The sequence below is a fragment of the Microvirga calopogonii genome, assembly GCF_003347665.1.
GTDB lineage: Bacteria > Pseudomonadota > Alphaproteobacteria > Rhizobiales > Beijerinckiaceae > Microvirga > Microvirga calopogonii.
In genome coordinates this window covers 226,193-282,374 of record NZ_QDGA01000002.1, presented here as the reverse complement: position 1 = coordinate 282,374, position 56,182 = coordinate 226,193, and the positions used below count along the sequence as shown (strand labels likewise).

The window sequence follows — 56,182 nt, the reverse complement described above, 5'->3', positions numbered from 1 at the left end:
TAGGCGGCGGCGGTCCAGGAGAAGGTGTCGCCGCCCAGGCCCTCGCCCGTGGTCGGGTCGAAGTACTCGCAGAAGCCGGCGCCCTCGATGGCCTGGACGGTCGTCCGCTCGATCCGGCGGGCGAGATCCTCGGATCCGTTCAGGCGCAGGCCGTCGCAGATGAGCCAGTTGACGACGGCCCAGACCGGCCCGCGCCAATAGCGCTTCGGCTCGAAGGCGGGCGAGAAGGACGGTGCCGAGGGAACGCCGACGACCATGCCGGAGAGCCAGCGCTCGACCTCCGCCACGACGGCTGTCCGCTGCCGGTCGTCGAGCGTCAACGCAACGAGTGGAATGAAACCCGCCTGCGTCGGCGTTTCGATGTCCTTTCCAGAGACGAGGTCGAGATTGACGAAGCGCGAGAGTTCGGGCCGCCAGCGGCGGGCGAGACCGGCGAGCAGCCTCTCGTGCATGCGCGAGAGCTCGGCCTTCTCCTCGTCCGTTCCCACGGTCTCGGCCAGGTGCATGAGGTCGGCCGTCGCGCGCGCCAGAATGGCCGTCATCTGCACGTCGGCCACCTTGAAGGGGGCTGCCGCCCATTGCCGCCTGGGGTCCCAGCCGCACTCCCGGTAGGTGTCGACCAGATGGATGAAGCGCTGGTAATCCTCGTCGCGCGGACGCATGGAAGCGTCTACGTGGCCCGTGTCCTTGCGGCGGATCGCGGTCGTCGTGGTGGTCGGTACGCGGGCCAGTGCCTCGTCCCACGCCGGCGAGTTGTCGCTTCCGCTCTCCCAGGGGTGAAGGATCGACACGAGGCCGAGCCCTTCCGGATCGCGCGCGGTCAGCCACCAGCGATGCGAGCGCAAGGCGGCCTGGTACAGCGGCTTCGTCCGCTCCGTTGCACCGGTCGTGCCGCTTGCGAGAGCCGCCTCATGGACATGGCGCAGGGCCATGCCGAAGACTGCCGGCTGCGTGATGCCCGAAGTCGGAACCCGATGGCGCGTGCCCCACACGTCCGGGCCGGGAAAATAGGTATCGCTCGGCGCATGGAACACGATGTGCGGGATCATGCCGTCATCCCATTGGCCTTCGATCAGCCGCTCCAGTTCCCGATAGGCGCGGTCCACGTCGAAGATCGCAAAGCCCATGGCCACGAAGGCGGAATCCCAGTTCCACTGGAACGGATAGAGCCGGTCGGTGGGCACCGTGTAACCGCCGCGATCGTTGCGCGCGAGAATGGCGCGCGCGGCCTCTTCCTTCGGAAGCATGGTCATCTCAAATGTCCTTCGATTCGAAAATTCAGGCCCGGGCGAGGGCACGTCCGGTGGTGCTGTCGATCCATGTCACGCGCGCGGGATCGACGGTCAGTCCCACGCGCTCGCCGGCATTCACCTTCGCCGTCGGTGGCGCCACGATGCGGGCGAGCTGGCCGTCGATGGCGCCGGTGAGGAGCAGGTGCGAGCCCATCGGCTCGACGACGCGCACGTCGAAGGGGATGCCCGAGCCGTTTGCACTGAGGCTCGCATCCTCGCCGCGCAGACCGAGCTCCAGGCTCTCGGCCGTCGCAGGGCAGGGCAGGGCCGCGTCGCCGATCCGCGCGGTGCCGTGGCTCGACTGGACCTTGATGAAATTCATGGGTGGCGAGCCGATGAAGCCACCGACGAAGCGGGTGGCGGGCGTCGCGTAGATGTCGAGCGGCGAGCCGATCTGCTCGATCTTGCCGCCATACATCACGGCGATGCGGTCGGCGAGGCCCATGGCCTCCGTCTGGTCGTGCGTCACGTAGATCGTCGTCGTCCCGGCTTCGCGCAGAACCGCCTTCAGCTCCGTGCGCATCTCGAGGCGCAGGAGCGCATCGAGATTGGAGAGCGGCTCGTCCATGAGGAGCACGGCCGGCTCGACGGCGAGCGCGCGGGCCACCGCCACGCGCTGGCGCTGCCCCCCTGAGAGTTTCGCCGGATAGCGGTCGAGATAACTCTCGATGTGAAGCAGCGCCGCCGCGCGCTCGACCTTGCGCTTGACCTCCGCCTGCGCGGCCTTCTGCATCCGCAGCCCGAAGGCGACATTCTCGAACACGGTCATGTGCGGGAAGACGGCGTAGTTCTGGAACACCATCGCCAGCCCGCGCTTGCGGGGGCTGAGGTCGCTCACATCCTGACCGCCGATGACGACCCGGCCGGAGCTTTGCGTCTCGAGGCCGGCGATGATGCGCAGCAACGTGGTCTTGCCGCAGCCCGAAGGGCCGAGCAGGGCCACGAACTCGCCGTCCTTCACGGTGAGCGAGACTTCCTGCAGGGCGCGGAAGGAGCCGAACTCCTTGACGACGCGATCGATGACGATGTCAGCCATGAGGTGATCCGTTACTTGCTGGCGATGCCCCACACCGCGAAGAGATATCGTCTCACGGCGAAGATGAAGAGCACGGAGGGGATGATGAGGATGAAGCCGCCGGCGAAGCGGTAATGCAGCGGGCTCTCGGCCAGAATCCGGAGCAGATAGGCGGTGAGCGTCCGCTCGCGCACGGTGAGGATCGAGGCGGCGAATACCTCGTTCCAGGAAATCACGAAGGCGAAGATCGCGGTGGCAGCCAGGCCCGGCAGGGCGAGCGGCAGGACGACCTTCATGAAAGCCTGGAAGCGCGTGCAGCCGAAGACCCAGGCAGCCTCCTCGTATTCGCGCGGAATACCCATGAACAGGCTCTGCGTGACGAGCGCCGCGAAGGGCAATGCCAGCACCGTGTGGATGAGCGAAACGCCGAAGGGCGTGTCATAGAGGCCGAGGCGGATGAACGACACGGTGAGCGGCAGCGCCAGGATGGCGAGCGGGAAGGCGCGGGTGAGGAGAACGAGGAGCCGATAGGCGTTCTGCCCGCGGAAGGTGTAGCGCGCCAGGGCATAGCCTGCCGGAGCACCGAGGGCGATGGAGAAGACAACCGTCAGTCCGGCGGCGATCAGCGAATTGACGAGGGCATTGAACACGCCCTCGATGGCAAGGAACTGGCTCATGGCCGCAAAGGACAGGTCCGTCGGCCAGATCGATTTCGGCCAGCGGAACACGCCGAGCCTGCCGCCGAAGGCGCCGAGCGCGACGAGATAGATCGGCACCAGCACCCAGGTGATCAGCACCGCAAGGCCTGTCCAGAGAAGCAGGCGCCGTGCCGAGGGAAGGGCCATGCCGCGGTTCGTCGAAGAGGTTTTCAATTCGGCAGCGCTGGTCGTCATGGGAGCTGCTCCGGGCGCGTTCTCAGCACGCGCAGGTAAAGGGCCGTCGCGGCGAGCGAGATCGCCATGATGAGCACCGCGTAAGCGGCCGCGACGCCGTAATTCTGGTTGTCGTTCTGCCAGACATAGGCCTCGCCGGCGAGAACGGGGAAGTTGCGTCCGCCGAGCGCATAGACGACGGCGAAGACCTCGAAGGCGAGAACCGTGCGCAGGATCAGGGCCGATTGCAGGCTGGGCTTCAGAAGCGGCAGGGTGATCCGGGTGAAGCGCGTCCACGGCTTGGCGCCGAAGATTTCGGCCGCTTCCGCGAACTCCTTGGGGATCAGCTGCAGGCCCGCGATCAGGATCACCAGCACGATGGCGGTGGCGCGCCAGAGTTCCGCGAGAACGATGGCGAAGAACAGGGCGACGGGCGTTTCCTGCGAGAGCCATCCCGTCGGGCCCTGGATGAGGCCGAGGGCATAGAGCGCTGAGTTCAGGTAGCCGGTGTTCTGCAGCAGCGCGAGCCAGGCGAGACCGGCCGCGAGATCCGAGATGCCGAGGGGAATGGTGAGCACCCACAGGACCAGGTCGCGGCCCTTGTCGAGCTTCGTCACCATGGTGGCCATGCCGAGCGCCAGCACGACCTGGAGCGGCACCACCACGAGGGTGAGCAGGAACGTGTTTTTGACGGCGAGCGCGAAGTTCAGGTCGCCGGCCATGCGCTGGTAGTTCTCCAGCGACAAGCCTTCGCCTCCGGCAAACGACAGCCAGATCGTCTGCACGAGCGGCACGAGAAAGAGCGCGCCTAAGAAAACGACCGATGGCGCGATCAGCGCATAGGGAATCCAGGATGTGCGCGCAGGCATCAGGCCGCTCCACTCGCGAGGAAAGGACCCGGCGGATAAGGAATCCGCCGGGCTTCACATGTCAGGTTACTGAACCGGGCAGGCGCCCTGGCTCGGCTTGTCGGGAGCCCAGCAGGGGGCGCCGGTTTCCTTCATGAGCGTGTCGAGAACCTTCGCCTGGGCTTCGAGCACGTCCTTGACGGGTTCGTTGCGCAGCACGATGCGCTGGAACGAGTCCATGTAGACCTTGTTGAACTCGCCGCCCTTGGCGCCGAGGCCCACGGGCAGGAGCGACACGAGCGCGTCCTTGGCGTTCTGCGTTGCCGCCACTGCGCCCGCGAGAGCCTTGATGCCGGGTGCGAGATCCGCCGGCAGCTCCGCCTTCACGACCGGGAAGAAACCGACTTCGGCGGCCGTCGCCAGCTGCGTTTCAGGCTTCGTCAGGTGCTCGATCACTGCCACGGCCCCGGCGCGGTTCGGCGCATCCTTCGGGATGGCGAGGCCGGCGATCACCGGCATGTAGCCGCGTCCCTTCGGGCCGGCCGGAGCCGGGAAGGCGACGAACTGATCGGGCTGCAGGGTGAGCGCTTCCTTCACGCGGGCGATGTGATCCCACGCGATCCACACCTCGCCCGATAGCAGCGGCTCCTGCATGAAGTTGTAGTTGGTGGAATTGGGGTTCGACACCGCCCACAGATCCTTCAGCGCATTCCATCCGGCTTCCGCATCGGGCGACTTGAAGGTCGTGACCACGCCGCCGGTGAAGGACGGGTAGAAGTAACCCTGGAAGAATCGCGGCAGGAGGCCCGTCGGACCGGCCGGGAAGCCGAGGCGGCGCTGGCCGGTCTTGTCGACGATGTTCTTGCCCCATTGCTGAAGCTGCGCATAGGTGAGGCTGTTCACGTCCGCGCCGGCCGGCAGGTATTGCAGGGCCTGCTTGTTGGCGACCATCACGTAGGTGGCCTGCATCCACGGGATGTATTGCTGCTGGCCCGTGCCGAGCTTGCCGAGATCCATCAGGCTCGCCGGAATGCCGCGATCGGTCAGTTTCGCCGCGACATCGTCGACGGGCTGGAGATCGGCCGGAACGTGCGGCTGCAATTCGCCGTGCAGCGCGCCGACCACGCTCGCCGTGCGCTTGCCCGCCTGCGTCTCCGCCTTCATGCGGACAGCGAACGCGGGCGGTTCGTCGACCACATACGTGACCTTGCCCGGGATGCCCTTCAGCAGGACTTCACGGACTTTCGTCGCTTCCTCGATGGGACGAAGCTGCGTCGAGTAGAAGATCGTTTCCTGCGCCTGAGCAACCGTCAGTCCTCCGAAAAGAGCTGCCGCGGCGGCAATGGCGCGAAGCGATACGGGATGCGTCATTTCCTTCCTCCATCGGTCCCATCTCGGTGCCGCTCGATCCGGGGCCGAAAGATCGAGGGCATCAAACTCAGTTCGCCGGTCCGTGGGTCATCCTCGGAACCTGCCGAACCGGCAGAATGGTTTGCAGCTCGGAAGGCCCGCGCCCCCCGAGTCGGGCGATCAGCATCTCGGCCAGTTGCCGGCCCACATCAGGAGCCGCGATCTCCATGCTCGACAGAGGCGGATCCGTGAAAGCCGAGGAGGGCAGATTGTCGTGGCCGATCACCGCGACGTCGCGCCCGGCGGTGAGGCCCTGCTCCTTGAGAGCGCTAAGCGCGCCGATCGCCATGCTGTCGGTCGCGCACAGCAAGGCCGTGGGAGGTGCGCTCTGCTGGAGCAGCCATTGCGCGGCCTCATAGCCGCCCGCTTCCGTCGGCTGTGCCGTATATTCGAGCGGCTCCGGGGAGCCGATGTCTTCGAGCGCCGCGAGCCAGCCCATGCGGCGAAAGTGAGCGAAGGTGAGATCCTGAGGGGCGGCGATATGGGCGATGCGCCGGTGGCCCAGGGACGCGAGCATTCGCGCGGCCTCCCTGAAGCCGGCCTCACCGTCGCCGTCGATGAAGGCGTGCTCGTCCGACCGGGCGGTGCGGCCATGGGTGACGAAGGGAATGCCACGTTCCTTCAGGAAGGCGACGCGCTCATCATCCAGCCTCGTGCGCACCACGATCACCGCATCGGCCCGGCGGCCGTCCAGGAGCCGCCGGTAGGTGTCCATCTCGCCGGCGCGCCCGGCGATGGGCAGCAGCATCAGGTCGAGGCCTTCCTCGGCCAATCGCTGCCCGCAGGCCGCCAGCATGTTCAGGAAGATGGGAGGGCCGAACCGGCCCGGCTCCGTCGGCAGGGTCACGGCCACCGCTTCGGCCTTGCGACGCCGCAGGCTGCGGGCCGCCGGGTTGGGGCGATAATTCATCGCCTGCGCCGCCGCTTGAACGCGCTCGCGCGTGGCAGGGGCCACGTCGGAATAGCCGTCGAGGGCCCGCGACACCGTAGTGATCGACAGGCCGAGCGATTGCGCGAGAAGCCTCAGGTTCGACACAGGGTTTCTGCTCTCCTTGTGGTCCCAAATAGATTTCCAAAACGTTTTGGGAAGTCAATCTTCACAATCTTAACCCTTGGTCTAAGGCCGGGTAAGAGACTTGCCGACCGGCGCTTGATCCACTGCCGCTGGGGAGGGCCCGGCTGCAGCGTCCGGTGCTTGACGGAACGGACGGATCAAGGCTCATGCGTCGGTCGAGATGACCCCTGCTATAGGGTCCGCTGTTCGGGTGTATAATCCCCGCACCGGGATCCGGAGGACGCGAGATGGCGAAAGACCCGACCCTGCCTGTTGACGATGACGCTCGCGCTTTGGCCAAGAGGCTGATGCGCACGGCCCGCTCCGGTGCGCTCGCCACCAACGACCAAGAGAGCGGGATGCCGTTCGCGAGCCTCGTTCAGGTCGGAACGGATATCGACGGATCCCCCGTCATCCTCACCTCGCAGCTTTCGGTGCATACGAGACTGATGGAAGCCGATCCGCGCTGCTCCCTGCTCCTGTCCTCCATCGGCAAAGGCGATCCGCTGGCCCATCCGCGCCTGACCCTGCAGGCGACGGCGGAGCGCCTCGACCGCGAGACGGACGAAGCGAGGAATATCCGCCGTCGTTACCTGCTGCAGCATCCCAAGGCCGAACTCTATGTCGACTTCCCGGATTTCAGCTTCTGGCGCCTCAAGGTGTCGTCCGGCAGCCTCAATGGCGGTTTCGGCCGGGCCTATCGCATGGCGGCCGGGGACCTGCTCGCCGACATGTCCGAGTTCTTCGATTTCTACGAGTTCGAAGCCGGTGCCATCGAGCACATGAATACCGAGCATAGCGACGCGGTCGCACTCTACGCCACCCAGCTCTGCGGGGCCCGCGAAGGCGCCTGGCGTCTCATCGGCATCGATCCCGAAGGCATTCAGATGGCCCTGGGCGACGACATCCTGCGCCTGTCCTTCCCGAAGGCTCTGTCGGGACCGCACGAGGTGCGCCCCATGCTCATCCGCCTGGCGAACGAAGCCCGGAGCAGGATCGCCTGACCCTTGGGTTCACTCGGGGATGCCCGCGATCTGGAGTGCATCGAGATAGCGCTGGGCGAAGGTCTGGTCGCGCCAGGGATTGATCTGCCGCTGCAGGGTCAGCGTGTAGGTCGGGAAGGCTTCCATCAGGCGTTCCGCCGCAATCTTGGCCTCATCCAGTCGCCCGAGCCCGACGAGGGCCCCGATGACGACCCTGTAGGACGAGCCGTAGCCCGGCATCTCACGAAGGGCCGTTTCTCCCCATTTCAAGGCTTCCTCGAACTGCTCGAGCATGAGGTAGCACATCCCGATTCCTGAAAGGGCGATGCCTTTCTCCGGGTCCAGCGGGCTCAGGCGCATCGCCTTGTGAAAATGGTCGATCGCCACGAGAGGCCGGCTGGCATGGGTGTTGACCCACCCGCTGCTCGTATAGCTCTGAGCCGAGTTCGGATTGAGCGACAGGGAGCGTTCGATGGCGTTGAGGGCCGCCTCGTAATCCTTCGCGCTGTAGGCGAGGACCTGGGCCGCGAAGCGCAGGCTCGTCGGGTCGTCGCGTGCTTCCGACATCACCTCGCGCGCCATGCGGATTGCGACGCGGATATCGTCCGGTTCGTGCCAGCACTGGCTCACCGAGATGCTGCGGATGTAGGCGCCGAGCGCTTTTGCCAGCGTAAAGCCGGGGTCGATGCTCAGGGCCTCGTTCGTGAGCCTGCGGACATCGGCAAAGCCCTCCCGGGTCATCTTGTAGAAGCAGGGCAGGGCGCGCAGATACAGGTCATAGGCCGTAACGGAGGTGGTCGGCTTGTTGTGGGCCTGCCGGATCTCCTCGAGCCGTATGCTCGGCTCGACCGCCCCGACGACGCTCTCCGTGACCCGATCCTGCAATTCGAAGATGTCGCTCATGTCTCCGTCGAAGCGATCGGCCCAGACATGGTGCCCGGTCATGCCGTCGATCAACTGGCCGGCGATGCGGACCCGCGTTCCCGCCTTCCGGATGCTGCCCTCCAGAACGTATTGCACGCCGAGTTCGCGGGAGACCTGCCTGACATCGACGGCCCGGCCCTTGTAGGTGAAGGAGGAGTTCCGGGCGATCACGAAAAAGGACCTCACCCGACTCAGTCCCGTGATGATGTCCTCCACCAAGCCATCGGCGAAGTATTCCTGCTGCGGGTCTTCGCTCAGGTTGGTGAAGGGGAGCACGGCGATCGATGGCTTGTCGGGAAGAGGCAGGGGCTTGGCATGGTCCGAATCCGTCGAAGCGATCGGGCTTGTCTTCAGGGAATAGGCCCTGACCGGCTCGTCCATGTTCTTCACCCGTTGGGGACCGAGATCGCTGAAAGCCAGCGGCAGGAGCTTGCGCACGTAATGATAGGCCGTTTCCGACGCGCAGATCGATCCCGGATGCGCCAGTTCCTGCAGCCGCGCCGCCACATTGACCCCCTCTCCGAGGAGATCGCCGTCCCGTACCATGACATCGCCCACATGCACGCCGATGCGGAACCGCAGGGTTTGACTCCCGGGCTCCAGGCCGAGCCGTTCCTGGATTTCGACAGCGCACTGGACGGCATCGACCGCGCTCGGAAACTCGGCCAGGATGCTGTCGCCGGCCGTATTGGCGATACGCCCGCCATTGTCTGCGATAAGCCCGTCCATGATCGCTCGATGAGCCGTCAGGATTCGAAGGGTTCCGACCTCGTCGGCCTCCATGAGACGCGAATAGCCCGCGACATCGGCCGCCAGGATGGCCGCCAAACGCCGCTCGACCCTTTGCTTCTGCGGATTCATTCCATCCTCAGGGCATCGTCTCGGCCTCATTCTGCTGCCGTTTGGGAAAGGCGTCCAGTCGGCTATGGCGCCGGACGCGGCTCCCCGTCAGGCGAATGGAGAGCCAGGATCCGTGTCCCAGATTCAGGAGCTCACGCCTTCATCGCGTTTTCTCTCGCAATCCCGCTTCGGGGTCTGCTGCGGCGGCTGTTGCTGCTGGGCGACGATCGTCTTGTCTGGAGAGGCATCCGTCGCGTGGGACGGAACGGCGAAGGCTGTCAGGACGGCAAGGGAGAGGATGCGAAGCATGATCTGTCTTTCCTTGGTCGAAGCGGTCCCATGCTAATGAGCGTTCGATGCGATGGCCAGCCTGTTCGAAATGAATGTCGTCCGGGTTCCTGGCACCTCTTGAAATTCTGAAAACCGCTCCCCAACATCAATATTGCCGAGGCCTTTCAGAGGCTTGGCAATCGCGGGCGCCGGCGGGTGTCCGGCGCTCTCACGTCCATGTTGCTCAATGGAGGATATGGTGATGAGATCAGCTTTCGACTTTTCCCCTCTGTACCGCTCGACGGTCGGTTTCGACCGGCTGTTCGACATGCTCGACCAGTCCGCTCAGATCGAGCCCATGACCAACTGGCCGCCCTACAACATCGAGAAGGTGGGCGAAGACCAGTATGTCATCACGATGGCCATCGCGGGCTTCTCTCCTGATGAGATCGAACTCACGCAGAAGGAGAGCCAGCTTCTCGTGTCAGGCCAGAAGAAGGGCTCCGAGGAGGGCAGGCAATACCTGCACCGCGGCATCGCCACCCGCGCCTTCAAACAGACGTTCAACCTCGCCGATCACGTGAAGGTCACCGGCGCGAGCCTGGAGAACGGCCTCCTGACGGTCGATCTCAAGCGCGAAGTGCCCGAAGCGCTCAAGCCGCGCCGGATCGAGATCGCGACCGGCACCGGAACGACGCAGCCGGGGCGGCATCCGCAGCAGATCGAGCACGGCAAGGCCGCATAGGCCCTGTCGAGACGACGAAGGGCGCCGACACGGGCCGGCGCCGTACCCATTGGCGATGAGTGAAGGAGGAAGATACCATGAACATGCGTGATCTGATTCCCTGGGCTCGCAGCCAGCAGATGGCCCCGAGCCGCTACCGCGAGGAGAGCGATCCTTTCATGACCCTCCATCGCGAGATGAACCGGCTTTTCGACGACGTGCTGCGTGGCTTCGACATGGCGCCGCTCGGCGGCGTCGGCAGGCCTGCCGGCTGGCCGCAGGTGGAGGTCGTCGAGAACGACAAGGAGGTGCGCGTCTCGGCGGAGCTGCCCGGGCTCGAGGACAAGGACGTCGAGGTCCTGATGCAGGACGGCGTTCTGACCATCCGCGGCGAGCGCAAGTCCGAGATCGAGGACAAGGAGCGTGCCTTCAGCGAGCGTTATTACGGCCGCTTCGAGCGCCGGATCCCGATGGCCTGGGATGTCGACGAGGATAAGATCGAGGCGAGCTTCACAAACGGCGTTCTCACCGTCACCCTGCCGAAATCGGCCGAGAGCCGTCCGCAGGTGAAGCGCATCGCGATCAACCGCGCCGGCGAAGAGACCAAGCACTGATTCCGATCGGGAGGCGCCCGGCCCGTCCGGGCGCCTTCATGTCATCGATGTCGACCCTGCGCCGTTCAAGGCGAGGCGTGCATGAAAAGGGCGGCTTTGACCAGATTGTCCGGGCCGAGATCGCCGTCCGCATCGAGTTTCAGGATTTCCGTCAGGCGATTGCGGGCACGGTTGATCCGGCTTTTGATGGTTCCGATATTGGTGCCGCAGATCCGCGCCGCATCCTCGTAGGACAAGCCTTCCGCACCGACGAGCAGCAGGGCCTCGCGCTGATCGACTGGGAGCTTGCTCAGGGCCTTGAGCATATCGGTGAAATCGAGCCGTGCGCCCTGGTCGGGCATCACCGCCACTTTCTCGGCCCAGGAGCCTTCCGGATCCTCGACCTCGCGTTTTCTCCGCCGGGTCTGGGTGAGAAAATCGTTGCGCAGGATGGTGAAGAGCCATGCCTGCATGCTGGTGCCGGGCTGGAACTTGTCGAGATTGCTCAGGCCCTTGAGCAGCGCGCTCTGAACCAGGTCATCCGCCTTGTCGACACTCCCGGCAAGAGAAATAGCGAAAGCCCGCAGATGAGGGACGGCATTGAGCATCTGCTGTTTCAGGGAGTTTTCGACTGACAATCTGCACAACTCCTCTGGATCGAGCGATCCACCAGACCCCAACGGGCAATCCGTTGCATTAACCTATGCGAAGCCTAGCCCGATCTTTCATGGGGGCGGCAGGAGCGTCGATGAACAAATCGTGAGAAACCAGCGCATGGTGCCGATTTGAAGTGTCGCGTTGGCGAAAAGTCGGGCACGTCCTGATCGGATGCGCGAAGGCAGAAGTGTCCGCATATGGAGGATTGCCGTCATTCGAAGCGATCCGGAACCAAGACGGATCGATGATCGGAAGCCTTGCTTCGTAGCGGTAAATTCACATGGATCAATGAATTCGCCCGCGAAACGGGCTAATTTCCCCTGTAGAGTGGGCGCATTCTCGAATGGCAGTCTTTCCGTTCCCACTCCGATTTCAGCAAACCCAGGTCACATACGGATATGATGACTCAAACTCGCTGCATGATCGTGGAAGACCAAGCATTGATCGGAATGTCCCTGGAGGCGTTCCTCGAGGATGCCGGCTTCGCGGTGGCCGGCGTCTTCATGAGCAATGTCCAGGCTCTGCAATGGCTGGAGAGCAACGCGCCGGACGTGGCCATTCTTGATCTCATGATCAAGGACGGCACCTCCCTGGAGATCGCCCGTGCCCTGAGGAACCGGGGTATTCCCTTCACGGTCTATTCCGGTCTCCCGCCGAAGGCCGACGGCCCGCCGGAGCTGCGGAACGTTCCCTGGCTCGAAAAACCCGTCAGCCGGGAAACCCTTCTGAGCGTCCTCGACAGCTTGAGGGATGCCGGTCGCGACGGTGGCGAAACGCCTCCGGCTCCGATCCAGTTCGCGAATAAGTGAATCCCGGCTTCGGGCAGCCCACCGAAGACAAAAGCGGAACACCCAGGCTTCGCCCTCCGTTGACCCGAAAGTTCCAGTGTCTGGAGGGTGTCATGAGCGTTTCGTTCAAAACCTTGGCAGCTGCGAGCCTCGTCCTTGTCGACGTCGCGTCGTGCGCCCGGTCCGGACTTGCTATCGATATTTCCCTCTAGGGCACTTTCGGTGAAGTGGATCCGTTTCACCGCCAAAAATGCGGCCAAGCAAAGAAGAGGGCTTACTCCACGCAAGTGGAAGCAGCTCTGGCGGTCCCTCGAAAGCCCCGCTCGCCGCGGGGCTTTTCTCTGACGTTGGAGCCAGCGCCTAGAAGGGCAAGCGCATCGGGTGGATCCCAAAAGTGCATTCCCCTTTTGGGTCCGATGCTTTAGAGCCAGTTTCCGACTTTTTGGATGTGCCATGACAGTACGCTTACATCGCGGCGACCTGCCCGCCGATTACAAGCCCGGCCCGGCGATCGCCATCGACACCGAGACGCTCGGTCTCAATCCCCATCGGGACCGCCTGTGCGTGGTGCAGATCTCGACCGGGGACGGCACGGCGGATGTGGTGCAGATCCTCAAGGACGGGCCGCCGCCGGAGAACCTGATCCGCGTGCTCTCCGACGAGAGCGTCCTCAAGATCTTCCACTATGCCCGCTTCGATCTCGCGGTCATCTTCCATACCTTCGGCATCATGCCGCGTCCGGTCTACTGCACCAAGGTCGCCTCGCGGCTCGTGCGCACCTATACCGACCGCCACGGGCTCAAGGAGCTGGTGCGCGAGCAGCTCGGGGTGGAGCTGTCGAAGCAGCAGCAATCCTCCGATTGGGGCGCCGATACCCTGACCACGGCCCAGCTCGATTACGCCGCTTCCGACGTGCTGCACCTCCATGCCCTGAAGGACAAGCTCGACCGCCTGCTGGAGCGGGAGAACAGGCTGGGCATTGCCCATCAATGCTTCAGCTTCCTGCCGACCCGCGCCCAACTCGACCTCTTGGGTTGGCCGGAGACGGATATTTTCGCCCATTCTTGACGCAGGCTTAAACTTTCCCGCATAAAACCCATATCCGTCATAACATCGCCATGTCCTCACGGCATGGCGCCATGCCGAAAGAGTGGCGGAAGGGGTTGACGAACGTGACGGGAATTCAGGGCACCACGATGCGTGATGGCCCGGCCTTGAGGTCGGCTGTACGGTCGCGCGCCTTCAACAAGGCCCGTCGCCATTCCCGGTGGGTCAGCTTCGCCAAGGTGGCCATTCCCCTCGGCTCCCTGATCGGTATGGCCGGCGTCGGCCTCGTGGCCTATTACAATCCCTTCAAGCAGATCGAGAACCTGAGCTTCGGCTCCATCGGGGTGAGCGGCACCAACGTCACCATGGAGAGCCCGAAGCTGACCGGCTTCAAGAACGACAACCGTCCCTACGAGGTGACGGCCAGCGCCGCCACGCAGGATGTGCGCAAGCCCGATCTCGTGCAGCTCAAGGATCTCAGGGCACGGATCGTCACCGACGAGCGTGGCGGTGTCGCGAGGCTCCAGGCCGATTCCGGGGTCCTCGACACCAAGCGAGAGCAGATGAGGCTGCGCCAGAACATCGTGGTCACCACGGATTCCGGCTACGAGGTCAAGCTCCGCACGGCCTTCGTGAAGTTCAAGGCCGGTTCCGTGGTGTCCACCGACCCCGTCAGCGTGTCCTTTGGCAGCGGCACCATCGACGCGGAGGGGCTGGACGTGGCGGATAACGGCAAGGTCATGAGCTTCACCGGCCGCGTCCGCACCGTCATCCAGCCCTCGGGCTCCACCCCATCCACCCCCGAAGCTGCCGGCACGGGCTCCACGGCGCCTGCACCCCAACCAACAAGTATCCGTCCATGATGAGTTTCACCCGCGCCGCCCTGGCCCTCGCGCTTCTCTCACCGGCTCCCATCGACGTGGCCTTCGCCCAGGCCAGCAAGGAGCGGGCCGTCGGCTTCGGCAATTTCGGTTCCAGCAAGGAGCCGATCAAGATCGACGCCAACAAGCTCGACGTCTTCGACAAGGAGGGCCGGGCGGTCTTCACCGGCGACGTTGTGGCGGTCCAGGGCGAGAGCACCATGAAGTGCACGATCATGACCGTGTTCTACGACCAGCGGGACCAGAACGGCGGGCAGGCGGCGGCCCCGCAGGCGACCGACGACAGCGCCATCAAGAAGATCGACTGCAAGGGGCCGGTCACCATCGTGTCGCGCACGCAGGTCGCGACGGGCGAGAACGCCACCTTCGACCGGGGCTCCAACAAGATCATGCTGACCGGCAACGCGACCCTGAGCGACGGCCCGAACGTCACCAAGGGCGAGCGGGTGCTCTACGACATCAATACCGGCGTGGCGAATATCGAGACGACACCCGGCGGCCGCGTGAGGGCGCTCTTCGTACCCGGCCAGGGCGGGCCTGCCCCGACCGGCGCCGGCGGGGCGCCGGCCGCAGGCGGGGGCAAGCCGAAGCCCCAGCAGAGGCCGGCGACGAACTAGGGCGGGGACCTCTCCCGCTTTTTCCCTTTTTCATGATCGACGATGAGCCTGTGAAACCGCTTTTCAACCGTTCTCAATCCGATCCTTCCGATGTGAGCCTCCTGGAACCCCGTTCCGTGGGGGGGAGCCCGCATGTCTTTCACCGCACGGAGAGCGAGGCCGTGTTCGGCGGCCCTGGAATCCTTGCCGTCAAGGGACTCCAGAAGAGCTATCGCGGCCGCACCGTGGTGCAGGATGCGGGCCTGAACGTGCGCGCGGGCGAGGCGGTCGGACTGCTCGGCCCCAACGGCGCCGGCAAGACCACCATCTTCTACATGATCACCGGGCTCGTCGCCGCCGATCGCGGCGTCATCAGCCTGGACGGGCATGAAGTGACCGGCCTGCCCATGTATCGCCGCGCCCGTCTCGGCATCGGCTATCTCCCGCAGGAGGCCTCGATCTTTCGCGGCCTCAACGTGGAGGACAACATCCGGGCGGTGCTCGAGATCGTGGAGCCGAGCCGCAAGGAGCGCGAACGCAAGCTCGATGCGCTCCTTGACGAGTTCAACATCACGCGCCTGCGCAAATCACCCTCCATCGCCCTGTCCGGCGGCGAGCGGCGGCGCTGCGAGATCGCCCGGGCGCTCGCGGGCGAGCCGACCTTCATGCTCCTCGACGAGCCCTTCGCCGGCATCGATCCCATCGCGGTCGGCGACATCCAGAACCTCGTGCGGCACCTGACCCGCCGCGGCATCGGCGTGCTCATCACGGACCACAACGTCCGCGAGACCCTCGGCCTCATCGACCGCGCCTACATCATCCATTCCGGCCGTGTTCTGACGGAGGGCACCCCCGACGCCATCGTGGCGAACGAAGAGGTGCGCCGCCTCTATCTGGGCGAGGATTTCCGGCTCTAGAGCATCGAACGCAAAAGTGGGCACCGGTTTTGCGTGAAAAGATGCGAAGGAAAAAACCAACGGCATCGAACGCAAAAGTGGATTTGCACTCCTGGGGTCGGATCCGCTGCTCCCGGACGATTCGCTTTTGACCTGAGGGCAACGCACGCAGTAAAAATGTCGATGCATGCAAGAAGCATGCCTGACGTTTCCCGGGGCGTTCATGAGTACGATGCAACGGCTGGAGCTTCGCCAGGGCCAGTCCCTGACCATGACCCCCCAGCTCGTTCAATCCATCAAGCTGCTGCAGCTCTCCCATGCGGAGCTCGCGGCCTATGTGGAAGCGGAGCTCGAGCGTAATCCCCTCCTGCAGGAAGGGGAGGCACCGGCCGATGCGCCGGTCCCGAGCCTTGCCGATTTCCTGCGCGCCAAGCAGAAGGCGGAAGCCGCCGGGCCTCGGATCGTCCCCGGTCCGCCACCGTCCCGGGCGGAGGCCGGGTCGGCATCGACCGGCCAAGCGGCGGGCGCGAGCCATAGTGAACTCAAGCCCGAAATGGGCGACAGGCTTGCCCGTACTGCCAGCCTGAGCGAGCATCTGGAGGCCCAGCTCGATCTCGCCACGGCCGATCCCAAACTGCGCCTGCTCGGCGAGCACCTGATCCACACGCTCGACGAGGCCGGGTACCTGACCGAGGATCTGGCCGAGCTGGCCGGCCGGCTCCGGGTCACCCCCGAGGAGGCCGAGGGGGCCTTGAGGCTGATCCAGACCTTTGAGCCGGCCGGCGTCGGCGCCCGCAATCTCGCCGAATGCCTCGCCATTCAGCTGCGCGAGCGCGACCGTCTCGACCCGGCCATGCAGGCGCTCCTGACCCACCTCCACCTCGTCGCCCGCCAGGATTTCGCGGCGTTGAGAAGGGTCTGCGGCGTCGATCAGGAGGATCTCGCCGACATGCTGGCCGAAATTCGCCGCCTGGAGCCCAAGCCGGGGCTGGCCTTCACGCCCACAGCCATCGACGTGCTCGTGCCCGAAGTCCTGGTTCGCACTGCCCCGGACGGCAGTCTCCATGTCGAATTGAACCCGGATACCCTACCTCGCATCCTGCTCAACCGCTCCTATTACGCGGAAGTCGCGAAAGTGGTGCGCAAGGACGAGGACAAGAGCTTCCTCTCCGACTGCATGCAGACCGCGAGCTGGCTGACCCGCAGCCTGGACCAGCGCGCCAGGACGATCCTGAAGGTCGCCGCCGAGATCGTCCGCCAGCAGGAGGAGTTCTTCCGCCAGGGTGTGTCGGCCCTGCGCCCCATGACGCTCAGGAGCGTGGCGGAGGCCATCGGCATGCATGAATCCACCATCTCGCGGGTGGTGGCGAACAAGGCGATCGGAACCGAGCGCGGCACTCATCCGATGAAGTTCTTCTTCGGCGCCGCCACCGGTGAAGGCGAGCATTCGGCCAAAGCGGTCCGGCATCGAATCAGCCAGCTGATTGCGGCGGAAGGCCCCGGCAACGTGCTCTCCGATGAGGCAATTGCCCAGAAATTGAGATCGGACGGGATCCAGGTCGCCCGGCGCACGGTCGCGAAATACCGGGAGGCCCTTCGCATTCCCTCTTCGGCGGATCGACGCCGAAAGCATAGGATCGAAGCCTGAACTGTCGGGTTCCCGCCATTTCAAGGCTTGCATTGGGCCCCATTCGGATCATCATCGGCTCCATGCGCCCAGAAGGATCGCAGCGAAGCGACGGCGCAAGAGGAGGAGAACGCGATGACGTTGAGGGTGTCGGGGAAGAATCTCGATATCGGCGAGGCCCTTCGATCTCAGGTTCAGGACCGGGTGGCCGGTGCGCTCTCGAAATATTTCGACGGAGGCTATTCCGGCCATGTGACCGTCACCCGCGACGGCACCGGCTATCGGACAGACTGCGTGCTCCACCTGACCTCGGGCATGACCCTGGAGGCCTCGGGGGCTGCCCAGGACGCCTATGCCAGCTTCGATCAGACGGCAGGCCGGATCGAGAACCGCCTGCGCCGCTACAAGCAGCGGCTCAAGGGGCGGTCCGGTCCTTCGAATGGCCGGGCGGGCGACAGTATCGAGATGGCTTATTCCGTCCTGGAAGCTCCCGGGGATGATTGGGGCGACGAGGAAGCCTATCACCCGATGGTGATCGCCGAGACCACGAAGCCCCTTCACAGGCTCTCCGTCAGCGACGCCGTGATGCAGCTCGATCTCACAGGAGCGGCCGCTCTCGTGTTCATCCACGCTAGCACCGGCCGCACGAACGTCGTATACCGCCGCGGCGACGGAGCGATCGGTTGGGTCGATCCGCCGCTAGCACAGCCTTGAGGGGAACTACCTCTTCTTGGCCCGGTTCTTGCGTGGAACGGTGAGAGGCCTTCCAGGCTTCACATCATAATGCAGCGTGATCGATGCCTTTGCTGGATTTTCTAGACCCTCGGGCCGTTCTGCCCGCCTTGCGCGTCAACGGCAAAAAGCAGGCCCTTCAGGAACTGGCCTCCCAGGCGGCCCTCCTTACGGGTCTTACCGACGACGCCATCTACGAGGCTCTCCTGCAGCGCGAGCGCCTCGGCTCGACCGGGATCGGCGAGGGCATTGCCATTCCTCACGGCAAGCTGCCGGGCCTGACCCGCATCTTCGGCCTTGTGGCGAGGCTTGAGAAACCCGTCGATTTCGAAGCCCTCGACGGTCAACCCGTCGACGTGCTCTTCCTGCTTCTGGCGCCCGAAGGGGCCGGAGCCGACCACCTGAAGGCTCTGGCGCGGGTCGCTCGCGTCCTGCGCGAGCCCGGATTGATCGAACGGGTGCGGGCCACGCGGGACGCCACGGCGCTTTACGCCATCATGACGGAGCTGCCGAAGGCCGCCTGAGTCGAATCGTGTGCGGATTTTTGACCTAACGTAAATCTCTCTTTAACGCCTCCGCCGCAATCCTGCCGCAAAGTCCTCGAGCATCGGACTCAAAAGTGGATCTGCACTTTTGGGATCGATCCGATGCTCTATCCCTTTGAGCAGCGCATCGTTCAAGCGGAAAACCGGGACCACTTTTCCGCACGATGCGCTAAAGAGGGATTCGGGGGAATGTCGTCTCTTGCTCGTTTGAGGCGGCCGTCGGTGCGGGTGCGTGTCGCCACGTTGAGTGGCGTCATGGTGCTCGGCTTCGCGGTCATCGGTGCCGTGTTCCAGGCAGGCCGCCATGAGGTCGATCAGGCGCTGTCGGCGCAGCAGACTTATTCGGCCCTGGCCGAGAAGGCCAACCAGTTCCGGGGCAGGGCCGATGCCCTGAAGGTCACGGCCGGAGAATGGACGGCAAGCCGCCTCGGCCATCATGGTCAGGCCTTTATGGATCAGCACAAGGTTCTTGCCGGGCAGCTCGACGAGATGAGCGCGGCCCCCGGGGCCGGTTTGATCGAGCCCGAGATCGAGGCGCTGAAGCAGCATTCGGCGACCCTGATCGGCCAGGGCACCGCCCTCGACAAGCTCTATGCGGCTGTCGGCTCCAAGCCGGACGAGGGGGCCCAGGGTCGCCTTCTCCGCGCTGAATCGAATCTGGAAAAGCTGGTGCGTCCGCTGACGGGCAGCGGCGAGACCATCGTCTGGCGCCTCTGGGCCGCCATGCTCGGCATGTTCAACCAGGAGGCCCGCGCCCGCATCCTGCTCGAAGAAAGCATCCTGGGCGCCTTCGAGGTCGAGCAGGGGCGGTTCACCCGTGCCCTGGCCCAGTTCTCCGGCGACCCGAAGGACAAGGCGGCGATCGAATCCGCAAGCGTCTCGTTCCAGGAGGCCTTTCACGCCTGGAGCGAGCTGGAGCAGCAGGTTTCCGGCCAGGGCGAGAAGCTGATGGGCCAGTTCGATCTGCTCGTCCCGGTTCTCGATCAGCTCCTGACCAAGGTGCGGGCCGAGGCGCACAAGACGGAAGAGCAGCTCACCGCCTCGCAGAACCGCACCTTCACCCTGATCCTCTGGGCCATGGGCGCCACGCTCCTGTTCGGCCTGGTTCTCAACGTCCTCGTCGGCCGCTCGATTTCCCTGCCCCTGACCCGCCTCCAGCAGGCCATGCGGCGGTTGGCGGACGGCGACGCGGCGAGCGAGATCCCCTCCACCGACGCCACCGACGAAATCGGCGCCATGGCCCGCACGGTCCTGGTCTTCCGCGACAATGCCCGCGAGCGCGAGCGGCTGACGCAGGAACGCGAGGGCATGGCGGCCGTCGACGCCGAACGGGCTCACAGGATTTCCGACGCGATCATGGCCTTCGACACGTCGGTCGAGCAGATCCTCGCGGAGGTCCGGCAGGTCACGGGCGATCTCGCCAAGGCGTCCGGGCAGCTGGAGGGATCGGCCAATCACGTCACCCAGCAGGCGCAGATCGCCGGCGCCGCCTCCACCCGCACGGCGCACAACATGTCGGCAGTGGCGAGCGCCGCGGACGAGCTCGATGCGTCGCTGGCCGAGGTGGCGGCCCAGACCAACGCCTCCGCTCAGGCGTCCGAGCGGGCGGTGGCGGAGGCGCGCGGCGCTTCCAACAGCATGTCGACCCTCTCGACGGCCACGTCCCAGATCGGCGAAGTGGCGAACCTCATCCGCTCCATCGCGGCGCAGACCAATCTGCTCGCGCTCAACGCCACCATCGAGGCGGCCCGCGCGGGAGAGGCCGGCAAGGGCTTTGCCGTGGTAGCGTCGGAAGTGAAGGACCTCGCCGGCCAGACCGCCAAGGCGACCGAGGAGATCGCCCGGCAGATCGAGGCCGTGCAGGCTGCATCGCGCGAGACCCTGGTGGCGCTCGGCACCGTGCAGGCCTCCGTCGAGGATCTGGCAGGCGTCGTGTCCACCGTGGCCGGAACGGTAAGCCAGCAGACGGCGGCCGTGTCCGAGATCGCCCGGTCCGTGGCCCAGGTATCCACGGAAGCCCAGGCCGGCACCTCCGCCATCGAGACGACGCAGGGCGTCGCCTCCCAGTCGCTCGAAGCGGCCAGGGGCGTGGCTGATCTCTCGGTCCTGCTGGAAAGCCAGGCCCAGCGCCTCGGCGCCGAAATCGGCCAGTTCCTACAGAGCGTGAGGGCGGCTTGAAGCCCACCATGGACGGCCGGGCTCCCCCAAAGTCCGGTTCATGAAGGGACACTGACCAGAGCCCTCATCCTGAGGAGGCCGTCAGGCCGTCTCGAAGGACGAGGGCGTCTCCCGTGCTCTCTGGACGATCCTTCGAGACGCAGCTGCGCTGCTCCTCAGGATGAGGAAGAGCTTGATAAGGCGGGCCCTCAAGGCTTCCCGGCCATCTCCCAGACGAGCTGCACATTCGCCGTGTAGCGGATCGTCGCCGGGGGCACGATCGGGACCGATTCCGCCCCCTTGGCCATCGCCATGGACATGCGCATGTCGGGCTGCGGCTCGAAGGGCTGTGCCGAGCCGTCCCGGATTTCAAGCAGGCGGCCCAGGGAAACACCGGCTGCGGCGGCATAGACTTCCGCCTGGCGGCGGGCGTCGCGCACGGCGGCCTCGCGGGCCTTGTCGCCGCCTTCTTCCTGCCTGTCGAGGCCGAAGGTCACCGACTGGAAGGTCATGTCGCCACTGGCCAGGATCTCGCCGGCCAGACGCCCGACGCCGTCGAGATCGCGGGTGGTGATCCTCAGCTGATGGTTGGCCGAGAATTTCGGCGTCTTGATCTCCTTGCCGTCCGGGCCGACCTGCGGCGGCGTCTGGAAGACCTGGAAGTTCGCGGTCCGGATGTCCTCCCGCTTGATGCCGAGCCCCTGGATGCGGGCGAGAACCCGCTCGGTCGCCGTGTTGTTGGCGGCAGTTGCCTGCGCCACGGTGTCGGCCTGCGTCGCCACCGTCACATGGATGCGGGCGAAGTCCGGCTTCAGCTCCGCCTCACCGGTTCCCATGACGCTGATCGTCGGCTCGCGCTGCGCGGGAGCAGGGGCCTGAGCGAAGGCCGGAACGGCAAGACAGAGGCTCAAGGCGGCGAGGAGGGGCAGGCGCATGGTCGAATCGTCCTTCCGAAACGACTGCTCCGCCCTGATGGCGGAGCAGCGAATGGTGATAATGATTCACGACCGAACCTGAGCGGCGGATTAACGGCCGGTCTTCACCTTGGTCCAGAGGCGGGTGACGGTGCGCTGCGAGCGCTCGTCATAGGCCGTGTTGGTGAAGAGGCGCTTCATGGTGGCCTCGTCCGGATAGATGCCGGGATTGTCGAGGATCGCCTTGTCGATATGCTGCTTGGCCGCGAGGTTGCCGGACGCATAGGACACGAAGTTCGAGTTCATGGCGGCGATTTCGGGCTTCATCATGAAATTGATGAACTCGTGCGCCTCGGCCACGTTCTTGGCATCGGCCGGAATCGCGAAGCTGTCGAACCACATCAGCGCGCCCTCGCGCGGGATGACGTAGCCGACCTCGACGCCGTTCTTGGCTTCCGCGGCGCGGTTCTTGGCCTGGATCATGTCGCCCGAATAGCCGACCGCCACGCAGATGTCGCCGTTGGCGAGCGCGTTGATGTATTCGGACGAGTGGAACTTCTGGATGTTGCCGCGGATGCGGAACAGGGCGTCGCCCGCCTTGTTCAGGTCCTCGGCGCGCTTGGAATCCGGGTTGAGGCCGAGATAGGCCAGCACGCCGGGGAAGAGGTCCTCGGGGCTGTCGAGCATGTAGATGCCGCAGGCCTTCAGCTTGGAGGCGATCTCCGGCTTCATCACCAGGTCCCAGGTGTTGAGCGGCATGTCGGCCCCGAGAATCTCCTTCACCTTCTTCACGTTGAGGCCGATGCCGGTGGTGCCCCACATGTAGTTGACGGCATATTGGTTGCCCGGGTCGAACACGCCGAGACGCTGCGTCACCTCCGGCCATTGGTTCGAGAGGTTCGGCAGCTGCGCCTTGTCGAGCTTCTGGAACACCTTGGCGCCGATCAGGCGCTGCAGGAACGGGCCCGAGGGCACCACGATGTCGTAGCCGGACTTGCCGGCCAGCAGCTTGGTCTCGACGATCTCGTTGTTGTCGTAGGTGTCGTAGACCACCTTGATGCCGGTCTGTTTCGTGAACTCGTCCAGCGCCTTCGGATCCACGTAATCGGACCAGTTGTAGACGTTGACCGCGCGCTCCTGGGCGGCGGCAGCGGCGGTGACAAGACCGAGGGTCAGAGCAACCGAAGCGAGAAGACGGAACATCAGGGGTGGGGCTCCTTGGGGTCAGAGTGCGAACGGTGGCAGGCTAGGAAATTCTCGAGAAAGAAACAATGTCCAAGTTGTTGGCAGGCCGGACGGATTTCAGGCGGCTCTCCTGATCGCCTTGGCCAGCCGCTCCAGCCCGGCATCGAGGGTCGCATCCTTCTTGGCGAAGCAGAAGCGCACCACGTTCTTGACCGCGCCCTCCGCATAGAAGGCCGAGACCGGGATCGCCGCGACCCCATGCTCCAGCACGAGGCGTCGGCAGAAGGCGACGTCGTCTGTCTCGCCCAGGGATGCAATGTCGATATTGACGAAATAGGTGCCCTGGCTCGGGATCACGTCGAAGCCCAGGGTCCGCAATCCATCGGTGAAGCGGTCGCGGCTGCGGGCGAAATTTTTGCGCATGCCCTCGAAATAGGCGTCGTCCTTGGCCAAGCCGTAGGCCACGGCATGCTGCAGGTTCGGCGCCGTCGTGAAGGCGAGGAACTGGTGCGACTTCGCCAGCACCTTCAGGATGTGGGGCGCCGCAGCCACGAAGCCGACCTTCCAGCCCGTGAGGCTGAAGATCTTGCCGGCCGAGCCGATCTTCACCGAGCGGTCGCGCATGCCCTCCAGCCCCAGGACCGGCTGGTGCTTGCGGCCGTCGAAGACCACGTGCTCCCAGACCTCGTCGGAAATCGCGATGGCGTCGAACTTCCGGCAGAATTCCGCAAGCAGGTTCAAATCCTCGTTCGAGAACACGGTCGCGGTCGGGTTGAGCGGGTTGTTGAACACCACTGCCTTGGTCTTGGGCGAGAAGGCCTTGGCGAGCGCTTCTTCGGTCAGGCGGAAATGCGGCGGCTGCAGGGTGACGAATTTCGGCACGCCGCCGGCCAGCCGCACGAGCGGCAGATAGGCGTCGTACATGGGCTCGAACAGCACCACCTCGTCGCCCGGCTCCACGATGCCGAGGATCGCGCCGGCGAGGGCTTCCGTCGCGCCCGATGTCACCATCACTTCGGTGTTCGCGTCGAGATCGACGCCCTGCCAATGCTTGTAATGGGTCGCGATGGCGGAGCGCAGTTCCGGGATGCCCATCATCGACGGATACTGGTTGTAGCCGTTGAGCACCGCATCCGCCGCCGCCCGCCGCACGTCCTCGGGGCCGGGATCGTCCGGAAAGCCCTGGCCGAGATTGATCGCCCCGGTCTCCCGGGCAAGGCTCGACATGACTTCGAAAACGGTGGTGGGCAGGTTGGCGAACAGTCGGTTCATGCCGCTCTCTCGTTGGTGATGGCCGTGGCGTCGAGGAGTTTCGTACCACGGAGCGAGCGTAGATCGAACCGGCTTTCTCAACAAACCAGGCTTTTGCGGCCCGCAGCTTGCTCTCAGTTCTTGGTCTTGCGCATCTTTCACGCAAAACCGGTTCCCACTTTTGCGTTCGATGCGCTAGCGCTCAACCACCACCCTGGTCCCCACGCTCACCTGCTCGTAAAGGTCGACGATGTCCTCGTTGAGCATGCGGATGCAGCCGTAGGACGCATAAGTTCCGATGGAGCTCGGGCGGTTGGTACCGTGGATGGCGTATTCGTCGAGATCGAGGGTCAGCGCCCGTGCGCCCATGGGGTTGTTCGGGGCGCCGCCGGGGATCACGTCGGGCAGGCGCGGGTTGTCGCGCTTGACCTCGGCGGGCGGGGCCCAGGCGGGGCGGACATATTTGCCGTCGATCCGCGCCTCGCCGAACCACTGCTTGCCGGGCTTGCCGACTGCCACCCGGTAGCGCAACGCGGTTCCGTCACCGCGCACGTAATAGAGCCGCCGCTCGCCGGTCTTGATCACGATGGTGCCGGGCGACACGCGCCCCTCGAAAGGCACGATCTCGCGGGCGGACGCGACCGTTGCGGTGAAAACGGTCCCGACGATGGCCACGATGGCGAATGCGGCGCGCGCACCCATGTCCCGAACCCTCCTGCGAGTGATGCACGAGGGTGAGACGCGAAAGATAAGGCTACGGTTCCGCGGGAGGGATGCACCAATGTCATCCCCGGCGAGCCGCAGACGAGGGAAGGGGATCCACGATCACGCGCAACGCTATGGATCCCCTTCCCGCACTTCGTGCGCCGGGGATGACAGCGTGGCGTCTCACCGTATCGGGATGGCCGGCACAAGGCCGGCCATGACGGGGAGGCCGGCGGCTCACGCCGCGCGCGTGCGCTTGTTCTGCCGGTTGTCGATCAGGTCGTCGACGACGCCGGGATCGGCGAGCGTCGAGGTGTCGCCGAGCGAGCCGAACTCGTCCTCGGCGATCTTGCGCAGGATGCGGCGCATGATCTTGCCCGAGCGGGTCTTCGGCAGGCCGGGGGCGAACTGGATCAGGTCCGGCGAGGCGATCGGGCCGATCTCCTTGCGCACCCAGGCCACCAGCTCCTTGCGCAGCTCCTCGGACGGTTCCTCGCCGGCCATCAGCGTCACATAGGCGTAGATGCCCTGGCCCTTGATGTCGTGCGGGTAGCCCACCACGGCGGCCTCCGAGACCTTCGGATGCGCCACGAGTGCGGATTCCACCTCCGCCGTGCCCATGCGGTGGCCGGACACGTTGATCACGTCGTCCACGCGACCGGTGATCCAGTAATAGCCGTCCGCATCGCGCCGGCAGCCGTCGCCGGTGAAGTATTTTCCGGGATAGGTCGAGAAGTAGGTCTGCACGAAGCGCTCATGGTCGCCATAGACCGTGCGCATCTGGCCCGGCCAGGAATCGGCGATCACGAGGTTGCCTTCGGTCGCGCCCTCCAGCACCTTGCCGTCCGCGTCCACGATCTGCGGCTTCACGCCGAAGAACGGCCGCGTGGCGGAGCCGGGCTTGAGCTTCGTGGCGCCGGGCAGCGGCGTGATCAGGATGCCGCCGGTTTCCGTCTGCCACCAGGTGTCGACGATCGGGCAGCGGTCGTCGCCGACCACGCGATGGTACCATTCCCAGGCTTCAGGATTGATCGGCTCGCCGACGCTGCCTAAGAGACGCAGCGACTTGCGCGAGGTCTTCTTCACCGGTTCCTCGCCCGCCTGCATGAGCGAGCGGATCGCCGTCGGCGCGGTGTAGAAGATGTTGACCTGGTGCTTGTCGATCACGTCCCAGAAGCGGGAGATCGTCGGATAGGTCGGCACGCCCTCGAACATCAGGGTCGTGGCGCCGTTCGCCAGCGGCCCGTAGACGATGTAGGAATGGCCCGTCACCCAACCCACGTCGGCGGTGCACCAATAGACGTCGCCGTCGTGGTAATCGAACACGTATTGGTGCGTCATCGCCGTGTAGACGAGATAGCCGCCCGTGGTGTGCAGCACGCCCTTCGGGGTGCCGGTGCTCCCCGAGGTGTAGAGGATGAAGAGCGGGTCCTCGGCGTTCATCTCCTCAACGGGGCACTCGTCGGAGACGATCTCGGCGGCCTCGTGGTAATAGACGTCCCGGCCCGGCACCATGTTGACGGGAGAACCCGTGCGGCGCACGACGAGCACGTGGTCGACCACGCCCGGCCCGACGGTCTCGAGCGCCGCGTCGACGTTCACCTTCAGCGGCACCTTGCGGCCGCCGCGCAGGCCCTCGTCGGCCGTGACGATGAAGGCGGATTTGGCGTCCTGGATGCGGCTGGCGAGCGAATCCGGCGAGAAGCCGCCGAACACCACCGAGTGGATGGCGCCGAGCCGCGCGCAAGCCAGCATGGCATAGGCCGCTTCCGGGATCATCGGCATGTAGATCGTCACCCGGTCGCCCTTGGCGACGCCGCGGTTGCGCATGATGTTGGCCATGCGGCAGACTTCGTCGTGCAGCTCGCGGTAGGTGATCTTCTTCGACTCGGACGGATCGTCGCCTTCCCAGATGATGGCGACCTGATCGCCCCGGGTGTGGAGATGCCGGTCGATGCAGTTATAGGCCACGTTGGTGACGCCGTCCTCGAACCAGCGGATCGCCACGTTGTCGGGGCCGAAATTGGTGTTCTTGATCCGGGTCGGCTGCTTGAACCAGTCGATGCGCCGGGCTTCCTCCGCCCAGAACGCCTCCGGGTCCCTGACCGAGGCCTCGTACTTCGCCCGGTAGCCCGCATCGTCCAGATAGGCCCGATGCCGCCACTCCGCCGGCACGTCGTAGATCTTCTCGTCCATGGCGCTTCTCCCAGATGCTCCCATGATGGATTTAGAGCTAGGTTTACGGAAGAAGAGAGGGGACGGGCAAGCCGAACGATGGTCGGACTTTGGTCGCTGCTTCTTTGGGGAATGAGAGCGGCGCCAAAGGTAATGTTTTCGAAACTATGTTGCAATAACCCGGATGGCGCCCTAACCTTTATTATCAAGATCAGGTGGGGCATGCGATTTGCCGTTTACTCTTTGATGGGTATCGTCAGTGGCGGCCTAATCGGTGCTGCTGGCGGATTCCTTGGTTGGCTTGAGTACGTCAGATTCAGGAAGGTCGACGGTGTGGCTGTTGCCCTCGGGGCCGCCTATTTCGGATTTTATCTCATGCTGATCCTAGGCACGTTTGGTGCCGCCATCGGCGTTTGGTGCGCGTGGCTGCAGCGCAAACAGAACCGCTCAGCAGCGACTTCTTAAACCCCGCCCATCCGGCACACGACGGCCCATTCGTCGTCCCGCTCCGCCGATCGGCGATTCGCTTTCCCCCCGATCCTAATCCTCGGGCTCGGGAAGCGGCTGTGCGAGACCTCCCGCGGTGCCGGTGCCGGTGTGGGGCGGGCTGATTTCGATCGCGGAGGGCAGCACCGGGATCGGGGCTTCAGCGGGGATCTCGAGTTGGTCCGGCGGCAGCACCGACCGCACGGCGGCCACGAGATCCGCCGGCCTGTACGGCTTGGGGATGAACAGCACGCCCGGGGGAAGCTCGCCCGGCCCGGGGCTCAGCCGGCCCGAGGTCACCACGATCCCGATATCGGGCCACGCCTGCCTCACCACCCGGGCCAGCGTGAAGCCATCCAGCGAACCGGGCATTTCCACGTCGGTCACGAGGGCTCGAACGTCGGCTGTCGCCTCGAGCACGATCAGGGCCTCATCGGCATCGACCGCCTCGACGACCTTGAAGCGGCCCTCGTCCCGAAGCACATCCGCGGCCAACATGCGAACGAGAGTCTCGTCCTCGACCAGGAGGACGACCGCCGGCTGCGGGCCGTCTCGATGGGTGTTCATGGTCAACCCTGTCTCTCCATCCGCACTCAGACAGGAGTGCTGGGGCGCTCAGGGCTGGGTGGCTTCACGCCAAAGCCTGCCGGGCGAACCACGGCGGCTGAACCTTTCTATAGTCTCCCATTGCGCTACGACATAGCGCAATCCCGCCGCGGCCCGAAAAACCTTCGGGATCTGATCGTCCGTGGTTTACGCGGCCTTGGCGCTCAGGATCCGTCCGACCCAGGCTCCGGCGTCTTCCGGCGTTCTGAACAGGGGCGCGTCCCGGACATTGCACTTGCCGAATCCGGCTTCCAGGTGCCACCAGCCCTTCTGCTCAGGGTCGTGATACGTCCCGTCGAGGCGCACGAACACGGCAGCGAGCTGACGATCCGCGAGGACGAGCATGCCATCGGTATCGTGACCGTCGATGAGCACCCGCATGGGTGCGAATGAGATGTCGAGGAGCAAAACCTTCTTCGTCCATATCGGGGCGAAGGTCAGCTGCGAAATGGCCTACACCCGGGAAAACAAGGCCGTCTTTATCGCTCATCCGGCCCGGACGGTCATTCAATCAGGTGTGGCGGGGCCGATAACACAGGTTGGTCCCGGTTGCGGCAAAGCAGCCGGGCGAAGGCGGGGGGGGGCGACGCGCAAAGTAATTCCCGAAAAGTAACATAGGTTTGCGACAGTCTCCCATTTGTGTGGAACTGTAATTCTATTATCAGCCAATGATTATGGGCGCTGGTGACTGAGAGATGCGATGTGCTCCCGCCTGCAAATGAGGGAGCGGCGTCATGCACTCACCCTTTCACCCTGACTACAATCCGATGATCCGCAAGATGGAGAGCGTCTTCGATCTCTCGGACGATGAGCGGCAGGCCCTGCAAGACTTGCCCATGCAGGTGGCGGTGATCAGGGCCGACCAGGACATCGTGCGCGAGGGGGATCGTCCCTCCCGGAGCTGCCTGATCCTGAGCGGCTTTGCCTGCGTCTACAAGATGACCGCGCAAGGCAAGCGCCAGATCGTCTCGTTCACCATCGCCGGCGACATTCCCGATCTCCAGAGCCTCCACCTGAAAGTGCTCGACAACAGCGTGGCCACGCTGAGCCCGTGCCGCGTGGGGTTCATCACCCATGAGGACCTGCACGACCTTTGCTCCCGCTATCCCCGCATCACGTCCGCCTTCTGGCGTGAGACCCTCATCGACGCGGCCATCTTTCGCGAATGGGTGATGAATGTCGGCCGGCGCGAAGGCGTGAGCCGCATGGCTCACGTCCTGTGCGAGCTGATCGTGCGCCTGAAGGCGGTGGGACTGGTCGATGATCATGCCTGCGACCTGCCGATCACCCAGAGCGAGTTCGCCGATGCGCTCGGCTTCACCACGGTCCACGTCAACCGGATTCTCCAGCAGATGCGGGCTGACAACCTGATCGACCTGAAGGGCGACCGGCTGAACGTTCCCGACTGGAGCAGGTTGAAGGAAGTGGGTGAGTTCGATCCGACCTATCTTCACCTGGACAATGATCAGGCTGCCGCATGACCCTCATCCTTCAGCCGTTGCGTGTTGCGACAGAATTCGACGAAGAAGGCGCTCTGGTTCTCGATGAGAAACGGCGGCTGGTGGCCGTCCTGGTTCATCTCTCGGACAAAAACGAGGTCGCTCCCGGACAATGGTACCTGGAGGCGGGCTTCGGCCCCGTCCAGGGAGTCGCACCGCCGACTTTCGCCGATCTGGACATGGCCCAGAACTGGATCCGCCGGCGTCTCGCGAGTTCATGATGGCGTCTTCAGGCTGACCGCGCTTCCGGTTCCGGACACTCCGATGCGGGAGTGGAGGCGCTACAATCCGCCCATCCGGCACACGATGGCCCATTCCTCGTCCGTCACCAGCTGCACCGAGAGGCGGGAATTGTTGACCAGGATCATCTTTTCGAGGCCCGGCTCCTTCTTGATCTCATCGAGAGTCATCGGGCGCTTGAACGGCTTCACGGCCTTGATGTCCACCATGCCGAACTTGCCCGTCTCGTCCGTGTGGTCGGGGTAATATTCCCGGATCACCTCGACGATGCCGACGACGGCCTTGCCTTCGTTCGAGTGATAGAAGAAGCCCTGCTCGCCCTTTTTCATCGCCATCAGGTTCTGCTTGGCGACATGGTTGCGCACGCCGTTCCAGTGGGTGCCTTTCGCGCCCTCTGCAACCTGCTGGTCCCAGGACCAGACGGAGGGTTCGGACTTATAGAGCCAGTGGGCCATGATTTGCTTACCCCTTCGGTTGCAGCGCGAAATCTTCTACGGGTTTCGCTTCAATGCTCGGATTTGATCGGCCGGTTCATCAGCGCGTCGACCGCCTGATCGAGGCTCCACGCGCCGGACAGGACCTGCTCGACCGCTTCCGCGATCGGCATGTCGACGTTTTTCGCCCGCGCCAGCGCCACGAGAGCGCTCGCGGTGGCGGCGCCTTCCACCAGCTTGCCGCCGGCGGCTTCCTCGACGCTCATGCCCTGGCCGAGGCGCTGGCCGAAGGCGAAGTTGCGGGAATGGGCCGACGAGCAGGTGAGCACCAGGTCGCCGAGGCCTGAGAGCCCCATCAGGGTCTCGGCCTTAGCCCCATAGGCGCGGGCGAAGCGCAGGAGCTCCGCGAAGCCGCGGGCGATGAGAGCCGCCTTGGCGCTCTCGCCGAGACCTTTTCCGGCCACGGCCCCGCAGGCGATGGCGAGCACGTTCTTGGCCGCCCCGCCGATCTCGACGCCGCGCAGATCGGTGCGGTGATAGACGCGAAGGGTCGGGCCTGACAGCGCGGTCGCAAGCTCCTCGGCGAGGGCCGCATTCCGGCAGGCCAGCGTCACGGCGGTGGGCAGGCCGCGCGCCACGTCGTCGGCGAAGCTGGGACCCGAGAGCACCCCGACGGGCGCGCCGGGGCGCACGGCCTCCACGACGTCGCAGAGAAAAGCCCTGCTCTCCCGCTCGATCCCCTTGGCGCAGAGCACCAGGGGCGTTGCAGGCGGCAACACGGACGCCAAAGCCGCGCTCATCTCGCGCGTGGTCTGCGCGGGCGTGACGAGCAGCACGGCGCGAGCGGACGCGAGATCGGCGAGATCGGCGGTCGGCCGGATGCGGTCATGAAGTTTCACGCCGGGCAGGAACCGCTCGTTGGCGCGCGCCGCCGCCAGGGCCGCCGCATGCTCGGGCGAGCGCATCCAGAGCACCACGTCGTTGCCTGCGATGGCTGCGGCATTAGCGAGCGCCGTTCCCCAGGCGCCGGCTCCGGCGATGCCGATGGTTTGGGCATGCGTGGTCATGTCATGCTCCGGTTCACTTCTCCCAAAGAGCGAAGTGATGAGCTCTCCGATTCCACCCCCTCCACGTCATCACCGGCCTTGTGCCGGTGATCCCGATACTGTTGAGCGCTGCGCTTCACCTGATCGGGATGGCCGGCACAAGGCCGGCCATGACGGCAGAGGGAGCCGCCCGATTGAGAGAGGGGATGAGCACTCCAATTGCCCATGTCACGCCTTCGCCCCAGCCTCGTCGCGACTCGTGTCCAAGGGCCAGCGGGCGCGGGCGGGGGCGGTGATGTCGTCGATGAGGCCGAGACGCATGCGCTCCAGGCCCGCCCAGGCGATCATGGCGCCGTTGTCGCCGCACAGCGCGAGCGGCGGCGCCACGAGCTTGAGGCCGGCTTCGACCGCGAGGCGCTGCAGTCCCTGGCGCATGCCCTGGTTGGCCGCGACGCCGCCCGCCACCACGAGCGCAGTCGGATGGCCGGCGATCTCGCGGAAGGCGCGAAGACCGACGCGGGTGCGGTCCACCACCACGTCGACGATGGCGGCCTGGAAGCTGGCGCAGAGATCGGCGATGTCGCTGGCGGTCAGCGGCGCGATCTTCTCCGCCTCGATCCGCACCGCGGTCTTGAGGCCGGAGAGTGAGAAATTCGGCTCCGCCCGTCCCTGCATCGGGCGCGGGAAGGCGAAGCGCTCCGGGTTGCCCTTCGCGGCCTCCTGCTCCACATGCGGGCCGCCCGGATAGGGGAGGCCGAGCATCTTGGCGACCTTGTCGAAGGCCTCGCCGATGGCGTCGTCGATGGTGGTGCCGAGCCGCACGTAATCGCCGACGCCGCGCACGGCCACGAGCTGGGTGTGGCCGCCGGAGGCGAGGAGCAGCAGGTAGGGGAAGCCGATGCCGTCGGTCAGCCGCGCGGTGAGCGCATGGGCTTCGAGGTGATTGACGGCCATCAGGGGCTTGCGGGTCACGAGCGAGATGGCCTTGGCGGTGGTCAGCCCCACCAGCACGCCGCCGATGAGGCCGGGACCCGCCGCCACGGCGATGCCGTCGAGGTCCTTCATCGAACAATTCGCGCTCTTGAGCGCGCGCGCCACGAGCCGGTCGATCACCTCCACATGGGCGCGTGCGGCGATCTCCGGCACGACGCCGCCATAGCGGGCGTGTTCGGCGATCTGGCTCAGCACCTCGTTGGAGAGGATCTCGCCGCGTCCGTCGAAGCCGACGCCGACCACGGCGGCCGCGGTCTCGTCGCAGGTGGTCTCGATGCCTAGAATGCGCATGATCGTGGGCCGCTCGATTAAGGTGTTGTCCGGGCTTCCGGCCCGGCGCTCCTCCCCCTATAGTCCGCCGCGCCGCACAAGATCAAACGTGATCAAACGCGGATGTTGTTTTTGGATTGTCTGAGGAAATACCAACCTCATCCTGAGGAGGTCGCGCAGCGACCGTCTCGAAGGAGGATCCAGTGCTCTCTGGAGGCGCCTCGCCCTTCGAGACGCTTCGCTCCTCAGGATGAGGCTTAAGGGTGAGCATCGGACATATTGAACAGGAGACCTCAGGCAGAATGGCCTCATCACCCACCCTGGTCATCGGTACGCGAGGAAGCCCGCTGGCTCTCGCTCAGGCCCACGAGACGCAAGACAGGCTGGTCGCCGCCCATGGCTGGACCGTGGAGCATCTGCCCCTGTCGATCATCAAGACCACGGGCGACGCCATTCAGGACCGGCCCCTGTCGGAGGCCGGCGGCAAGGGGCTCTTCACCAAGGAGCTCGACATCGCGCTCCTCGACGGTTCCATCGACCTCGCGGTCCATTCCGCCAAGGACCTGCCGACGGCCCTGCCGGAAGGGATCGTCATCGCGGGTTTCCTGCCACGCGAGGACGTGCGCGACGCCTTCATCAGCCACCGCTACAGGAGTTTGAACGACCTGCCGCAAGGCGCCGTCGTCGGCTCCGCTTCCTTGAGGCGCCAAGCTCAAGTTCGCCGCCTGCGGCCGGACCTCCAGGTAACGCTTCTGCGCGGCAACGTGCAGACCCGGCTCGCCAAGCTCGAACGCGGCGAGGTCGACGCCACGCTGCTCGCCATGGCGGGGTTGCGCCGTCTCGGGCTCACCGATCACGTGACCACCGTTCTCGAAACGGACGATTTCCTCCCGGCCGTGGGGCAGGGCGCCATCGCGGTCGCGATCCGCGCCGGGGACGAGCGGGTGCGCGAGGCGCTCGCGCCCATCCTCGACGCGCCGACCGGCCATGCGCTCGCGGCCGAGCGGGCCTTCCTCACCATTCTCGACGGCTCCTGCCGCACGCCCATCGCGGGCCATGCGCGGCTGATCGGCCACGACCTCGAAATCCGCGGCCTCGTGCTGCGTCCCGACGGCTCCGAGTGCCTGGAGGTGATCCGTCGCGGCTCGCCGGACGACGCGGCGGCGCTCGGGCGCGAAGCCGGATCGGAGCTGCGCTCCCGCATGCCGCCCGACTTCCTGAAAGCGTGATGCGGATCCTCGTCACCCGCTCGGCCCCGGACGCGGAGCGCACCGCCGAGCGGCTGGCGGCGCTTGGGTTCGAAGCGTGCCAAGCGCCCGTCACCCGGATCGTCCCGACGAGCGATCCCGCGCCGGACGCGCCCTACGATGCCCTCATCGTGACCAGCGCCCACGCGGCGGATGCCCTCACGGCCCTGGACCGGCAAAAGCCTGTCTTCGCCGTGGGCGAGCGCACGGCCGAAATGGTGCGCGCCAAAGGGTTCGCCCGGGTGACAGTGGCGGACGGCGACGCGGTGTCCCTGTCGCGGCTGATTCGCGCGAACCTGCCGCCGGGCCTTGCTCTTCTCCACGTGACCGCCCGGCATCACAAGGAGGAGCCGGCGGCGTCCCTGCGCGGGGCAGGGTTCACCGTGCTGCAATGGGAGGCCTATGAGGCGAAGGCCGTCGGGGCGCTGCCCGACGCCGCTGTCGAGGCCCTGCGCACTGGCCAAATCGGCGCCGCGCTCCATTATTCACGGCGGAGCGCGGATCTCGTCGTCCGGCTGGTCAGGGAGGCGGGACTGGCCTCGACCCTCCGGGCATTTCCGCATCTCTGCCTGTCGGCCGATGTGGCTGTGCCCCTGAACGCGGCCGGCGCAGAGGTCCGCGCGGCGGAAGACCCTTCCGAGGATGCGCTTCTCAAGTGCCTCGATTCGCTGCGATGAGGCCCGCCGCCACGTCGTTTACGATTCCGGCACGGACGGGCGGTAGGAAGCTTTGCCATACGGGGAGGATCGTGGTCCGATGGGCCGTTCATTTGTTCAGGATTTGCCGCAGGAGGGAACGAAACGCTGCGCCCAAGCTTGCCTCAATTGCATTTCACACTGACCTTTTGAAGATCTCGCGCCTGAAGCGACCCGAGCAAGAGTGACCCGTGACCCATTCATCTGATCCCCGACGCCCGAAATCGTCCCGCAAGAAGCCCTCGCGCGAGCCGGCGACCATCGACCTGAAAGCGACCGTGATCGACGAAGGCGCCGCCCCGGCCACCAGCCCGGGCGCCGAGGCCCAGGACACATTAGGTCAGGAGACCTTTGGGCCGGACACGCTGGGCCAGGACACCCTGGGTCACGCAACCCTCGGACCGGAGACCCTTGGACCGGACACTGTCGCGACCGAGGCCCCGGAGGCGAAGCCAGACGAGACCATTCCGGCCGGCAGCGAGCCCCCGGCCGAGGACCTGGTGGCCTCGCCGGAAGCCACGCTCGATTCGGGGGTGGGCACCGATACGCTTCCGTCCGGAGCCTTCGTCGACGAGCCTGGAAGGCAGGATGCCATTTCATCTGGCAGCTCCTATCAGGAGCCTCCCACATCGCAGGCGCGCGAAGAGGCCGTACCGCCGCGTCCGGTTCCCGAGCGGCGCGGCTCCGCCGGCGCCCTGATCGGTTCCGGCCTGCTCGGCGGCCTCATCGGCGCGGGGCTACTCTATGGATTGCAGTCCTGGCAGGGCTCGCCGACTCAGGAGGATCCACGGATCGCACAACTGGAGCAGCGCGTGAACGCCTTGCGGCAGCAGCCGGCGCCCTCCGGGCAGCCGCAGGGGAATGTCCAAGCCCTGGCCGAGCGTCTCCAGGCGCTCGAAGCGGCCCGAGGCGATCTGGACCAGCGGCTCCAGGCGATCCAGGACACGGCCCGGCAGGCGGCGAGCCAGGCCCAGGAGGCCCTGAACCGTCCCGCGCCCGAAGCGCCGCAGCCCCCACCCCAGAACGATGCCGCGCTCACCGACCTGTCCAACCGGCTGAACGAGCTGTCCAATGGCCTGTCCGGCCGCCTGTCGGGCCTGGAGGAGCAGGTCCGGACGAACGCCCAGAGCGCAACGAATGCCGCCAATGCGGCGCAGCAACTCGATGGCCGCATCGCGGATCTCGACCGGCGTCTCGCCGACCAGGACCGCCGGTTCGGCGAGGCGGAGAGGCGCTTTTCCGAGACCGAGCGCCGTTTCGCGGATGCCGACCGCCGGTTTTCCGAGCAGGAGCAACGCCTGGCAACCCTGTCGCAGCAGGCGGCGGAGAACACACGGAATGCCGAGGCCGCAAGCCAGACCGGGACCAAGGTGGTTCTCGCCGGACGCCTGAATGACGCCCTGAACAGCGGAACGCCCTATGCCGACGTGCTCGATGGCGTGAAGAAGGCCGGGGCCGACGCGGGCCGCATCGCTCCCCTGGAGCCCTTTGCCCAGCAGGGCGCTCCGACGGCGGCGGCGCTCGCCCGCAGCTTCGACCCGGTGGAAACGGCGATCCTGCGCGAAAGCCGCGGCCCGACAAACAGCTGGTCCGACCGGCTTCTGCGCATGGCCGACCGGGTGGTGACGGTCAAGCCGGTGAACGAACAGGGCACCACCGGCGTTTCGGCTCTCGTCGTCCGCATCCGGCAGGCCCTGGAGCGCGGCGACGTGGTGGAAGCCGCCGCCGCCTGGGACGCCCTGCCCGAGCCGTCGCGGCGGCTCTCCGAGGACTGGGGCCGGCAGGTCAAGGCGGTCGCCGAGGCGCATCGCGCCGCGCAGGCGATCAGCTCGGACGCCCTCGCCACCCTCAACCGTACGACGCAATAAAAGGATCTGCCCCGCATGTGGCGCGCTCTTGTTTTCATCGGTCTTCTCTGCGTCGCGGCCTTCGGTGCGGTCTGGCTGGCCGACAGGCCGGGGACGGTCCTGATCACTTTCGGCGGTTACGAGATCCAGATGTCGGTGGCGGTGGCGGCCATCGCCCTGGCGGGTCTCGCCTTGGCCCTGGCCCTTCTGTGGTCCCTGGTGACCGGCCTCATCCAGCTTCCCTCCCGTCTGACCTTCGCCTCGCGGGCGCGCCGCCGCTCGCGCGGCTATCAGGCCGTCTCCAGGGGCATGGTGGCGGTCGGCGCCGGCGACACCATCGCGGCCCGCCGCTACGCCAACGAGGCGGAGCGCCTTCTGGGCAAGGAGCCTCTGACGCTTCTGCTCAAGGCGCAGGCCGCCCAGGTGTCCGGCAACAGGGAGGTGGCCGAAGCCGCCTTCCTGCAGATGATGGACGAGGATGAGACCCGGGTTCTCGGCCTGCGCGGCCTCTTCGTCGAAGCCCGCCGCCGGGGCGATGCGGCCTCCGCACATCAATATGCCTCCGAGGCCGTGCGCCTGGCGCCGGCGGCCGCCTGGGCGAGCGACGCGGTCCTCGAAGCCCGCTGCGCCGATGGGGATTGGCGTGGGGCCCTGGAAACCGTGGAGCGGCGGACGTCGCTCGGTCTTCTCGACAAGAAGACCGCCAGGCGCCACCGGGCCGTCCTGCTCACGGCCGACGCTCTGGAGCGGGTGGATCGCGATCCCGACGGCGCGCTGCGAAGCGCCCAGGATGCGGTGAAGCTCGCGCCCGATCTCGTGCCCGCTGCCGCGCTGGCCGGCCGCCTGCTCTCGCGCAAGGGGGATCTTCGCAGGGCCGCCAAGGTGGTGGAGACAGCCTGGCGCAGCCTGCCGCATCCGGATCTGGCGGATGTCTACCTGAACCTGCGTCCGGGCGATTCGGGCCTCGACCGTCTCAAGCGCGCCGAAACCCTTTCCCGCCTCTCCGGCGGGGCGCCCGAGGGCCGGCTCGCCGTGGCGCGTTCCGCCCTCGAGGCCCGGGAGTTCGACCGGGCCCGCGACGCCCTGGAGCCCCTGCTGCAGGACCGGCCGAGCATGCGGGTGTGCCTGCTCATGTCCGACCTGGAGCAGGCCGAGCACGGCTCCACCGGCAGGGGACGCGAATGGCTCGCCCGCGCGACCCGTGCGCCGCGCGACCCGGCCTGGATCGCCGATGGGATCGTGTCCGACCACTGGGCGCCGATTTCGCCGGTCACGGGCCGTCTCGACGCCTTCGTCTGGCAGGCGCCTCCGGATGTGCTGATCGCGCCCGAACTCACCCTGCACGACGACGTGACGGCGGATCTCGACGACGAGGTCAAGGTGTTGCCCATCGTGCCCGCGGAAGAACCCGCTCCGGCCCCTGTGAGCGAGCCCGCTCCCGCCTCCGAGCCCGTGCCGGCAGCGACCGGGGCCGAGGCCGTCGTCGCCGGGCCGGTCAAGGAAGAGGCCAAGGAGGAAACCCCCGTTCCTCAGCCCGAACCTGTGGTTTTCCCGGCCACGCCGCCCGATGTGCCCAAGCCCAAGGAGCAGGCGTCCGCACGCCGCAGCGTTTTTTCTGTCTGGTAGGTCATTCCGGCCTTTCCCTCCCTTGCCAAGCGGCGGGGGAGGGGGTAAGAGGGCGACCTCTCGGATCGCAGAGTTGCGATGCCGCAATAGCTCAGCTGGTAGAGCACCTCATTCGTAATGAGGGGGTCGGGGGTTCGAATCCCTCTTGCGGCACCATTTTCTTCCTTGAATAACAAGGGCTTGGAAGTGGGTTGCCCTAGCGGCAAGTTGTAGTTATGGGGTTGGGGAAACACCGGGGAAGCACAACAGAATCGTGCTGCCCTGTCAGATCGGGGCCATAGCTCAGCTGGGAGAGCGCTTGCATGGCATGCAAGAGGTCGGCGGTTCGATCCCGCCTGGCTCCACCAAATCTGACGAGGTGCAAGTCTGACGAGTTGACGGAGCGTGCGGGTGTAGCTCAGGGGTAGAGCACAACCTTGCCAAGGTTGGGGTCGAGGGTTCGAATCCCTTCGCCCGCTCCAATTTCAAAAGGCCGCCTTCGGGCGGCTTTTTTGTTTTCAGCCATTTACGCGCAGCTGGAGGAGCTGACGAGCGAACACACTCGTCCATAGCGTAGCTTTGTTGGGGATAAGCCTGGCCGGAAATCGACGTTCGTGAGGGATGAGCGTTACAGTCCCAGGAAGCTAATACTGCAACATCAAACAGGCCATGGTAAAGCTTTATAATAACAGTGCTGGAGCGCCCCGCGACATTGCATTAACCCACCAAGTTATTCGAGGAGACGCTGCTACCGTTTTGGCGTCGTTGCCAACAGCAAGTGTCGATATGTGCATGACGTCGCCTCCTTATTGGGGGCACAGGGAATATGACTCTCCCGGCATAGGGCACGAGGCTTCGTACGAAGGTTATGTTATAAATCTTCTACGTGTAATGGCTGAGGTGAAACGCGTCCTTAAACCCGAAGGTTCGCTCTGGTTGAATTTGGGTGATACCTATGTGGATAAACACTTGCTGGGTCTGCCATGGCGCGTAGCAATCAAATTGACTGATGAAGGTAATTGGATTTTACGCAATGATGTGATCTGGAACAAAGTAAAGGGCTCACCTGATACTGCTCGCGACAAGCTAAGGACTGTCCATGAGCATGTTTTTCACTTCGTAAAGCAAAAATCGTACTACTACGATGTCGATGCGATCAGAGCAAACCCAAAGGAGAGCAATGTAATCAATGGCTCTGTCGTATCAGCGACCGGAGTTTCTGGTATCCGATACAAGCGTCAAATCGAGCTTTCTACGGCTCTCACTCCAGCCGAGAAGGTCGAGGCCTTGAAGGCCCTCAATCTTATGCTCGAAGAGGTTAGGGCGAAGCGAATCGCAGATTTCAGAATGATAATCCGAGGTCAGCAGCGTACGACACATTCTAACAGCGCTAAGGTATCGGGCCGCGCTAGAGAAATTCGGGATAAAGGCTTTTGCTTCCTAAAGTATCATCCGAACGGGAGCAAGCCGTCTGATGTTTGGGATATCCTCCCTGAGCGGACGCGCCGTAATGATGTTCACTTTGCGCCGTACCCCGCCGATCTTTGCAGGATTCCAATTCTCGCAACCTGCCCAAAGGATGGAGTGGTTTTAGACCCATTCTGCGGAACCGGTACGACTCTTGCTGTAGCGAAGGCACTAGGACGAAGCGCCATCGGTATCGACGTCTCAGAGGGTTATGTTGATCTTGCTCGTCGGCGCTTAAGCGACGTCCCTACGAATTCCTCATGACACATACGCCCACGCCGACCGCAAATGCTTACGTCACCTCAAAATAAAGATCGGAGCCCTTCAGCTGGTCTATGGACGAAGTCGAGTATGATTTACTGATCCTACCACCCAAAAAATGCACTCCTTCTATAGGCCAATACCAAAATTTGAAGCTCTATTATAGAAGCTCATCAGCGATGCTTGTAGATTTTGACAGGCGCGAAGCAGGAATATTCTGGAAGAACGATGATCAAAGAGACAGAAGACTACAAAACAGGATCTTTCACCTTCAGCCTCGTCACACAAGGTAAATACCGATTTTATAGCCTGACGATGTTCTCCGACATTCTCGCGCGGACATGCTTTGTCTCGACGCGCAACGAAGACCCAAGAGAAGGTTTTCAGAGAGTCCTTGATAAAAGTCGAGCTGAGCAAATCGCAAGTTATATAGATAATGGCGAAGCATCGATTCCCAGCGCCATTGTTCTATCCGCCCAACCTGAGGCAGAACTTACGATCAAGCCTGGAGGTAGAGCATTAACGTTCAGGCAGCACCCAAAAGCGTTTTTGATACTGGACGGACAACACAGGGTATACGGGTTCAGTCTCGCTAAGTCGCATCTGCGCGTTCCAGTCATTATATTTAATGGCCTGACACGCCGCGAAGAGACCAGACTCTTTATCGATATCAATACTAAGCAACGGCCGGTTCCCAACGAGTTGCTTTTAGATATCAAACATCTCGCTGACATTGAAACGAGTGAGGAGACGATTCTTCGAGATGTGTTCGACATGTTCAATGCCGAACCGGAGAGCGTCCTCCGCGGGCTTTTGTCTCCAAATGAGAAGGCGCGGGGAAAGCTCTCTCGCGTCTCATTCAATGCAGGCATTAAACCGATTTTGCCCCTGCTAGCAGGTCGCGATGCTGAAGAGCTATTCTCGATCTTGAACGGCTATGTAACTGCATTCGCAGCAGGGCTCGAAGATCTAAGATACAGAGAACTCCTCATTACACCCCTCGGCTTTAAGGGAATAATGGCCTTCTTCCCAGAAGTTGCGTCGCGGGTCAAAGACCGCTTTCGGAGTGAATATACCTCAGATAACTTTGCGGATGTACTAAATGATGTTTTCCGCAATGTGACAAAGCAGCAACTCTCATCTGCTAAGGGCTCACACAAGCCGATTCATGAAGCTCTATCGAAAGCGCTCTCAAAGAGCTTTTCTCTTTAAATAGTCACGCGAATGTCGAAGACACAGGACGTCCTGCGCCCATATTGGCTAAAGGGCATAAACGAAATCTCATCTCCGACCGCGCAATCTCTCAAAGGTTGGCTTTCAGCTCAGCAGTACGTGGTGCAAACAATAGACCCTGGATCTGGCAGAATAGAGATATTTACTGGCGATCCAGCAGCAGTATCTAGATCGTTCGCACATGACATTGACAGATTTTCATCTGCTGTACTGGAAACAGTCATCGGAATTGTCAATGTGAGCGAGCTTCCAGGCTCTTACGCATGGTCATTGATTAGGTGCTATTACGCTGCATTCTATGCCGCTCATGCGATTGGGAGAATTTTTGGAGAAAGCGTATCTCGCATTGATATAAAGCAAGTTCAAGCTCTGCAAGCCGCCGCCACTTCGAGTGGTATTGTTGACGGTGTAAGTACGATATCAGATATCTTGTACAAATTCAGGTTTGATCCAGATAGTCAGATTCTCATTGGGGAGCGACTGTCCAAGGATGGCCCACACGTTGAAACTTGGAAGCATTTTGAGAAAATGCTGGCAGATATACAGAATAGGATACTACAATCCCCAACAGGAATAACCTCAGACAAGCAGCAGGTTGTGGCCCTATTGCAGATTATTCGAGACATACTAACCACCAATACTGCCAAGCGAGCAAATTGGCTTTCTACTGTACGCAACGACATAAATTACAGACACGAGTATGGCGCTTGGTATCCACATGGAAAAGGCAAACACTGGGGTGAAATAGATACTTTGTTTCGAGGAATGCTGGCCGATCCTCTCACATTACAGGACGCCCCTGAGCGCAAAGACATCAATCGGTTTGCGAAAGGCTGCGTATTGCTAATAGCAGTGCTCGTAGATGTCTTGAAGGATATCTCAGCTAGGCACCCGGCCAATGCTTCTTTTCTAAAGCAGAAGGCAAATCGTGTGCTCGCTACAATGGTACCCCAAAATTGATTTGTCTGAATTCCTGTGCCGCAGTTTTCCAGCGGAATGTATGGACTGCCATATAATGTAGGGATGATCACAAATTTCGTGGCGCGCATTCATAAGCCAAATTTCAAAGTAATAACAACCAGTTGGGGGCAAAGAAAGTGTTGTGTCCATTATGTGGCTAGCCGTCAAAAACAGCCATTCGCTCAAAAGCGTTCAACTTTATAGGCTGGATCAATCTTGGAGACTTTTGATCTTTCTGCTTAATGGTCCCGGCGATCCTCACCCTCCGTTAGGAATTATCTGCTCAAGCTCGACGTAGAGAACGTTTAAGCCGAGCCATGACCCCTGAAGCCTTTATCTCCAAGTGGAAAGCCGCCGACTTGAAAGAGCGCTCGGCCGCCCAAGAGCATTTTATTGACCTTTGCCACATGCTCGGTGAGCCGACGCCGGCCGAGGTCGACCCAAAAGGAGAGTGGTACTGTTTCGAGCGCGGCGCCACGAAAACCACTGGGGGCAAGGGATGGGCTGACGTCTGGAAACGCGGTCACTTCGGTTGGGAATATAAGGGCCGAGGAAAGGACCTTAATGCCGCCTTTTCTCAGCTTCAGCAGTACGCAATTGCTCTCGAAAACCCGCCGCTCTTAGTCGTATGCGACCTTGATCGGTTTCGGATTCATACGAATTGGAACAACACGGTCAGCGCCGTCCATGAAATCGCCTTGGACGATATTCGAGAGCCTGCCGCGCGAAAAAAGCTGAAGGCGGTTCTATCGAATCCTGAACAACTGCGCCCCGGCCAGACACGAAAAGCTCTAACTGAGAAGGCCGCTGCCGATTTCGCACGGCTCGCTCAGCGGCTTCGTGATCGGGGGCATACGCCTGAGACGGTTGCCCACTTCATCAACCGTCTCGTTTTTTGCATGTTCGCTGAGGACATTGGGCTTCTCCCGAACAAGATGTTCGCCCGTATGCTCGACCATGCGAAGACTAGGCCAAATGACTTCGCTGCGATGGCGAAGGCACTATTCGGGGCGATGCGCTCAGGCGGTATGGTCGGTTTCGAGGCCGTCGAGTGGTTCAACGGCGGCTTGTTCGACGACGACACGGCTCTTGGGCTTGATAAGGAAGAGATCGAGCTTGCGTTGCGTGTCGCGGCGCTCGACTGGGCCGAAATTGACCCGACAATCTTCGGCACACTATTTGAGCGGGGCCTCGACCCTGACAAGCGATCGCAACTCGGCGCTCATTATACCGACCGCGATAAAATCATGATGATTATCGAGCCGGTAATCGTGCGGCCGCTGGTTGCGGAGTGGGAGGTCGCGAAAAAATCTGTTTCTGAGGCCCTCAAGCGGGCGAAGACGCTGAAAGCGGCAAGTGCGCGCACAAAGGCCGAGAACGGCGCCCTGAGCCTCTACAGGACTTTTCTCGACCGCTTGCGGTCTTTCACTGTGCTCGACCCAGCCTGCGGTTCAGGCAATTTCCTTTATTTGGCACTCCTCGCTCTGAAGGACCTCGAAAACCGGGTGATGATCGAGGCTGAGGCATTGGGGCTTCAGCGGGAGTTTCCAGCGATTGGACCGGCTTCGGTTAAAGGATTAGAAATCAATCCTTATGCGGCTGAGCTCGCACGCGTAACCGTCTGGATCGGCGAAATTCAATGGATGCGTCGTAACGGCTTTGATGTCTCGAAAAACCCAATTCTGAAACCGCTCCAGACGATCGAGTGCCGCGATGCACTCATGAATTCGGACGGGTCGGAGGCGGTGTGGCCAGATGCAGATGCTATCATAGGAAATCCGCCCTTTCTTGGGCCATCACCAATGCTAGCTGCGTTGGGTAACTCTTACATAGTGGCTCTTCGAAAGGCATACGGCGATCGTGTGCCGGGCATGGCGGACCTAGTAATGTTTTGGTTCGAGAAAGCTCGCGCGAAGGTTCAGAGCGAGGAAGCTGACCGGGTTGGCTTTGTAGCTACCAATTCAATCCGGGGAGGAGGTAGCAGAGTAGTTTTAGACCGTATCGGACGAACCGCTACATTTACCGATGTCTGGGCTGATGAGCCGTGGGTGCTTGATGGCGCGGCGGTTCGTGTTTCAATCGTTTGCTTTTCAAGATTCGGAAGTGTTTCCCAGCCCAATTTGAACGGCCAGCCCGTGAGTAAAATCAATACGGATCTAAGTGCTGGAGCCGTAGACCTAACAACAGCTGTACGCCTATTGGAGAATCGGCAGGTCGCATTCATCGGGACGCAGAAGAATGGGAAGTTCGAGGTAATGGGTGAGATCGCTCGGGTTTGGCTCTTGCGGCACCTGAATCCTAATGGTCGTAGCAACGCTGACGTCGTACGCCCATGGGTAAACGGGATGGATATAACACGTCGTCCGTCAGATACCTGGATCGTCGACTTCAATGACATGCACGAAAATGAAGCAGCCCTATACGAGATGCCTTTCGAGTATGTTCGTCAGGTCGTGAAGCCAACACGGGATGGAGTTCGCCGTGAGCGGAGGCGGCTCAACTGGTGGCAACATGGCGAACCCGCGCCTGGCGTCAAACTGGCTATTAGGCCGCTAAGTCGCTTCATAGCAACTGCTCGGGTAGCGAAACACCGCATATTTGTGTGGCTTAACCCAACAACGACGCCTGACTGCCAAGTGGTATCCATAGCGCGAGATGATGACTGTACGTTCGGGATATTGCATTCGCGTTTCCATGAGGCATGGTCACTTCGCTTAGGGACAAGCCTAGAAGATCGTCCTCGCTACACGCCAACGACAACCTTTGAGACCTTCCCGTTTCCAATTGGACTAACGCCTGACTTACCTTCATCTAATTACCGAAACGACCCAAGAGCGATGCGTATTGCGGCAGCAGCCAAGCGTCTAGATGAACTTCGCCGCAATTGGCTCAATCCGGCCGATCTAGTTTATATCGAGCCTGAAGTGGTTGCAGATTTTCCAGACCGTGTTCTGCCAAAAAATGCCAGTGCTGCCGCCGTACTTAAAGCACTTACACTGACGAACCTATACAACGAGCGTCCAACTTGGCTCGCGAACGCTCATGCCGAGCTAGACCGAGCCGTTGCCGCCGCTTACGGGTGGCCTGAGGACATCTCGACCGAAGACGCGCTCTCACGGCTTCTCGAGCTGAACCGAGCCAGAGCGGGAAGCGGATCTTACGAGGTGGAAGAGGATGGTCGCGAGGTCGCCTGACGACGATGCGCAGGGAAGGCTCACGCCATTTTCCGCCTCCGCAGAGCCATAAGTTCGGACTGAAGGTCAATCTCTCCTCTCGTGATCCTACGGACGATTGATCGAAAAAGGCCACCAGCATTTTGAATTCGGCTCCTGCCGCTGGAAACGTCATCTTCGTAGAGCTGTAAGACAAAAATTACGGCTGTTGCTGCTGAGAGCGCCCCAATTGCTCTTACAGCTTCATCCCAAGCGCTCGGGTGAGCCCCTAAGGATGCTCGCAAGAACATGCCAGCCGAAACAATATCGGCAGCACTTCTGATTTGATGCCCAAAGCCGGCTGCTACAGGGCAGGCCTCTGCTATGAGGACAGGCGAGAATGCCTCCTTAGGGAGGTCGGGCGGAGAAGTGCCGGTCTCCTTGTTGCAAGGCTCATTAGTAAGTCCATTCTCTGCTTCAATGTGCCGGCATTTCGTGCCGTCACAGCCTGCCTTGTAGAAGGTTTCCTCGGCGAAATTTCTAGCCTCCGTCCATGCTTCGAGCAGGCCCTCGGGTAATGGAGTGCCGGAGCGTCTAGGGGTCCGAGCCTTAAGGGCTTCAAGGCTGCGCTCCAATGCTAAACGATCAACGTCGGGAAAGTGCTGTGCGAGCGCGCTCAAAGCCTCTTCAATTGCTCGGCGACAAATCGTTATCTCGTCGAATGCTCGCTTTAGCGACTCCTTGAGCCTCTTTTGCTCAGCAACCGCCGCAGACCATTCGCTGCGCCGGGCATGAACAGGCGTGAGGTCGAACCCGAATGCATCAACGACCGCGCCGGCTTCATCCCGAACAGCATAGCGCTTTCCATTTGGGGAGTCCTTCGGGATAACGAGCCGAAGCTCGATCATGGCTTTGACAGCATTGCGAATAGCCCGCTCCGATAGACCTGTCGTTGCCACGAGCCGAGCATTAGACGGCCACACGAGCAACCGGTCGGACTTCTGCTCACCCCAGCAAGCCACAAGCTGACCGAGAACTAATCGCTGAGTTGAACTCAGCTTCAATGCCTTCTCGGCCTCGCGTGCAGAGGCGGAGAGTTCTTTCCGACTTACAATCTGCCCAGAATCGAGCACAAGTTTTCTTGCAGCCAAAGCAGCATGTCTCAGCCGCCGGCCTCCTGACGATGCGAGTTGCATCGCGTCCCTCCAATGTGAGGGCAAAGCGGGAGCGTTCACCGAAGCCGATGCTATTGACACGCGGATTGTCGGGGTGGCATAAGGAAGGTGCTTAAGTTTCCCTTTGCCCACCCCTCGGTGGGTCTCCAAAGGCCCTCGAAGTTTCCAGCTTCGTGGGCCTTTTGCTTTGCCTGGCTTAGTTCAAGAGTTTGCTTCTCCTAATCGAAGAGTGTTGCGAGAGGTTGGGGTACGGTTCGGCCGGTTGAAAAGCCTCGTTATAGAGGCTGATTTCAATGACTTGGCTGCAAACAGGTCGATCTTCCGGAAGCGCCATCTTGCGATAGGCCTGCGGAAGCATTGAAACAGTCAGCACTCCAAGATTCCGGAAAACTGTGAACTCCATGTCCCTCGTAACATTCAAGGGATGGCTGATTCTCTGTTGCGTGTGGAGTCCGGCCCTAATGATTGTTTAAGGTCCGATGCGAATCGCGTTGGAAAAGTGAGTCAAAGAGCGACAATTGCGGATTGCGGTCGAGTCAAGAGAAAGTTGAGAGACTGAAGCGCTGGTGCTGCAGATTCGAGCTAGGCTCTAGATTTACTCGATAGAGCGCAAAGTAGCCTCTGAATTATTGAACACGCTATAGGATGACTAAGATAATTACTGCGCCGCTCTCTTCCCAATCTCAGCGCTAAACATGTGTCTATAGGCCTAAGGCGTGTCGGGTCGCTTCATAGCTTCCCCGCGAGGAGCCAGAACTATCAATAAAACTGAAGGCTTCTCGCGGAGGCTGAACGTCTAGCGCTAAGACTAGGCGCTCTTACTTGTTGCTTGTGCTGGCCTATATGCTGGATCTGCTTGCTTCTGTTCTTTGTACGCAAGGTAGCTCTCAGCTGAATCCGGTACTCCAAGGTCCATGTTACAGAATGTCTCCAACATGGCATCGAGCGCGCGCCAATATGGCTCGTCAATTGCCTCGGCAAAGGCTTTGAAACGCGCAACAACGTCCGTCGGGCCTTTGATCGTGACTTCCGCAAGAGGGCGATTTCCCAAAGGTTTGCGCTCGCGCAGAGCGGGCCACGTATCCTCAGCTTCAGTAGTCATGAACGATCCTCCTCAATCAGCGACTCGCTCTTGAGTGTGCATTTACGGCCGCAGGCGCAGGAGATTTGACGCTTGTGGCACGAACTTGACCAATCTGTGAGTAACCTACCCGAAGGCGACGTCATTTGAAACAAGATTACTCTGCCGTTGGTCGAAGGATTCGGGGCAAATGTTGCGTCGCGCGGTTTTCACAATGATCGCAGGCTTTCTCGCCACTCCCACTCATGCAGGCGACTTCCCGCTCTCGGGAGAGCGCGGAAAGGTCCGAGAGGAATTCATGGGCTGCCGGGACCAAGCCGACTTCAAAAAGGTCGTCATGCTCATAAGCTCGGGTGACGAGCAGGCGTTCAACAAGTTCATTATTCAGCGGTACCCCGACTGCCGGCCCATTAAGACCGGCGCCGAGATCTTCGTCGAAGGTAAGGCGATGCTCGGCGATCTTGTTTGCGCCCGCCCAAAGGGCGAGGTCGACTGCTTTTGGTTCCTGAGCAAGCTGACGGTAAAGCGAGGCCGCATTGTCGCCCACGCTGGTTGACCTACCAAGCGGCATATTCATACTTCCCGTGATGCGGTACTTCCTCAAACGTTTCCGTGCCTCTGTTGATGCCCTACTCCGGCGTAAAGCCTATGGCACTGGCCTTACAGCAATCGAGTACGAAGCGGTCTGCCTTATCAGCTACGAAGGCAGAGCGGCGTATGCCCGAGCGCGTCAGCAGGCTTTCTATTGTCGGGCGAGGGGAAGTGAGCAGGGCTTTCGCTTCTGGTCAGAGGTAGCGGTCGAAGTTGACCGGAGGGCAGGTGCGAGCGCCGGGAAGGCGAGAGAGTTGCCTAGATAGGAGAACTGGCATTTAATCGATCCCGACGTCAGCTTCCCAAGCTGGCAAGACAACGCCCGCAAATGCCGCTTTCCTTTTGAATTTCAACAGCTTAGGTGCGATTTCGAGACTTTTTCGAGCCTCGCGCCTTTTCGCGCGCCAGAACCAAGGCTTACAAAGGATTCCGAGCGGTTCCGGCGACCGTTCCCGATCGTTGTCGCGGATTCCGTGTCACACGTTTGGCACATGAAAATCTCGGCTCTGTTCAAGTCTTGTTCTAGGCGACGGGACCCAGTTGGAAGGTGCGATAGTGAAGCGACCGATCGACATCAAACGGGAATCGGCATTCCAGATGGAAATCGCTATTCCTCCCGGCGCTGAACTCGGCCCCATGTTCGGGCTTGGCGGGCGGCTTTATGCTGTTTCGAGTAAAAGCATCCACGCCGTTCAGATGGCAGATAGTATCGATCCTAAACGAGAAAACGAGAATATCCCAAATGTTCAGCAACTCGTTCTAAACTATGGCTCCGACGATGAGTTCATCGGGCGAATTTTGCTAACGGCTCTAAGCTTACTAGTTAAGGGGCCGGTAAGGGAGGGGGTCGATAAGGAGGCGGCTCTTAAGAAGATCTTCGAGGGCGTTACGGTGATTGCAGAAATGCGAGATTTTCGTCTCGACTATTCTTCAACCATACAAAAATTAGCCGACAGCTTCGATCAGCGGCTGAAAGCTGGATCTTTCGAGCTTCCTCACTACGAAAGGTTAGGCGAGCGGGTCAAAACCTTTATCTCCAAGGCTGCGAACGCGAGCCAACGCCTATTCGACTTATACGTTCAGTTCTACGGCATGCCCAAAGACCTTTGGACGGGGGTGAAGAATGACGTCGAGCAACGCTACGGGGCGGGCGACGCATTTGCAGGGTTTATGACGCAAGCCGAACCGTTCCTTCGGTTCGTTCGGAATATGCGGCACTGCATCGAGCACGAGAAGGAAACTCAGCGCATTGTTGTAACAGATTTTGAGCTTCGCTCTGACGGACAGGTCCATTTGCCGACGATTGAGGTCATTCATCCTAGCAGCCCTGAGCCTCAGATTGATCTTGGAGCCTTCCTTACCCAAGCAGAAGAGAGCATCGTTACGGTTTACGAGCACATGATCGTCCTAATTGCATCGAAGCATGTAGTCGAAGCTGAAGGCCTCGACTTCCGTATCGTCGAGCTTCCGAAAGAGCGATGGCACAAACACGTCAGGTTTGGTTACCACCCCTTTCGGAAGGATGGCACGCCGCTATAGACCTGAGACTTGGCCTGCGAAGGTTTAGATCGGGGTGCTAACCCCGATCATGTCCTAATCGCTCAAAAGCGCCCGCTGCTCCGACTCCATTCGCCACATGAACCGCTCGACCTCACGAGCGACGGCCTGCGGGTCCTGGGCTCCGTTGATCGTGAAATGGTTCGTCATATGTACATCGCCCTGGCTTGCAGGAGCCCGGCCGCCCGAAGCGTGCGCGACGCTCTTCGAGGCGAGCGAGCGAAGCCGATCGTTCGGCACGATTTCGCCCGAGGTCGGCGCCGTGAACAATTCCGGCCCGCGCTCGCCGACGAGATAGGTTCGGCCGCCGACGACCGGCCCGCCTGCCGCACGAGCGCCGGCAACGGCCGGGGCTGAAGGGGGCGCGCTCGACCAAGGCATTCGGATATTGGCAATCGCGTCTTTGAAGGCGATCGCTTTGTCGATCGCTGAGCCAAAGAACCCGATCACGCGAGAGATACCGTCGGCAACGGCGTTGATCGCCGTCGCGACCGTGCCGCCGACCGTCGCGCCCCAAGCCGCCCAAGCCTCTTTGGAGGAGTTGAGCGGCCCGAGCAGTTGCGAGACCCAACTAAAGAGCTTGCCGAAGCCCGAAGCGAGAGAGTCGATATAGCCGACGAGCGTCGGGTTCAAGCCGGCCTTAAGCCCCTCGGCGAAGCCCGAGAAGAACGAAGTAATCCCGCTCCAATTGTTGTAAACCCATACGCCGAGCGCGGCGAGCGCGGTCACGATCGCCGTAATGGCAATACCGACCGGGTTCGCGACGAGCAGCATAAGAGCCGAGCCGATCGCTCGAAGGGCAGTAACCGGGAACATGAGCACGGCACGCCCCGCGCTCGCGAGAGAGCCCCCGAGAGCCGCTAGAACGGCCGTAGAGCCCCCGACAGAGTTTAGGACGATCAACCCCGCCCCGAGCGCACGAATCCGCGCCACGAGCCCGGCAGAGGCCGCGACGGCGAGCGTCGTCAGGCTCGACGCGAGCCCGGTCAACTGAGCCGCAAGCCCGAGGGTTGCCGCACGGCCGAGCGTAAGAAGCGCGGTCGCCAGAGGCGCCACGACGCGCAAGGTTGCCCCTGCCGCAAATAGGAACGGCCCGAGAGCGATTGTCGCAAGCCCGGTATAAGCGCCGAACTTTAGAAGCGTCGGGTTCGCCTCGCTGAGCCGCTGAAGCCCGTCGGCGACGGCCGAGAAACCTTTCGCGAGGTCAGGGAAGGCGACCCGGCCGAGAGTGACCGAGAGCTTTTCGAGCGCCGCGTCGAGTTCATAGATTGCCCCGACCGGCCCCTTCAGGACCGTCCCGTAACGGCTTTGCGTATAGCCGTTCGACTCGCCCTGAATCTGAGCGATCGTCTCGTCGATATTGCCTTGCAGAAGCGGCACATAGCGCGAGAAGTGACGCCCTTCGAGGATGGTCGCGACGTCGCCCATTGTCGCCTGCCCGCTCTCGATCTTGCTCTTCAGGTCTCGGAAGAACCCGACAAGGTTGATCTGAGAGCCCGCCATCGTAATCGAATCGTTCACGTTCTCGGCGATGGTTGCCGCGTCCAAGGCGCCATTCGAGCCGATGTGAGACTGAACGGCCTTCGTGATCGCGCTTTGAAGTCTTGCGGTCGAGCCGGCGAGCTTCTTATCCTTTAGAAGCCGGTCGATTTGCCCCTTGATCCCGGTCGCGTCGATACCGCCCGATTGCAGGCCGGCGAGAATGCGATCAGACGTGAGAGCGCTCTTCCCGCCGACATACTTGTTCAGGTTCATCCCGATCCGGTTCAGAGCGGCTTCGCCCTTCGCCGGCATTTTGACCATACGCACGATCGCCGACCGCAACGCGACGCCGGCCTCGCTGCCGACGGTGCCGTTCTTCGCGAAGAGCATGCCGAATGCCGTCGCTTCGTCGAGAGAGCCGCCCGTCGCTGACATGGCCCCGCCAACGTAACGGAACATTTCGCCCATATCTTTGAGCGAAGCCGTCGTCTTCACGGCCGCATAAGTCATACGGTCGGAAACCTGAGTCGAAGATTTCATAGCGTCTTCGTAGGTTTTCATAGGCATTTGGAACGAGTTGATCGTTCGCGCCATCATGTTGCCGACCTCAGCCGGCGACATTTCGCCAAGGATTGCCGTCGCGAGCGTCTGATCAATCGCGCCGGTCATTTGGTCGAACGTGAAGCCGCCCTTCAGCATCTCGTTTCCGGTGCTGATAATCTGAGCGAGCGTCTGGGGGTATTTCTTGTTTAACTCGCCCGCGAGCCCTTCAAATTTCTTCCGCTGCTCTTCGGAAGCATCGCCGAGAGCTTCGAGGAAGTTGCCGGCCTTCTCAAACTCGAAAGCCATCTTGCCGGCGCCAAAGGCGAGCAGGCCCGTTGGGGCAGAGAGCCCAGCCGTAACGTTCCGGCCGGTGTCCTGAATCTTCCTGCCGGCCGAGGCAATGCCCCGGCCGAAGTCGCTAATCGCGGATTGAGTGCGGGTATTGATCGCCGAGACGTGGCGACCCAAGCCGTTGATTTGGGTCTCAGCCGCCCGAACCGCTGCCCCTAGGCTTGGGTTGAGCTTTCCACCGATATTGACCGAGACGCTGAATGCCTTCGCCATCATACAACCCCCGAAATGAGTCCCTCGACCGCTGTCCCGAGGCGCCCGGCGTCGGAAGGATCGAGGGCATAAAGGACGGCTTCAGGCACGTCGCACATACGCGCGACGAGGGTCATTCCTCGTTCAAGCCGGGCTTCAAGGCTGTCCCCCCATCGGAGCCCGGCAAGGTCTTCCGGCTCAGCCGGTCGAACCCAAAACTCGGTGTAATGCGCCCCGTCGATCACGACGGGGAACATGAGTGGAATGCGAACGCGGTCGCTGAGAGGGACCATTATCGAAGCCCCCACTCGGCCGGGGTGAAGATCGGCTGCTCGGGCTTCGGCTTCACGTAAAGGGCGGGATCGTCATAGAGCAGGCCGGGTAGGGTCCCGATCGCCGTCAAGAGTGAATCCGGGTGTATAGCGCCCCGAGATTCGACCCTGACGCCCTCGCGAGCAGGAACCGGAACGCCATTCTCCCAACGGATCAAGCCGCGCGGTGCTTGATCGGCGCCGGTACTGATTACCCCGGCGCCATCCGGGTTCGGGTAAATGACCGACCAACGCACAGGCGAAGAACGGAAATCTTCAGGGCTCGACAGTGTTACGGCCTCACCGAGCTTCCTCCCGCGTTCCTGAAGCCCGTCACGCTGGCTGTAATAGGCCCGCAAGTCTTCAGCGATCGCGGCGAGCACGCGAGCAGCCTCCGGGTACTCGCGAAGGATTCGGGACCGCAGTTCGGTCGCCGCTGCCTCGATTTCCTCGACCTCGCGCCGGAAGTCTTCGCGCTCTTCGAGAGCGGTTTGCTCGGCCAAAGCCGTTTGAAGAGCCGCGATTGCGCGCTCAGCGAGAGCGACGTCGTTCTCGGCGTCGACCCGAGCCTCGTCGGCCGCCTTCATGCCGGCCTTGTCGAGTTGATCGAGCGCGGCTTCGCGAGCCCTCTTCGCTTCTTCGACGCGATTCCGAGCGTTGGTCAGTTGGGCGCCCTGAGCCGCTAGTTCATTGGAAATGGTCTCGGAGTTGCGCTTCTTGCGGCCGAGCAGCTTGTCGAGAAGATTCATATCGAGCCCCCCTTACTCAGCCGACCAATCGGCCTGGATTTGCGGAAGAAGAGCTTCAAGCTCGGCGACGGCCGCCTTGATCGACGGCAGGAACTCGATCACGGTCGCGACCGACTGTTGCCCGAGCGGGGCTTCCTGAAGCTTCGCGAAAGCCTCGTCTTGGGTCGTACTGGCAAGCGCGATGCTATGGAGATAGCCGCTTGCAGACGTGGCAAGGTGATGTGCCCGAGCCCGGCCTTTGCGGGTTGCTTCGAGGCGGGAAAGGCGCGCGTTGTGCGCAGAGATGAAATCCGTCATTTGGAAACTCACTTCGAGGCGAGGGAATGGGAAGCAAGGATCGCCTGAGCCGTGGCCTCAGCGGCGTAATCCTTGGGTCGGTCGAGGTCGGCGAGGAACCTATGAAGCGGAGGCATCACGGCCCGTAGCTCGCCAGGAAGGGAGGCGTCGAAATCCTCAATCGAGGTATTATCGGCGATCGCCTTCATGACGGCCTTTTGGTAGCCCTTGGGCGCCCGGTTCATGATCGCAATGCAACGGCGGCGCTCGGCATGAAGGGCCTGCTCGTGAGCTTCCCGCTCGGCCTTCGTGAGAGGGCGAGGCGCTTTGGCTGTCTGCGAAGCGGCCGTGAGCGAAGCGAGGTAGGATGTTACGGCGTTCTTTGAGTAGACCACCTTGCGAGGGCCAATGCGCGCCGCAGGCGGCCCGCGACCTTCTTTTTCCCAATCGGCAAGCGTCCGAGGCGCCACCTTCAAAAATTCGGCGACCTCTTCACGCGTCATCATCGCGTCGGGTGCCGCCCCAAGCATTTCGGCTGCCTCGGCAACCGTCATCATAGGCATTTCCGTTCTCCGCTTAACTGCTGATGACGGCAGTTAAGCGCAGTTAAGCGTGCCCTAGAGGTCTGATCCGGTAGCCCCAAACCAGAAAAGGCCGGGTGCAACTGTGGAGCACCCGGCCTTTTGCGTAAGACCCGAGAAACCGAGCGGACTCAGGTAGGCATATTTGGTTTTGAATGAAGACCGACGGCGATTTCCGTTGCAAATTGAACCGCATCGCCAAGAGTCAGGCCGAGGCGATCGGCGATCGGCTGAAGCTCTTCGAGAATGCTGGCGTCGATTACGCGGTCTTTTGGGAGCGGGATTAGGTCCCAGCCGAGGGCATTCAGGCAGCTTTCAAGGCTAGTCAAGGAGGGCACGTTCTTATATCGCCATGCCTTGATCGTGGCTTTCTGAATCCCACTCCGCCCCTCTAACTCCCAGTAGTTGACCCCCTGCCGTGCCATCTCGGCGAACACCAACCGAACGTGCGGCCCGGCATGCTCAGGAACCGTCACTCGCATGCGGCGGGGCTTCTTAATTTCGGGATTGCGGCGCGTGTAAGTCATGCCGCGAGATTGTCGCGGTTGAAGTTAGCCAAGGAGAATGGTTTAGTCGCGATCCGTTGCATCCGCGAAGGTATGAAACTCAGTGTCGAGCATCTTTCACTACTCGTCCAACGAAGGCGCGTTCGGAATTATCAAATCACGAAGGATTTTTGCCACCAACTATAAGTACCTGAACGACTTGCAGGAAATAGAACTTGTAAGAGAAATTCTTGTCCCAATTTTCGCGAGAGATTTTAGAGACGAGGCTTCTGAGCTAATACATCAAGGCAAGCTCAAATCTGATTTCTTAAAGGAGTATGGCGAACGAGTTTTTACTGATGAAGGCAATAGATTGCTCAATGTTGCCATCGAAATTACTGACAAGACCACGCCAATATTCATTGCCTCTTTTTGTCGTCACGAGGCGGAATCTGAGCAGTGGGAGCACGGACTGCTTTCTCAATGGCGCGGCTATGGAACCTATGGTGGCTGTGCGCTCGAATTTGATGAGGAAGGAATAGAAAAGCTGATTGCTGTTGAGAAGCAAGATTATGCCTTTAGTCACGTTTCTCTTTGTGACGTCCAGTACGACAACTATGCGAAGGTTTTTGAGGAGCAAGAGGTCAATGTTGAAGGTCTAGCCCGCGCTACTCTTCAAAGGCTGATTAATGATCCAATCGAGGAAGACAAATCCTTCGCGGACGGAATGCGCCATCTTTACGGTGCTATTTCTCTCACAGCGCCGAGACTGAAAAGCGCAGCGTTTCGCGAGGAGCGCGAGGTACGGATTGTGGCGCCTTGTATGCGCCCAGCCGCCGCAGCAGAATTTCCTACTAGGAAGCGCAGGCCGATCCTCATGCGCTTCAGAAATGGTTTGCCAATCCCGTACATTGAACTGTTCGTGGACGCGCCACAGCTTCCAATTAAGCGGATAATTGTTGGCCCTCAACGAGACCAAGGAAAAGTCGCCTACGCACTTGAACTTGCACTTGAGGCAGCAGAAATGAGCGTCGAAGTGGCGCTTTCAGACATCAGTTACCTTCCGTAAATCAGCGACTGAGGCAAACAGAAAGTCGGCCCAATTTTTTATGTTTTCGGGTTTTCGAATTGTCAGTTTATCTTGCCAAAACGCAAGCTTTGAGCGGCTTCTGAAACAGAAATTATGCAAATTTGCATGCGATCTGCCCTTAGGCGAGGGTCGTGCGCTACCCTCCGCCCAGGGGGTGCCAGAGGGACCCAATCTATAGTAACAAGATTATAAAGCGCTTATGGTGAGGTATGACCGACAATTCCAAACTCCCAGCCCCTCGGAAGGGGAGTGGCAAAATCTTTGATATCTGCCTGGGCGTGGCCGCCGATGTTGCTTCTGTTGCTTCGGCAGGCGGGCTTCCGACGAACGCTGCTGCCGAGTTGATCAAAGCATTCAAGCAAAAGCGCATCGATGCTGCTGAAGAGGTCCTCCTAGCCGAACTAAGGGCAGGAAAAATTGACCTCAAAGATGCAGAAGCCGAGGAGCTAATACCAATCGCCTATCGATTCTTCAGAGCTGCAGAAGAGGGTGAGGCGGTTAGGACGCTTAGAATATTCGCTCGAATTCTTGCCGGCCAACTTCAGAGTGATGCTCTGGATGCCAGCAACTTCGCTTTCACCGCAAATGCTCTGTCAGGCCTTCCCGAGCGCGAGTTGAGCCTCCTTGCGGAATATATTGAACAAACCGAGCCGCACGCTGAAGGAAAAGAGACAAGGAATATTCAGGAATACGTTG

General features: G+C 62.3%; 53 protein-coding genes and 3 tRNA genes (2 of these 56 cut by a window edge). 29 read left to right on the top strand and 27 right to left on the bottom strand.

The genetic code is table 11. The features are described from left to right. From DDF70_RS03865 to DDF70_RS03840, 6 genes are all read right to left on the bottom strand, one after another. Window positions 1-1,253: the 5' portion of an MGH1-like glycoside hydrolase domain-containing protein gene (locus DDF70_RS03865; protein ID WP_114943535.1), read on the bottom strand. It extends 25 nt beyond the left edge of the window; only the first 1,253 of its 1,278 coding nucleotides appear in the window; its start codon is at window positions 1,251-1,253; its stop codon lies beyond the left edge, outside the window. A gap of 25 nt (window positions 1,254-1,278) precedes the next feature. After that, complete coding sequence (locus DDF70_RS03860; protein ID WP_114943534.1) at window positions 1,279-2,328, bottom strand: ABC transporter ATP-binding protein; 1,050 nt, start codon at window positions 2,326-2,328, stop codon at window positions 1,279-1,281. An 11-nt stretch (window positions 2,329-2,339) separates the two neighbouring features. Next, entirely contained in the window at window positions 2,340-3,152 is an 813-nt protein-coding gene (locus tag DDF70_RS03855) for a carbohydrate ABC transporter permease (protein ID WP_114943641.1), read from the bottom strand. A 44-nt stretch (window positions 3,153-3,196) separates the two neighbouring features. Further along, entirely contained in the window at window positions 3,197-4,048 is an 852-nt protein-coding gene (locus tag DDF70_RS03850; RefSeq protein WP_114943533.1) for a carbohydrate ABC transporter permease, read from the bottom strand. Between the two features lie 66 nt (window positions 4,049-4,114). Continuing rightward, window positions 4,115-5,398 carry an ABC transporter substrate-binding protein gene (locus tag DDF70_RS03845; protein WP_114943532.1) on the bottom strand — a complete coding sequence of 428 codons (1,284 nt, stop codon included), beginning with the start codon at window positions 5,396-5,398 and terminating at the stop codon, window positions 4,115-4,117. A gap of 67 nt (window positions 5,399-5,465) precedes the next feature. Then, window positions 5,466-6,473: a LacI family DNA-binding transcriptional regulator gene (locus DDF70_RS03840; protein ID WP_114943531.1), complete on the bottom strand. Its 1,008-nt coding sequence runs from the start codon at window positions 6,471-6,473 to the stop codon at window positions 5,466-5,468. A 266-nt stretch (window positions 6,474-6,739) separates the two neighbouring features. On the opposite strand from DDF70_RS03840, the gene DDF70_RS03835 reads away from it, so the two are divergent. After that, on the top strand, window positions 6,740-7,495 hold the full coding sequence (locus DDF70_RS03835; protein WP_114943530.1) for a HugZ family pyridoxamine 5'-phosphate oxidase: 756 nt from the start codon (window positions 6,740-6,742) through the stop codon (window positions 7,493-7,495). A 9-nt stretch (window positions 7,496-7,504) separates the two neighbouring features. Here the strand turns inward: DDF70_RS03835 and DDF70_RS03830 are convergent, their stop codons facing one another. Further along, window positions 7,505-9,259: an adenylate/guanylate cyclase domain-containing protein gene (locus DDF70_RS03830; RefSeq protein WP_114943529.1), complete on the bottom strand. Its 1,755-nt coding sequence runs from the start codon at window positions 9,257-9,259 to the stop codon at window positions 7,505-7,507. Between the two features lie 123 nt (window positions 9,260-9,382). Beyond that, window positions 9,383-9,547 (bottom strand): hypothetical protein, encoded by a 165-nt coding sequence (locus DDF70_RS36380; protein ID WP_162820206.1) that lies wholly within the window; start codon window positions 9,545-9,547, stop codon window positions 9,383-9,385. Between the two features lie 223 nt (window positions 9,548-9,770). Between DDF70_RS36380 and DDF70_RS03825 the strand changes: the two genes are divergently transcribed. After that, window positions 9,771-10,253: an Hsp20 family protein gene (locus DDF70_RS03825; protein ID WP_114943640.1), complete on the top strand. Its 483-nt coding sequence runs from the start codon at window positions 9,771-9,773 to the stop codon at window positions 10,251-10,253. Window positions 10,254-10,330: 77 nt separating this feature from the next. After that, window positions 10,331-10,846 carry an Hsp20/alpha crystallin family protein gene (locus tag DDF70_RS03820; RefSeq protein WP_114943528.1) on the top strand — a complete coding sequence of 172 codons (516 nt, stop codon included), beginning with the start codon at window positions 10,331-10,333 and terminating at the stop codon, window positions 10,844-10,846. A 65-nt stretch (window positions 10,847-10,911) separates the two neighbouring features. Here the strand turns inward: DDF70_RS03820 and DDF70_RS03815 are convergent, their stop codons facing one another. Further along, complete coding sequence (locus DDF70_RS03815) at window positions 10,912-11,463, bottom strand: sigma-70 family RNA polymerase sigma factor (protein ID WP_114943527.1); 552 nt, start codon at window positions 11,461-11,463, stop codon at window positions 10,912-10,914. Window positions 11,464-11,880: 417 nt separating this feature from the next. Here DDF70_RS03815 and DDF70_RS03810 point away from each other — a divergent pair, with 417 nt between their 5' ends. The 9 genes from DDF70_RS03810 (at window position 11,881) to DDF70_RS03770 (ending at window position 20,772) form a co-directional block, all read left to right on the top strand. Further along, entirely contained in the window at window positions 11,881-12,291 is a 411-nt protein-coding gene (locus DDF70_RS03810; RefSeq protein WP_114943526.1) for a response regulator, read from the top strand. A gap of 432 nt (window positions 12,292-12,723) precedes the next feature. Beyond that, window positions 12,724-13,338 carry a ribonuclease D gene (locus DDF70_RS03805; protein WP_114943525.1) on the top strand — a complete coding sequence of 205 codons (615 nt, stop codon included), beginning with the start codon at window positions 12,724-12,726 and terminating at the stop codon, window positions 13,336-13,338. Window positions 13,339-13,388: 50 nt separating this feature from the next. Beyond that, a complete protein-coding gene (lptC, locus tag DDF70_RS03800; protein ID WP_114943524.1) occupies window positions 13,389-14,180 on the top strand; it encodes an LPS export ABC transporter periplasmic protein LptC in 792 nt (263 codons plus the stop codon). After that, window positions 14,177-14,815, top strand: a complete 639-nt coding sequence (locus tag DDF70_RS03795; RefSeq protein WP_245435356.1) for an LptA/OstA family protein — start codon at window positions 14,177-14,179, stop codon at window positions 14,813-14,815. The genes lptC and DDF70_RS03795 overlap by 4 nt, the downstream gene beginning before the upstream one ends. Window positions 14,816-14,847: 32 nt before the next feature. Further along, complete coding sequence (gene lptB, locus DDF70_RS03790) at window positions 14,848-15,711, top strand: LPS export ABC transporter ATP-binding protein (protein WP_114943523.1); 864 nt, start codon at window positions 14,848-14,850, stop codon at window positions 15,709-15,711. A gap of 202 nt (window positions 15,712-15,913) precedes the next feature. Further along, window positions 15,914-17,338: an RNA polymerase factor sigma-54 gene (rpoN, locus tag DDF70_RS03785; RefSeq protein WP_114943638.1), complete on the top strand. Its 1,425-nt coding sequence runs from the start codon at window positions 15,914-15,916 to the stop codon at window positions 17,336-17,338. Between the two features lie 114 nt (window positions 17,339-17,452). Continuing rightward, a complete protein-coding gene (gene hpf, locus DDF70_RS03780) occupies window positions 17,453-18,031 on the top strand; it encodes a ribosome hibernation-promoting factor, HPF/YfiA family (RefSeq protein ID WP_114943522.1) in 579 nt (192 codons plus the stop codon). 83 nt (window positions 18,032-18,114) lie between these two features. Continuing rightward, the gene (gene ptsN, locus DDF70_RS03775) at window positions 18,115-18,573 is read left to right on the top strand and encodes a PTS IIA-like nitrogen regulatory protein PtsN (RefSeq protein ID WP_114943521.1); all 459 of its coding nucleotides are present in this window, start codon (window positions 18,115-18,117) and stop codon (window positions 18,571-18,573) included. Window positions 18,574-18,783: 210 nt separating this feature from the next. Beyond that, complete coding sequence (locus tag DDF70_RS03770; RefSeq protein WP_162820205.1) at window positions 18,784-20,772, top strand: methyl-accepting chemotaxis protein; 1,989 nt, start codon at window positions 18,784-18,786, stop codon at window positions 20,770-20,772. 188 nt (window positions 20,773-20,960) lie between these two features. Here the strand turns inward: DDF70_RS03770 and DDF70_RS03765 are convergent, their stop codons facing one another. The 7 genes from DDF70_RS03765 to DDF70_RS03730 form a co-directional block, all read right to left on the bottom strand. Beyond that, complete coding sequence (locus DDF70_RS03765; RefSeq protein ID WP_114943519.1) at window positions 20,961-21,686, bottom strand: SIMPL domain-containing protein; 726 nt, start codon at window positions 21,684-21,686, stop codon at window positions 20,961-20,963. 90 nt (window positions 21,687-21,776) lie between these two features. Continuing rightward, complete coding sequence (locus DDF70_RS03760; protein ID WP_114943518.1) at window positions 21,777-22,868, bottom strand: polyamine ABC transporter substrate-binding protein; 1,092 nt, start codon at window positions 22,866-22,868, stop codon at window positions 21,777-21,779. Window positions 22,869-22,967: 99 nt separating this feature from the next. After that, entirely contained in the window at window positions 22,968-24,122 is a 1,155-nt protein-coding gene (locus tag DDF70_RS03755; protein WP_114943517.1) for an aminotransferase, read from the bottom strand. Window positions 24,123-24,296: 174 nt separating this feature from the next. Further along, window positions 24,297-24,803 (bottom strand): L,D-transpeptidase, encoded by a 507-nt coding sequence (locus DDF70_RS03750; RefSeq protein ID WP_114943516.1) that lies wholly within the window; start codon window positions 24,801-24,803, stop codon window positions 24,297-24,299. Window positions 24,804-25,043: 240 nt separating this feature from the next. Continuing rightward, entirely contained in the window at window positions 25,044-27,002 is a 1,959-nt protein-coding gene (gene acs, locus DDF70_RS03745; protein WP_114943515.1) for an acetate--CoA ligase, read from the bottom strand. A gap of 519 nt (window positions 27,003-27,521) precedes the next feature. Beyond that, window positions 27,522-28,034 (bottom strand): response regulator, encoded by a 513-nt coding sequence (locus tag DDF70_RS03735; protein WP_114943637.1) that lies wholly within the window; start codon window positions 28,032-28,034, stop codon window positions 27,522-27,524. A gap of 186 nt (window positions 28,035-28,220) precedes the next feature. Then, window positions 28,221-28,481 carry a hypothetical protein gene (locus DDF70_RS03730; RefSeq protein WP_245435355.1) on the bottom strand — a complete coding sequence of 87 codons (261 nt, stop codon included), beginning with the start codon at window positions 28,479-28,481 and terminating at the stop codon, window positions 28,221-28,223. Window positions 28,482-28,807: 326 nt separating this feature from the next. Here DDF70_RS03730 and DDF70_RS03720 point away from each other — a divergent pair, with 326 nt between their 5' ends. After that, complete coding sequence (locus DDF70_RS03720; RefSeq protein ID WP_114943511.1) at window positions 28,808-29,554, top strand: Crp/Fnr family transcriptional regulator; 747 nt, start codon at window positions 28,808-28,810, stop codon at window positions 29,552-29,554. Continuing rightward, on the top strand, window positions 29,551-29,793 hold the full coding sequence (locus tag DDF70_RS03715; protein ID WP_170316022.1) for a hypothetical protein: 243 nt from the start codon (window positions 29,551-29,553) through the stop codon (window positions 29,791-29,793). Before DDF70_RS03720 ends, DDF70_RS03715 begins: the two co-directional genes overlap by 4 nt. 60 nt (window positions 29,794-29,853) lie before the next feature. Here the strand turns inward: DDF70_RS03715 and DDF70_RS03710 are convergent, their stop codons facing one another. The 3 genes from DDF70_RS03710 to tsaD all read right to left on the bottom strand — a co-directional run bounded on the left by DDF70_RS03710 (window position 29,854) and on the right by tsaD (window position 32,576). Further along, window positions 29,854-30,267, bottom strand: a complete 414-nt coding sequence (locus tag DDF70_RS03710; protein WP_114943510.1) for an EVE domain-containing protein — start codon at window positions 30,265-30,267, stop codon at window positions 29,854-29,856. A 50-nt stretch (window positions 30,268-30,317) separates the two neighbouring features. Then, window positions 30,318-31,313: an NAD(P)H-dependent glycerol-3-phosphate dehydrogenase gene (locus tag DDF70_RS03705; protein ID WP_114943509.1), complete on the bottom strand. Its 996-nt coding sequence runs from the start codon at window positions 31,311-31,313 to the stop codon at window positions 30,318-30,320. A gap of 207 nt (window positions 31,314-31,520) precedes the next feature. Further along, window positions 31,521-32,576: a tRNA (adenosine(37)-N6)-threonylcarbamoyltransferase complex transferase subunit TsaD gene (gene tsaD / locus DDF70_RS03700; protein WP_114943508.1), complete on the bottom strand. Its 1,056-nt coding sequence runs from the start codon at window positions 32,574-32,576 to the stop codon at window positions 31,521-31,523. A gap of 281 nt (window positions 32,577-32,857) precedes the next feature. Between tsaD and hemC the strand changes: the two genes are divergently transcribed. The 11 genes from hemC (at window position 32,858) to DDF70_RS03650 (ending at window position 45,064) form a co-directional block, all read left to right on the top strand. Then, window positions 32,858-33,784 (top strand): hydroxymethylbilane synthase, encoded by a 927-nt coding sequence (gene hemC, locus DDF70_RS03695; protein WP_114943507.1) that lies wholly within the window; start codon window positions 32,858-32,860, stop codon window positions 33,782-33,784. Next, on the top strand, window positions 33,784-34,479 hold the full coding sequence (locus DDF70_RS03690) for a uroporphyrinogen-III synthase (RefSeq protein ID WP_114943506.1): 696 nt from the start codon (window positions 33,784-33,786) through the stop codon (window positions 34,477-34,479). Before hemC ends, DDF70_RS03690 begins: the two co-directional genes overlap by 1 nt. Window positions 34,480-34,688: 209 nt before the next feature. After that, a complete protein-coding gene (locus DDF70_RS03685; protein ID WP_114943505.1) occupies window positions 34,689-36,365 on the top strand; it encodes a COG4223 family protein in 1,677 nt (558 codons plus the stop codon). 15 nt (window positions 36,366-36,380) lie between these two features. After that, a complete protein-coding gene (locus DDF70_RS03680; RefSeq protein WP_114943504.1) occupies window positions 36,381-37,970 on the top strand; it encodes a heme biosynthesis HemY N-terminal domain-containing protein in 1,590 nt (529 codons plus the stop codon). Between the two features lie 80 nt (window positions 37,971-38,050). Continuing rightward, window positions 38,051-38,126: transfer RNA gene (locus DDF70_RS03675), tRNA-Thr, on the top strand. A 115-nt stretch (window positions 38,127-38,241) separates the two neighbouring features. Beyond that, window positions 38,242-38,317: transfer RNA gene (locus DDF70_RS03670), tRNA-Ala, on the top strand. A 39-nt stretch (window positions 38,318-38,356) separates the two neighbouring features. After that, a tRNA-Gly gene (locus tag DDF70_RS03665) sits at window positions 38,357-38,431 on the top strand. A 187-nt stretch (window positions 38,432-38,618) separates the two neighbouring features. Continuing rightward, window positions 38,619-39,680, top strand: coding sequence for a DNA-methyltransferase (locus DDF70_RS03660; protein ID WP_114943503.1), 1,062 nt, complete (start codon window positions 38,619-38,621; stop codon window positions 39,678-39,680). 225 nt (window positions 39,681-39,905) lie between these two features. Further along, window positions 39,906-40,889, top strand: coding sequence for a DGQHR domain-containing protein (locus tag DDF70_RS03655; RefSeq protein WP_114943502.1), 984 nt, complete (start codon window positions 39,906-39,908; stop codon window positions 40,887-40,889). Window positions 40,890-40,901: 12 nt separating this feature from the next. Continuing rightward, window positions 40,902-41,870 (top strand): hypothetical protein, encoded by a 969-nt coding sequence (locus DDF70_RS36375; protein ID WP_162820204.1) that lies wholly within the window; start codon window positions 40,902-40,904, stop codon window positions 41,868-41,870. A 317-nt stretch (window positions 41,871-42,187) separates the two neighbouring features. Further along, complete coding sequence (locus DDF70_RS03650; RefSeq protein WP_114943501.1) at window positions 42,188-45,064, top strand: class I SAM-dependent DNA methyltransferase; 2,877 nt, start codon at window positions 42,188-42,190, stop codon at window positions 45,062-45,064. Window positions 45,065-45,084: 20 nt separating this feature from the next. Here the strand turns inward: DDF70_RS03650 and repC are convergent, their stop codons facing one another. Together repC and DDF70_RS03640 are read right to left on the bottom strand one after the other, a co-directional pair. After that, on the bottom strand, window positions 45,085-46,218 hold the full coding sequence (repC, locus tag DDF70_RS03645) for a plasmid replication protein RepC (protein ID WP_114943500.1): 1,134 nt from the start codon (window positions 46,216-46,218) through the stop codon (window positions 45,085-45,087). Window positions 46,219-47,005: 787 nt separating this feature from the next. Continuing rightward, window positions 47,006-47,299, bottom strand: coding sequence for a hypothetical protein (locus DDF70_RS03640; protein ID WP_114943499.1), 294 nt, complete (start codon window positions 47,297-47,299; stop codon window positions 47,006-47,008). A gap of 169 nt (window positions 47,300-47,468) precedes the next feature. Here DDF70_RS03640 and DDF70_RS03635 point away from each other — a divergent pair, with 169 nt between their 5' ends. Both DDF70_RS03635 and DDF70_RS03630 read left to right on the top strand, forming a co-directional pair. Beyond that, window positions 47,469-47,834 carry a hypothetical protein gene (locus tag DDF70_RS03635; RefSeq protein WP_114943498.1) on the top strand — a complete coding sequence of 122 codons (366 nt, stop codon included), beginning with the start codon at window positions 47,469-47,471 and terminating at the stop codon, window positions 47,832-47,834. Window positions 47,835-48,424: 590 nt separating this feature from the next. After that, window positions 48,425-49,408 (top strand): hypothetical protein, encoded by a 984-nt coding sequence (locus DDF70_RS03630; RefSeq protein WP_114943497.1) that lies wholly within the window; start codon window positions 48,425-48,427, stop codon window positions 49,406-49,408. A 54-nt stretch (window positions 49,409-49,462) separates the two neighbouring features. Here the strand turns inward: DDF70_RS03630 and DDF70_RS03625 are convergent, their stop codons facing one another. The 6 genes from DDF70_RS03625 to DDF70_RS36370 form a co-directional block, all read right to left on the bottom strand. Next, a complete protein-coding gene (locus DDF70_RS03625; protein WP_162820203.1) occupies window positions 49,463-52,015 on the bottom strand; it encodes a phage tail tape measure protein in 2,553 nt (850 codons plus the stop codon). Next, entirely contained in the window at window positions 52,015-52,251 is a 237-nt protein-coding gene (locus DDF70_RS39140) for a phage tail assembly protein (RefSeq protein WP_425374052.1), read from the bottom strand. Before DDF70_RS39140 ends, DDF70_RS03625 begins: the two co-directional genes overlap by 1 nt. Before the next feature lie 35 nt (window positions 52,252-52,286). Further along, the gene (locus DDF70_RS03615; protein ID WP_114943494.1) at window positions 52,287-53,054 is read right to left on the bottom strand and encodes a hypothetical protein; all 768 of its coding nucleotides are present in this window, start codon (window positions 53,052-53,054) and stop codon (window positions 52,287-52,289) included. 12 nt (window positions 53,055-53,066) lie between these two features. Continuing rightward, entirely contained in the window at window positions 53,067-53,351 is a 285-nt protein-coding gene (locus DDF70_RS03610; protein WP_114943493.1) for a hypothetical protein, read from the bottom strand. 8 nt (window positions 53,352-53,359) lie between these two features. Further along, a complete protein-coding gene (locus tag DDF70_RS03605; RefSeq protein ID WP_162820202.1) occupies window positions 53,360-53,893 on the bottom strand; it encodes a helix-turn-helix transcriptional regulator in 534 nt (177 codons plus the stop codon). A gap of 149 nt (window positions 53,894-54,042) precedes the next feature. Continuing rightward, window positions 54,043-54,438 carry a hypothetical protein gene (locus DDF70_RS36370; protein ID WP_162820201.1) on the bottom strand — a complete coding sequence of 132 codons (396 nt, stop codon included), beginning with the start codon at window positions 54,436-54,438 and terminating at the stop codon, window positions 54,043-54,045. An 82-nt stretch (window positions 54,439-54,520) separates the two neighbouring features. On the opposite strand from DDF70_RS36370, the gene DDF70_RS03600 reads away from it, so the two are divergent. Then, a complete protein-coding gene (locus DDF70_RS03600) occupies window positions 54,521-55,465 on the top strand; it encodes a DUF2971 domain-containing protein (protein ID WP_114943491.1) in 945 nt (314 codons plus the stop codon). Window positions 55,466-55,695: 230 nt separating this feature from the next. Then, on the top strand, window positions 55,696-56,182 hold the 5' portion of the coding sequence (locus DDF70_RS03595; protein ID WP_114943490.1) for a hypothetical protein. The gene runs 182 nt beyond the window's last position; 487 of the gene's 669 nt are visible here — the first part of the coding sequence; it begins with the start codon at window positions 55,696-55,698; the stop codon falls past the right edge of the window.

Bases quoted from the DNA above. Each gene is read 5' to 3' on its own strand.
- DDF70_RS03845 (WP_114943532.1), bottom strand. From the start codon at position 5,398: ATGACGCATCCCGTATCGCTTCGCGCCATTGCCGCCGCGGCAGCTCTT.
- DDF70_RS03735 (WP_114943637.1), bottom strand. From the start codon at position 28,034: ATGAACACCCATCGAGACGGCCCGCAGCCGGCGGTCGTCCTCCTGGTC.
- DDF70_RS03820 (WP_114943528.1), top strand. From the start codon at position 10,331: ATGAACATGCGTGATCTGATTCCCTGGGCTCGCAGCCAGCAGATGGCC.
- hpf (WP_114943522.1), top strand. From the start codon at position 17,453: ATGACGTTGAGGGTGTCGGGGAAGAATCTCGATATCGGCGAGGCCCTT.
- DDF70_RS03795 (WP_245435356.1), top strand. From the start codon at position 14,177: ATGATGAGTTTCACCCGCGCCGCCCTGGCCCTCGCGCTTCTCTCACCG.
- DDF70_RS36370 (WP_162820201.1), bottom strand. From the start codon at position 54,438: ATGACTTACACGCGCCGCAATCCCGAAATTAAGAAGCCCCGCCGCATG.
- DDF70_RS03805 (WP_114943525.1), top strand. From the start codon at position 12,724: ATGACAGTACGCTTACATCGCGGCGACCTGCCCGCCGATTACAAGCCC.
- hemC (WP_114943507.1), top strand. From the start codon at position 32,858: ATGGCCTCATCACCCACCCTGGTCATCGGTACGCGAGGAAGCCCGCTG.
- DDF70_RS03755 (WP_114943517.1), bottom strand. From the start codon at position 24,122: ATGAACCGACTGTTCGCCAACCTGCCCACCACCGTTTTCGAAGTCATG.
- DDF70_RS03640 (WP_114943499.1), bottom strand. From the start codon at position 47,299: ATGACTACTGAAGCTGAGGATACGTGGCCCGCTCTGCGCGAGCGCAAA.
- DDF70_RS03855 (WP_114943641.1), bottom strand. From the start codon at position 3,152: ATGGCCCTTCCCTCGGCACGGCGCCTGCTTCTCTGGACAGGCCTTGCG.
- DDF70_RS03610 (WP_114943493.1), bottom strand. From the start codon at position 53,351: ATGACGGATTTCATCTCTGCGCACAACGCGCGCCTTTCCCGCCTCGAA.
- DDF70_RS03850 (WP_114943533.1), bottom strand. From the start codon at position 4,048: ATGCCTGCGCGCACATCCTGGATTCCCTATGCGCTGATCGCGCCATCG.
- DDF70_RS03660 (WP_114943503.1), top strand. From the start codon at position 38,619: ATGGTAAAGCTTTATAATAACAGTGCTGGAGCGCCCCGCGACATTGCA.
- DDF70_RS03835 (WP_114943530.1), top strand. From the start codon at position 6,740: ATGGCGAAAGACCCGACCCTGCCTGTTGACGATGACGCTCGCGCTTTG.
- DDF70_RS03705 (WP_114943509.1), bottom strand. From the start codon at position 31,313: ATGACCACGCATGCCCAAACCATCGGCATCGCCGGAGCCGGCGCCTGG.
- DDF70_RS03710 (WP_114943510.1), bottom strand. From the start codon at position 30,267: ATGGCCCACTGGCTCTATAAGTCCGAACCCTCCGTCTGGTCCTGGGAC.
- DDF70_RS03770 (WP_162820205.1), top strand. From the start codon at position 18,784: ATGTCGTCTCTTGCTCGTTTGAGGCGGCCGTCGGTGCGGGTGCGTGTC.
- DDF70_RS03650 (WP_114943501.1), top strand. From the start codon at position 42,188: ATGACCCCTGAAGCCTTTATCTCCAAGTGGAAAGCCGCCGACTTGAAA.
- DDF70_RS36380 (WP_162820206.1), bottom strand. From the start codon at position 9,547: ATGCTTCGCATCCTCTCCCTTGCCGTCCTGACAGCCTTCGCCGTTCCG.
- DDF70_RS03720 (WP_114943511.1), top strand. From the start codon at position 28,808: ATGCACTCACCCTTTCACCCTGACTACAATCCGATGATCCGCAAGATG.
- DDF70_RS03810 (WP_114943526.1), top strand. From the start codon at position 11,881: ATGATGACTCAAACTCGCTGCATGATCGTGGAAGACCAAGCATTGATC.
- DDF70_RS03690 (WP_114943506.1), top strand. From the start codon at position 33,784: ATGCGGATCCTCGTCACCCGCTCGGCCCCGGACGCGGAGCGCACCGCC.
- DDF70_RS03680 (WP_114943504.1), top strand. From the start codon at position 36,381: ATGTGGCGCGCTCTTGTTTTCATCGGTCTTCTCTGCGTCGCGGCCTTC.
- DDF70_RS03655 (WP_114943502.1), top strand. From the start codon at position 39,906: ATGATCAAAGAGACAGAAGACTACAAAACAGGATCTTTCACCTTCAGC.
- DDF70_RS36375 (WP_162820204.1), top strand. From the start codon at position 40,902: ATGTCGAAGACACAGGACGTCCTGCGCCCATATTGGCTAAAGGGCATA.
- DDF70_RS03625 (WP_162820203.1), bottom strand. From the start codon at position 52,015: ATGGCGAAGGCATTCAGCGTCTCGGTCAATATCGGTGGAAAGCTCAAC.
- acs (WP_114943515.1), bottom strand. From the start codon at position 27,002: ATGGACGAGAAGATCTACGACGTGCCGGCGGAGTGGCGGCATCGGGCC.
- DDF70_RS39140 (WP_425374052.1), bottom strand. From the start codon at position 52,251: ATGTTCCCCGTCGTGATCGACGGGGCGCATTACACCGAGTTTTGGGTT.
- DDF70_RS03635 (WP_114943498.1), top strand. From the start codon at position 47,469: ATGTTGCGTCGCGCGGTTTTCACAATGATCGCAGGCTTTCTCGCCACT.
- DDF70_RS03715 (WP_170316022.1), top strand. From the start codon at position 29,551: ATGACCCTCATCCTTCAGCCGTTGCGTGTTGCGACAGAATTCGACGAA.
- DDF70_RS03615 (WP_114943494.1), bottom strand. From the start codon at position 53,054: ATGAATCTTCTCGACAAGCTGCTCGGCCGCAAGAAGCGCAACTCCGAG.
- DDF70_RS03605 (WP_162820202.1), bottom strand. From the start codon at position 53,893: ATGCCTATGATGACGGTTGCCGAGGCAGCCGAAATGCTTGGGGCGGCA.
- rpoN (WP_114943638.1), top strand. From the start codon at position 15,914: ATGAGTACGATGCAACGGCTGGAGCTTCGCCAGGGCCAGTCCCTGACC.
- lptC (WP_114943524.1), top strand. From the start codon at position 13,389: ATGTCCTCACGGCATGGCGCCATGCCGAAAGAGTGGCGGAAGGGGTTG.
- tsaD (WP_114943508.1), bottom strand. From the start codon at position 32,576: ATGCGCATTCTAGGCATCGAGACCACCTGCGACGAGACCGCGGCCGCC.
- DDF70_RS03765 (WP_114943519.1), bottom strand. From the start codon at position 21,686: ATGCGCCTGCCCCTCCTCGCCGCCTTGAGCCTCTGTCTTGCCGTTCCG.
- lptB (WP_114943523.1), top strand. From the start codon at position 14,848: ATGATCGACGATGAGCCTGTGAAACCGCTTTTCAACCGTTCTCAATCC.
- DDF70_RS03750 (WP_114943516.1), bottom strand. From the start codon at position 24,803: ATGGGTGCGCGCGCCGCATTCGCCATCGTGGCCATCGTCGGGACCGTT.
- ptsN (WP_114943521.1), top strand. From the start codon at position 18,115: ATGCCTTTGCTGGATTTTCTAGACCCTCGGGCCGTTCTGCCCGCCTTG.
- DDF70_RS03760 (WP_114943518.1), bottom strand. From the start codon at position 22,868: ATGTTCCGTCTTCTCGCTTCGGTTGCTCTGACCCTCGGTCTTGTCACC.
- DDF70_RS03830 (WP_114943529.1), bottom strand. From the start codon at position 9,259: ATGAATCCGCAGAAGCAAAGGGTCGAGCGGCGTTTGGCGGCCATCCTG.
- DDF70_RS03825 (WP_114943640.1), top strand. From the start codon at position 9,771: ATGAGATCAGCTTTCGACTTTTCCCCTCTGTACCGCTCGACGGTCGGT.
- DDF70_RS03860 (WP_114943534.1), bottom strand. From the start codon at position 2,328: ATGGCTGACATCGTCATCGATCGCGTCGTCAAGGAGTTCGGCTCCTTC.
- repC (WP_114943500.1), bottom strand. From the start codon at position 46,218: ATGCAACTCGCATCGTCAGGAGGCCGGCGGCTGAGACATGCTGCTTTG.